This window comes from Kitasatospora sp. NPDC127111, assembly GCF_042677465.1.
In the GTDB taxonomy this organism is placed as follows: domain Bacteria; phylum Actinomycetota; class Actinomycetes; order Streptomycetales; family Streptomycetaceae; genus Kitasatospora.
In genome coordinates, this window is sequence record NZ_JBHXTG010000082.1 from 1 (window position 1) to 41,235 (window position 41,235).

General features: G+C 75.0%; 30 protein-coding genes, 2 tRNA genes and 2 pseudogenes. 21 read left to right on the plus strand and 13 right to left on the minus strand.

Annotated elements, in window-relative coordinates; genetic code table 11:
- Positions 1 to 229: 229 nt before the first annotated feature.
- The 3 genes from ACFVHB_RS33980 to trpS all read right to left on the minus strand — a co-directional run bounded on the left by ACFVHB_RS33980 (position 230) and on the right by trpS (position 3,240).
- Positions 230 to 919, minus strand: coding sequence for a nucleoside/nucleotide kinase family protein (locus tag ACFVHB_RS33980; protein ID WP_380329916.1), 690 nt, complete (start codon positions 917 to 919; stop codon positions 230 to 232).
- A gap of 33 nt (positions 920 to 952) precedes the next feature.
- Positions 953 to 1,912, minus strand: coding sequence for an LD-carboxypeptidase (locus ACFVHB_RS33985; RefSeq protein WP_380329918.1), 960 nt, complete (start codon positions 1,910 to 1,912; stop codon positions 953 to 955).
- A 251-nt stretch (positions 1,913 to 2,163) separates the two neighbouring features.
- Positions 2,164 to 3,240, minus strand: coding sequence for a tryptophan--tRNA ligase (gene trpS / locus ACFVHB_RS33990; protein WP_380329920.1), 1,077 nt, complete (start codon positions 3,238 to 3,240; stop codon positions 2,164 to 2,166).
- A gap of 369 nt (positions 3,241 to 3,609) precedes the next feature.
- On the opposite strand from trpS, the gene ACFVHB_RS33995 reads away from it, so the two are divergent.
- Together ACFVHB_RS33995 and ACFVHB_RS34000 are read left to right on the plus strand one after the other, a co-directional pair.
- Positions 3,610 to 4,719: an ABC transporter substrate-binding protein gene (locus ACFVHB_RS33995; protein WP_380329922.1), complete on the plus strand. Its 1,110-nt coding sequence runs from the start codon at positions 3,610 to 3,612 to the stop codon at positions 4,717 to 4,719.
- Between the two features lie 261 nt (positions 4,720 to 4,980).
- A complete protein-coding gene (locus tag ACFVHB_RS34000) occupies positions 4,981 to 6,108 on the plus strand; it encodes a hypothetical protein (protein ID WP_380329924.1) in 1,128 nt (375 codons plus the stop codon).
- Positions 6,109 to 6,205: 97 nt separating this feature from the next.
- Here the strand turns inward: ACFVHB_RS34000 and ACFVHB_RS34005 are convergent, their stop codons facing one another.
- On the minus strand, positions 6,206 to 6,742 hold the full coding sequence (locus tag ACFVHB_RS34005; protein WP_380329926.1) for an NUDIX hydrolase: 537 nt from the start codon (positions 6,740 to 6,742) through the stop codon (positions 6,206 to 6,208).
- A 162-nt stretch (positions 6,743 to 6,904) separates the two neighbouring features.
- Here ACFVHB_RS34005 and ACFVHB_RS34010 point away from each other — a divergent pair, with 162 nt between their 5' ends.
- Positions 6,905 to 7,933, plus strand: coding sequence for an ATP-grasp domain-containing protein (locus ACFVHB_RS34010; RefSeq protein WP_380329927.1), 1,029 nt, complete (start codon positions 6,905 to 6,907; stop codon positions 7,931 to 7,933).
- Between the two features lie 49 nt (positions 7,934 to 7,982).
- Here the strand turns inward: ACFVHB_RS34010 and ACFVHB_RS34015 are convergent, their stop codons facing one another.
- On the minus strand, positions 7,983 to 11,936 hold the full coding sequence (locus tag ACFVHB_RS34015; protein ID WP_380329970.1) for an ABC transporter ATP-binding protein: 3,954 nt from the start codon (positions 11,934 to 11,936) through the stop codon (positions 7,983 to 7,985).
- 522 nt (positions 11,937 to 12,458) lie between these two features.
- Between ACFVHB_RS34015 and ACFVHB_RS34020 the strand changes: the two genes are divergently transcribed.
- Positions 12,459 to 12,635, plus strand: coding sequence for a DUF6191 domain-containing protein (locus ACFVHB_RS34020; RefSeq protein ID WP_380329929.1), 177 nt, complete (start codon positions 12,459 to 12,461; stop codon positions 12,633 to 12,635).
- 107 nt (positions 12,636 to 12,742) lie between these two features.
- On the opposite strand, the gene ACFVHB_RS34025 is transcribed toward ACFVHB_RS34020, so the two are convergent.
- Positions 12,743 to 13,381 (minus strand): TetR/AcrR family transcriptional regulator, encoded by a 639-nt coding sequence (locus tag ACFVHB_RS34025; protein WP_380329931.1) that lies wholly within the window; start codon positions 13,379 to 13,381, stop codon positions 12,743 to 12,745.
- 132 nt (positions 13,382 to 13,513) lie between these two features.
- Here ACFVHB_RS34025 and ACFVHB_RS34030 point away from each other — a divergent pair, with 132 nt between their 5' ends.
- The 4 genes from ACFVHB_RS34030 to ACFVHB_RS34045 all read left to right on the plus strand — a co-directional run bounded on the left by ACFVHB_RS34030 (position 13,514) and on the right by ACFVHB_RS34045 (position 20,096).
- Positions 13,514 to 15,262 (plus strand): carboxyl transferase domain-containing protein, encoded by a 1,749-nt coding sequence (locus tag ACFVHB_RS34030; RefSeq protein ID WP_380329933.1) that lies wholly within the window; start codon positions 13,514 to 13,516, stop codon positions 15,260 to 15,262.
- A 101-nt stretch (positions 15,263 to 15,363) separates the two neighbouring features.
- The gene (locus ACFVHB_RS34035; protein ID WP_380329935.1) at positions 15,364 to 17,661 is read left to right on the plus strand and encodes an acetyl/propionyl/methylcrotonyl-CoA carboxylase subunit alpha; all 2,298 of its coding nucleotides are present in this window, start codon (positions 15,364 to 15,366) and stop codon (positions 17,659 to 17,661) included.
- A complete protein-coding gene (locus tag ACFVHB_RS34040) occupies positions 17,658 to 18,653 on the plus strand; it encodes a hydroxymethylglutaryl-CoA lyase (protein ID WP_380329937.1) in 996 nt (331 codons plus the stop codon). Before ACFVHB_RS34035 ends, ACFVHB_RS34040 begins: the two co-directional genes overlap by 4 nt.
- A 255-nt stretch (positions 18,654 to 18,908) precedes the next feature.
- Complete coding sequence (locus ACFVHB_RS34045) at positions 18,909 to 20,096, plus strand: acyl-CoA dehydrogenase family protein (RefSeq protein WP_380329939.1); 1,188 nt, start codon at positions 18,909 to 18,911, stop codon at positions 20,094 to 20,096.
- A 276-nt stretch (positions 20,097 to 20,372) separates the two neighbouring features.
- Here the strand turns inward: ACFVHB_RS34045 and ACFVHB_RS34050 are convergent.
- A pseudogene (locus ACFVHB_RS34050) lies at positions 20,373 to 20,813 on the minus strand (universal stress protein); the annotation flags it as partial.
- Positions 20,814 to 21,663: 850 nt separating this feature from the next.
- Here ACFVHB_RS34050 and ACFVHB_RS34055 point away from each other — a divergent pair.
- A complete protein-coding gene (locus tag ACFVHB_RS34055; RefSeq protein WP_380329941.1) occupies positions 21,664 to 22,884 on the plus strand; it encodes an HAD-IA family hydrolase in 1,221 nt (406 codons plus the stop codon).
- 168 nt (positions 22,885 to 23,052) lie between these two features.
- On the opposite strand, the gene ACFVHB_RS34060 is transcribed toward ACFVHB_RS34055, so the two are convergent.
- A complete protein-coding gene (locus ACFVHB_RS34060) occupies positions 23,053 to 23,865 on the minus strand; it encodes a GNAT family N-acetyltransferase (protein WP_380329943.1) in 813 nt (270 codons plus the stop codon).
- 373 nt (positions 23,866 to 24,238) lie between these two features.
- On the minus strand, positions 24,239 to 24,505 hold the full coding sequence (locus tag ACFVHB_RS34065; RefSeq protein ID WP_380329945.1) for a hypothetical protein: 267 nt from the start codon (positions 24,503 to 24,505) through the stop codon (positions 24,239 to 24,241).
- Positions 24,506 to 24,998: 493 nt separating this feature from the next.
- Here ACFVHB_RS34065 and ACFVHB_RS34070 point away from each other — a divergent pair.
- The 5 genes and pseudogenes from ACFVHB_RS34070 to ACFVHB_RS34090 all read left to right on the plus strand — a co-directional run.
- Positions 24,999 to 26,001, plus strand: a pseudogene (locus ACFVHB_RS34070) (helix-turn-helix domain-containing protein); the annotation flags it as partial.
- Between the two features lie 961 nt (positions 26,002 to 26,962).
- The gene (gene orn, locus ACFVHB_RS34075) at positions 26,963 to 27,565 is read left to right on the plus strand and encodes an oligoribonuclease (RefSeq protein ID WP_380329947.1); all 603 of its coding nucleotides are present in this window, start codon (positions 26,963 to 26,965) and stop codon (positions 27,563 to 27,565) included.
- A 206-nt stretch (positions 27,566 to 27,771) separates the two neighbouring features.
- Positions 27,772 to 27,847 (plus strand) — tRNA-His (locus ACFVHB_RS34080).
- 198 nt (positions 27,848 to 28,045) lie between these two features.
- Positions 28,046 to 28,492 (plus strand): DUF4442 domain-containing protein, encoded by a 447-nt coding sequence (locus ACFVHB_RS34085; protein WP_380329949.1) that lies wholly within the window; start codon positions 28,046 to 28,048, stop codon positions 28,490 to 28,492.
- Positions 28,493 to 29,109: 617 nt separating this feature from the next.
- Complete coding sequence (locus ACFVHB_RS34090; RefSeq protein ID WP_380329951.1) at positions 29,110 to 29,625, plus strand: hypothetical protein; 516 nt, start codon at positions 29,110 to 29,112, stop codon at positions 29,623 to 29,625.
- 132 nt (positions 29,626 to 29,757) lie between these two features.
- Here ACFVHB_RS34090 and ACFVHB_RS34095 read toward each other — a convergent pair whose 3' ends face one another.
- The 3 genes from ACFVHB_RS34095 to ACFVHB_RS34105 all read right to left on the minus strand — a co-directional run bounded on the left by ACFVHB_RS34095 (position 29,758) and on the right by ACFVHB_RS34105 (position 31,961).
- Positions 29,758 to 30,219, minus strand: a complete 462-nt coding sequence (locus ACFVHB_RS34095) for a GNAT family N-acetyltransferase (RefSeq protein ID WP_380329953.1) — start codon at positions 30,217 to 30,219, stop codon at positions 29,758 to 29,760.
- Between the two features lie 195 nt (positions 30,220 to 30,414).
- A complete protein-coding gene (locus ACFVHB_RS34100; protein WP_380329955.1) occupies positions 30,415 to 31,353 on the minus strand; it encodes a spermidine synthase in 939 nt (312 codons plus the stop codon).
- An 83-nt stretch (positions 31,354 to 31,436) separates the two neighbouring features.
- Positions 31,437 to 31,961 (minus strand): hypothetical protein, encoded by a 525-nt coding sequence (locus ACFVHB_RS34105; RefSeq protein WP_380329957.1) that lies wholly within the window; start codon positions 31,959 to 31,961, stop codon positions 31,437 to 31,439.
- A 529-nt stretch (positions 31,962 to 32,490) separates the two neighbouring features.
- Between ACFVHB_RS34105 and ACFVHB_RS34110 the strand changes: the two genes are divergently transcribed.
- Complete coding sequence (locus ACFVHB_RS34110; RefSeq protein WP_380329959.1) at positions 32,491 to 34,173, plus strand: tetratricopeptide repeat protein; 1,683 nt, start codon at positions 32,491 to 32,493, stop codon at positions 34,171 to 34,173.
- 144 nt (positions 34,174 to 34,317) lie between these two features.
- Here ACFVHB_RS34110 and ACFVHB_RS34115 read toward each other — a convergent pair whose 3' ends face one another.
- Complete coding sequence (locus tag ACFVHB_RS34115; protein ID WP_380329961.1) at positions 34,318 to 34,968, minus strand: histidine phosphatase family protein; 651 nt, start codon at positions 34,966 to 34,968, stop codon at positions 34,318 to 34,320.
- Between the two features lie 276 nt (positions 34,969 to 35,244).
- Between ACFVHB_RS34115 and ACFVHB_RS34120 the strand changes: the two genes are divergently transcribed.
- The 6 genes from ACFVHB_RS34120 to ACFVHB_RS34145 all read left to right on the plus strand — a co-directional run bounded on the left by ACFVHB_RS34120 (position 35,245) and on the right by ACFVHB_RS34145 (position 41,227).
- Positions 35,245 to 36,570: a hypothetical protein gene (locus ACFVHB_RS34120; RefSeq protein WP_380329962.1), complete on the plus strand. Its 1,326-nt coding sequence runs from the start codon at positions 35,245 to 35,247 to the stop codon at positions 36,568 to 36,570.
- The gene (locus tag ACFVHB_RS34125) at positions 36,567 to 38,243 is read left to right on the plus strand and encodes a hypothetical protein (protein WP_380329964.1); all 1,677 of its coding nucleotides are present in this window, start codon (positions 36,567 to 36,569) and stop codon (positions 38,241 to 38,243) included. The genes ACFVHB_RS34120 and ACFVHB_RS34125 overlap by 4 nt, the downstream gene beginning before the upstream one ends.
- An 8-nt stretch (positions 38,244 to 38,251) precedes the next feature.
- Positions 38,252 to 39,601: an AAA domain-containing protein gene (locus ACFVHB_RS34130; RefSeq protein WP_380329966.1), complete on the plus strand. Its 1,350-nt coding sequence runs from the start codon at positions 38,252 to 38,254 to the stop codon at positions 39,599 to 39,601.
- Positions 39,602 to 39,865: 264 nt separating this feature from the next.
- On the plus strand, positions 39,866 to 40,252 hold the full coding sequence (locus ACFVHB_RS34135; RefSeq protein WP_380329971.1) for a hypothetical protein: 387 nt from the start codon (positions 39,866 to 39,868) through the stop codon (positions 40,250 to 40,252).
- Positions 40,253 to 40,420: 168 nt separating this feature from the next.
- Complete coding sequence (locus ACFVHB_RS34140) at positions 40,421 to 41,065, plus strand: bifunctional DNA primase/polymerase (RefSeq protein WP_380329968.1); 645 nt, start codon at positions 40,421 to 40,423, stop codon at positions 41,063 to 41,065.
- An 88-nt stretch (positions 41,066 to 41,153) separates the two neighbouring features.
- Positions 41,154 to 41,227, plus strand: a tRNA-Lys gene (locus ACFVHB_RS34145).
- Positions 41,228 to 41,235 lie beyond the last annotated feature (8 nt).

Consider the following 41,235-nt stretch of genomic DNA (forward strand, 5'->3'; position numbering starts at 1 on the left):
TCTGCGGCTTGACGCCCCGTCCGACGTTTCAAACTCTAGCCGAACCCCGCTCCGAAAAGCGAATCCAGCCGCAACCCATATAAACCGACACGCCACAACAGGCCCGAGCCGCAAAAGCCGAAAAAGGCAAGACGCGACCCAGCCCGAACTGGGAAGTGTGGTGTTTCCAAGGATTGGCCGCCCCGGGACCGTCCGCGCAGACGCGTGTCCGGTGCTCCCTGCCGAGCGACTAGGAAACACTACGCCCTTCCGGGACGACAGGCAAACCCTCGACCCGGACGATCCGCGTGCAGAGTGCGCGGCCCGCCTTCACGTACTCGCCGTTGGGGTGGTCGTTGTGGGTGACCCAGTGCCGGGCGGTGGCCTCGTCCCGACCGCCGTCGCGGTGGCGGCGGATCAGGCGCTCCTCGCGGACGGCGTCGTCGGCGTCCACGTACCAGAGCTCGCGCAGCAGTCGGCGGGCCTCGGGCCAAGGGTGCTCGGCGGCGGCGAGGTAGTTGCCCTCGGTGATGACGAGCCGGGCGTGCGGGGCGACGACGTGGCGGGCGGCGACGGGTTCGTCGAGCTCGCGGTCGAAGTCGGGGACGTAGATGTCCTGGAAGCGGTCCGCCGCGACCCGGCGCAGCAGGGCGAGGTAGCCGTGGGCGTCGAAGGTGGGGGGTGCGCCCTTGCGCTGGCCGAGGCCGAGGCGGTCGAGCTGGGCGGCGGAGAGGTGGAAGCCGTCGAGCGGGAGGTACGCGGCGCTGCCGGGGCCTTCGCGGCGTTCGACCTCCGCGACCAGATGCCTGGCCAGGGTGGACTTGCCGGCCCCCGGCGGGCCGGCAAGTCCGAGGATGGTGCGGGTGCTGCTGCCCCGGCCCCGGAGGAGGCCGAGGGCGAGCGACACGAGGTCGAGGGCGGTGAGGGTGTCCGCGTTCATGGGCGCACCCTACTGACCGGGCCCCGCCGGTGGTCAGTCCCGCGGGGCGAGCGCGGGCGTCTCCAGGGTGAGGGTCCCGGCGTCGGCGTCGAGGAGGGCGGGGACGCCGAGTGGCACGGTCAGGGTGGAGGGGCAGTGGCCGAAGCCCAGCTCCCAGAGCACGGGTATGCCGAGCGGACCGAGCCGGTCGAGCATGACCTCCTTGACCCGCTCGGGCCGGCCGCAGCCCTCCCAGGAGCCGAGGGCGATGCCGGCGACGCCGTCCAGTGCGCCGGAGCGCAGCAGCTGGGTGACGAGGCGGTCGAGCTGGTAGGGGTGCTCGTTGACGTCCTCCAGGACGAGGATGGTGCCGGCGAAGGAGGGCCGTCCGGCGGGGGTTCCGCGTTCGGCGGTGATGACGTGGACGCAGCCGCCAGCCGTGATGCCGCGGGCCCGGCCGGGGACGAGGGCCTCGGCGGTGGGCGAGGTGAGCACGGTGGTGGCGTCGGGGTCGAAGAGGGTGCGGCGCAGGTGGTCGGCGGTGGGGCCGTCCTCGATGAAGGAGGCGGCCGCGCTCATCGGCCCGTACAGCGTGGCGATGCCGAGCCGCTGGGCGAAGGCCTCGTGCAGGGAGCTGACGTCGCTGAAGCCGATCAGGACCTTGGGCGGGACGGCGCGCATCGCGTCCCAGTCGAGCAGCTCGACGATGCGGTGCACGCCGTATCCGCCGCGGGCGCAGATGACGGCGTCGACGGTGGGGTCGAGCCAGGCGGCCTGGAGGTCGGCGGCCCGGTCGGCGTCGGTGCCCGCGAGGTGGCCGAGGACCGGGTGGGTGTCGAGGACGTGCGGGCCGACCGTGACCTCCAGCCCCCAGGAGCGCAGGATCTCGGACCCGGCGGTGAGCCGAGCGGGGTCGATCGGGCTGCTGGGGGCGACCACGGCGATGCGGTCCCCGGGGAGGAGCCGGGGCGGGCGGGTCAGGCCTCGGGCGGGCGCGGGAGTGCGCTGATCCATTGCCAGGGTCCTTCCGGGAGGAGGTCATTCGGGGTGGGCACCGTGCTGCCGGGGATGATCATGCCGTGTCCCCTCGCACCGCGGGTGGCGAGGTCGCCACGACCGGCGAGGCCGCCCCGACCGGCGGGGCCGGCAGCGGTGGAGGGGTGGCGAGGGCGGAGCGAGGGCGGAGCGTTCGATCGGCCCGGCGGGTTCGGTGAGTCCGGCCGGAGATCGGTGGGTCCGGCCAGAGAAGGTATGCCCAGTGGACCTCAGGCTGATCCCATCACCGCCCTGACCTCGTCCAGCGTGGCGTCGGCGACGGCGTTGGCCCGCGCGGCGCCGGCGCGCAGGATCTGCCGGACGTGACCGCGGTCGGCGGCGAGTTCGGCGCGGCGGGCGCGGATCGGGCGGAGGTGTTCGTTGACGGCCTCGGTCACCGTGCGCTTGAGCGCGGCGCTGCCGCCGTCACCGATCTCCTCGGCGACGGCCTCGGGTGCGCGGCCCTGGCTGAGGGCGGCGAGCAGGACGAGGCTGGAGACCTCGGGGCGGTTCGCCGGGTCGTAGCCGATCCGGCGCTCGGTGTCGGTCTTGGCGCCCTTGATGAGGCGGGCGGTGGTGTCCTCGTCCGCGGAGAGCGCGATGGCGTTGCCGCGGCTCTTGCTCATCTTGCCGCCGTCGGTGCCGAGCAGCAGCGGCGCCGCGGAGAGCAGGGCCTCGGGGCGGGGGAAGACGGCGGCGCCGTCCGGGTGCGGGTAACGCTCGTTGAAGCGGCGGGCGACGGTGCGGGTGACTTCGAGGTGGGGCAGCTGGTCCTGGCCGACCGGGACCACGTTCGCCTTGCAGAAGAGGATGTCGGCGGCCTGGTGGACGGGGTAGGTGAGCATCAGCCCGCTCACCGACGACTGACGGGAGTGGGCGATCTCGTCCTTGACCGTGGGGTTGCGGTTCAGCTCGGCGACGCTGACCAGGCTGAGGAAGGGCAGCAGCAGTTGGTTGAGGGCCGGGACGGCGCTGTGGGTGAAGACCGTCGCCCGGTCGGGGTCGATGCCGACGGCGAGGTAGTCGAGGACGAGGTTCTCGGTGTGCTCGGCGAGGTGGTCGGCGACGTCCCGGTCGGTGATGACCTGGTAGTCGGGGATGACGATGAACAGCTCGACGCCGAGGCGCTGCAGCCGGACCCGGTTCTGCAGGCTGCCGAAGTAGTGGCCGAGGTGGAGCGGTCCGGTGGGGCGGTCACCGGTCAGGACGCGGTGGGCGCCGGGGTTGCGGCGGATCCGCTCGTCCAGGTCGGTGGAGGGCGTGGGCGCGGTCGGGGTGGCGGCGGCGGTGAGGGCGGTGACGGTCATGGGGTCTCCTCGGTACGGCGAGTGGTGGTGTGGCCGTCCGGGGCTCGGGCCCGTGTCCGTCGGAAAACGCAGCAGGGCCGTCCATCCGGACGGCCCTGGTCAGGCGTGGCTGGTGGCCGTCCTAGGACGGCCACCAGTCGAGACCTGCGAAGCGCTTCATGCGGTCGAGGATAACGGCGCTCCTGGGTGACGTCAGGTCACTTTCGACGTCAGGTCGATTTCGACGTGACGTCGCTTTCGGCGTGCGGTCGCTTTCGACGGCGGCCCCTCTCTTCCGCGCGGCAGGCGGGACCGCCCGCACGCGATCGCCCGCACGGCTTCAGCTAGGTTTGCCTCACCTAACTTCGATCGATCGAGAAGGAGCGCCGCGTGGCCCCCCACCCCCTCGACCGGACCGTCGCCGGCCCCGCCCCCTCTCGCCGCAGGCTCCTCACCGCCGGGCTCGCCGGTGGCGCGGTCCTGGGCCTGGGCGGGCTGCTCACGGCCTGCGGCAGCTCCGGGGACTCCGGCGGAGCCGCCGCCGGACCGGCCAAGGCCCCGGGCGGCTCCTCGCCCGACCAGAAGTCGGTCAACCAGGGCGGCGACGACTACGCCACCGTGATCGAGAAGATGAAGGGCTTCGGGACCGACGCCGCCCCCGGTGTCTACCCGCGCACCGTCAAGCACGCCATGGGCGAGACGGTCATCCCCGCCAAGCCGGTCCGGGTCGTGGTGCTCGACACCGGCGAGCTCGACAACGTCGTCTCGCTCGGCATCCAGCCGGTCGGCGTCGTCCACACCGACGGTTCCAAGGCCATGCCCTCGTACCTCAAGGACAGGGCCGGCAACCCGGCCGACGTCGGCACCATCAACAGCCTCAACCTGGAGGCCATCGCCGCCCTGAAGCCCGATCTGATCCTCGGCAGCCAGCTGCGTGCCCAGGAGCAGTACGCGCAGCTCTCCAAGATCGCGCCGACCGTCTTCTCGCTGCGCCCGGGCTACCCCTGGAAGCAGAACTTCCAGCTCAACGCCAGCCCGTTCGGCCTGGAGGCGGAGGCCAAGGCGCAGCTCGACGCCTACCAGGCGGCGGCCGCGGCGATCGGCGCCGCGCTGGGCGACAAGCGGCCCACCGTCACGCCGCTGCGGTTCATGCCCGGCAAGACCCGCCTCTACGCCGAACTCTCCTTCATCGGCACCATCCTCACCGACGCGCAGCTGCCGCAGCCCGAGATCGAGCAGGTCAAGGAGCTGGCGGTCGAGATCAGCCCCGAGCAGATCGACAAGGCCGACGCCGACTGGGTCTTCTACGGCGTCTACGGCACGCCCAGTTCGACCAACCAGGACGCGGTGCTCGGCGGTCCGCTCTGGAAGACGCTCGGTGCGGTCAAGTCCGGTCAGGCCCGGCCGGTTTCGGACGAGACCTGGTTCCTCGGACTCGGTGTCAGCGCGGCCAACACGGTCCTGGCCGAGCTGAAGGGCTTCGTGGCACCGGGCTCCTGAGCCTCGAACGGCGGCGGACCGACCAACGCGACGGCGCGGGTTCGACGTTACGTCGGGTCGGTTCCGCGGTGCGCGGGCCGGGTCCGGTGTTGCGCGGGGCCGGTTCGGCGTTGCGCGGGGCCGGTTCGGCGTGAAGTGGGGCCGGTTCGGCGTGAAGTGGGGCAGAACGGTCGCGGCGCGTCCGCCCGTCGGAAAGCCGCTTGGAGCTGATCGCGGGGTGCGGGAGGATCGTCGGGACCGTACCCCGAAGGGCTCGTGCCGATGACCACGCTCGACCAGACCGCGACCGCCTCCGACCTGCCGTCAGCCGGTCCCTCCTCCCCCGGCCTTCCGTCGCGCGCGGAGGGCGGCACCGCCACGTCCGCGGCGCCCGTCGTGCTCTGCTCGATCGCGGCGGCGACGGACTCCGGGGCGGCCGGCGCCTCCCGCGACGGCTCCGTTCCGCGACCGCGCGGCGGAGCGAGCGAGGAGGGGGCCGACGGTGCCGGGGTCGGCGGTGCCGGGGCCGGGGTCGGCGGTGCCGGTGCTGCGGCGGGCGGCCACGGTGGTGATGCTGGCGAGCAGACGACCGCCGTGATCCGAGCCGGTCTGGCCGAGCGGCTGCGGACGGCGTACGGGGAGGGACGGTCCCCCGTCGAGCTCGCCGCCGTGTGCCGGAGGCCGGTGGCGGAGGTCCACTCGCTGTCCGAAAGTGCGGGCGCGGAGGCTTCGCCCGGTTCCGACTCCGGACCCGGTGGGTTCATACGACTTCAACCTCCGGCGGCATCGGCGGGCGCACCGGCGGTCCCCGTGCTGCGGGCCGCGCAGGAGGAGCTGCGGATCGTCCGTTCCAAGCGCCCCTCGCCGTCCCGGCGGCTGCGCCGCATGCACCCCGAAGTGGCGGCCGCGGAACAGGTCTCGGAGCAGACCTGGAGGGCGGACGCTGCGGTACCGCCGTCCGTCGCGGCCGGCGCACCCGCGCCCGTGACCGAAACCCGCGGCGGTGCGTCCCCCGCGGGTGGGGGCGACGGGGCTGCGGCCCTCGGGGGTGGAGCCGACGCCGGCGCCGAGACGCCGCTCGGCATCCTGATCGGCGGTACCCCGAACCTCCCCGAGGCCGTCGGCCGACCGGAGGAGCGGGAGCCGGTCCGGGTGACGGCCGAGCTGATACGGATCGGCCGCGGCACCGTCCTGGTGGTGCTGCCCGCGTGGCGGCCCGCCATCGCCGTCTCGGTGCCGACCGAACACCTGCTGCACGCCACCGGGCTCGGCTTCGACCGCCTCGCCGACACCCAGCTGTCGGTGCTGATCAACCCCGGTGCGCTGCACGACCGGGAACTGGACCTGCACGGCTGGCAGGCCGGCCCGGCCGGGCGCGCCGGTCGCCGCGGCGGGCGGCCCGCGCTCTAGGAGCGGACCGGCCGGGCACACCCGGGGCCGGGGAGGTGGCCGCCGCCGACAGCTCCGGGTGGTTCCTGCGGCTCGGTGGCTACCATGGCTCCGGCGGTCAGCGGGCCGGGGTCGGGGCGTTCGGGATGTAGCCGAGGTGGACGGGAACCGGTTCGCGCCGGTCGGCGAGCCAGGCGTCCCGGACGTCGGCCAGCAGCTCCGGGAGGCTCGGCGGCCAGAGGGCATCGGCGTCCTCGGCGACCAGGTCGTCCGGGGTCCACCAGCGCCAGTCCAGGATCCGGTCGATGGCGTGCACCTCGCTGACGTCGCCGACCGGGCCCCGGTGCGGCCCGCTGGTCAGGTAGATGTGCTCGTGCTGGCGGACGGGCGTGCCGTGCCAGGTGAAGTCGTGCTCCCAGGTGCAGAGCAGCGGGCCGGGTTCGAGGTCGGTCCAGCCGGTCTCCTCCCAGAGCTCGCGACGGGCGCCCGCCAGCGGCGTCTCGCCGGGTTCGATACCGCCTCCGGGCATCGTCCAGTGCACGCCGACCTTGTTGTTGTCCGAGCGGAGCAGGAAGACGGAGCCGTTCTCGTCCAGCACCACCGTCCGGGCCGCCTGCCTGGGGGTGCGCCTCACACGCTGCAGCAGATTTCGCATCGGATCACTCTCGCAGCGACGACCGGGACCGTCGAGCGGATTAGCGACCGGGGCGGCGACCGGGGCGAGCAGGCCGGTGGGACGGCGCACATGCCGCACCGTCCCCGCGGAGAAGGGGCGTTGGCCCCACCGCGAACTCCCGCCGGCCGTACGCTGGCGCCCATGCCCGAACCAGCGATCATCTTCCCGGCCGACCCGCTCAACCCGCGCCGGCCCGACCCGCACTTCGCCTGGGAGGCCCGGAAGCTACGGGAGTTGGGCGGCGATCACTACCTCGTCGACCATGACGCGCTGCTCGCCGGGGACGCCGCGGAGGCCGTTCGGCGGGTGCCGCGGGACCGCGGCCCGCTCTGGTACCGGGGGTGGATGATCCCCTCCGCCGACTACGCCGGCCTCGCCCGGGCGTTGGCCGACCGGGGCGTCAACCTGCTCACCAGCCCGGCCGGTTACGCCTCGGCGCACGAACTCCCCGGCTGGTACGACGTGTTCGAGGGCGCCACCCCGGCGAGCAGCTGGATCCCGCTGTCCCCGACCGCGGGCGGGACGGGACCCGGACCGGGCCCCGGGGCCGAGCAGCTGGCGGCCGCCGTCGCGCGGCTCGGCGGGCACGGCCCGGCGATCGTCAAGGACTACGTGAAGTCCCGCAAGCACGAGTGGGACGAGGCCTGCTACGTCCCCGAGCTGTCCGACCTGGACGCCGTCGGCCGCGTGGTGGCGCGCTTCGTCGAGCTGCAGGGCGAGTTCCTGGCGGGCGGTGTGGTGCTGCGCCGGTACGAGGAGTTCGCGCGGGCCGGGGGCCGCGGCCCGGCGGACGGTCCGGCGCACGGTCGGGCCCCCGGCGGCGGGTCCGGCGGCGCGTCCGGCGGCGGCGGTGCGGTGGGCAGGACGGAGGTCGGCACGGAGGCCGGCCGGGACGGCGAGCGGGCGGTGGAGGCCCGGGTCTGGTGGCTGGACGGCGAGCCCGTCCTCATCGGACCGCACCCGGACGCCCCCGGGCAGACCTCGGATCCGGACCTCACCGGGGTCAGCCCCCTGGTCCGGTCCCTCGGCTGCCGCTTCATCACCACCGACCTCGCCTGCCGGGCCGACGGCTCCGGCTGGCGGGTGGTGGAGGTCGGCGACGGGCAGGTCAGCGACCTGCCGCGCGGCATCGACGCCTCCGGACTGCTCGCCGCGCTGCTCGCGGCCTGAGCGGGCGGAGACCGGGTGGCCCCGCCCGCCCTGAACGCGAGGCCGGCGCCTAGCCCGCGACCGGGGCCGGGGCCGGGTGACCGTCCGCGATGAACGCCTGCCAGAGCCGCGCGTACACGCCGCCCTGCGCGAGGAGTTCGGCGTGCGTCCCGTCCTCGACCACCTTGCCGTGGTCGAGGACGACGACGCGGTCGGCGCGTTCCGCGGTCGTGAGGCGGTGGGCGATGACCAGCGTGGTGCGGCCGCCGCTGAGCCGGTCCGAGGCGTGGTTGACGGCCGCCTCGGTGGCCAGGTCCAGCGCGGCGGTGGCCTCGTCCAGGAGCAGGACGTCCGGGTCGACCAGCTCGGCCCGGGCCAGCGCGATGAGCTGCCGCTGCCCCGCCGAGAGGTTCCGGCCGCGCCCGGTGACCTCGTGGTCGTAGCCGCCCGACAGCCGGACGATCATCTCGTGGGCGCCGACCGCCCGGGCCGCCGCCTCCACCTCGGCCGCCGTGGCCGAGGGCCGGCCGTACGCGATCGCCTCGCGCACCGTGCCCGCGAACAGGTACGCCTCCTGCGGCACCACGCCGAGCCGGTGACGGTACTGCGCCAGGTCGTACCGGGTCAGGTCGACGCCGTCCACCCGGACCGTGCCGGCGGTCGCGTCGTAGAACCGGGCGACCAGCTTGACCAGCGTCGACTTGCCGGCGCCCGTCTCGCCGACCAGTGCCACCGTCTGGCCCGCCGGGATGTGCAGGTTCACGCCGGTGAGGACGTCCGGGGCGCCGTCGGCGCCGCCGTTGTAGGCGAAGCTGACGTCCTCGAAGTCGATCTCGCCGCGGAGTCCGCCGCGCACCGGCACCGGGTCGGCCGCCTGGGCGGTGGTGGTCGGGGTGCGCAGCAGCTCCCGGATCCGGCCCAGGCCGACCGCCGCCTGCTGGTAGCCGTCGAAGACCTGGGAGAGCTGGTTGACCGGGGCGAAGAACAGGTCGATGTAGAGCAGGTAGGCGACCAGCGCGCCGACCGTGAGCGTCCCGGAGTCGACCCGCGACGCGCCCACGATCAGCACCAGCGCGGCGGCGACGCTGGAGAGGAACTGCACGAACGGGAAGTACAGCGAGATGTACAGCTGCGCCCGGACCCTGGCCTCGCGGTAGGCGATGCCCCGGGCGACGAAGCGGTCGGTGTTGGTGTCCAGCCGGCGGAAGGCCTGGACGATCCGCATCCCGGCCACGTTCTCCTGGAGGTCGGCGTTGACCGCACTGATCAGGTCGCGGGAGATCTCGTACTGCTGCTTGGACTTCTTGCGGAACACCAGCGTCGCGACCACCAGGAGCGGCAGCACGGCGAAGACCACCAGGGCCAGGCCGGCGTCGATGATCAGCAGGGCGGCGAAGATGCCGAAGAAGGTCAGCAGGCTGACCACCGCGGTGACCACGCCGGTCTGCAGGAAGGACGTCAGCGAGTCCAGGTCGGTGGTCATCCGGGTCATGATCCGCCCGGACAGCTCGCGCTCGTAGTAGTCCAGCCCGAGCCGGTTGAGGTGGGCGAAGATCTTGAGCCGGAGCGTGTAGAGCACCCGCTCGCCGGTGCGGCCGCTGACCCGGTTCTCGGCGCTCTGCACCAGCCAGTCCAGCAGGACCACCACCAGCGCGGCCAGGGCGGCGGCGGCGACGCCCGACATCAGCGCCTTGCTCACGCCGTCGTCGATGCCGTGCCGGATCAGGATCGGCAGCACCAGGCCGGCGCCCGCGTCCAGGGCCACCAGCAGCAGGGCGATGGCGAGCGGGCGGCGGAAGGGGCGCAGCAGGCGGCGGAGGGTGAAGTCCGGGTCGCCGGCCTCGGCCTCGGTGCGGGTGATCGCCGGCGTGTCGGTGGCCGGCGGGAGGGCGGCGAGCTTGCCCAGCAGCTCCGGGTCGGCGGTGCGGGCCGCCTTGGCCAGGGCCGGGGTCGACGGCTCGGGGATGGTGGGCTTGGAGGTGGTGGGCGCGGTGGCGGTGGGCGCAGGTGCGGTGGGCGCGGAGGCGGTGGGCTCGGGGGCGATCGGATCGCTGCCGGCCGGTGTTGCGGCGGCCGGTGTTGCGGCGGCCGGTGCCGCGGCGGAGGCCGGGGGTCGGGTCTTGCCGGCCTCGGGGTCGGAGATCAGGACCCGGTACTGGGGACATCGTGCGTCGAGTTCCTCGTGCGTTCCGATGTCCAGCAGCCGGCCGTGGTCCAGTACGGCGATCCGGTCGGCCAGTTGAAGGGTGGAGCGCCGGTGCGCGATCAGCAGCGTGGTGCGGCCGGTCATGACGGAGCGCAACGCGTCGTGGATCTCCGCTTCGATCTGCGGGTCCACCGCCGAGGTCGCGTCGTCGAGCAGCAGGATGCTCGGGTCGGTGAGGATGGCCCGGGCCAGGGCGATCCGCTGGCGCTGGCCGCCGGAGAGCGTGAGGCCCTGCTCGCCGACCTTGGTGTCGTAGCCGTCGGGCAGCTCCCGGACGAACTCGTCCGCCTGCGCCGCGCGCGCGGCCGCCACGATCTGCTCGTCGGTGGCGTCGGGCCGCCCGTACGCGATGTTGGTGCGGACCGTCTCGGAGAACAGGAAGCTCTCCTCGGGGACGATGCCGACGGCGGCCCGGACCGAGTCCAGGGTGAGTTCGCGCAGGTCGTGGCCGTAGAGGCGGACCGCGCCGGCCGCCGGGTCGTAGAACCGCGGCACCAGCTGCGCCACCGTGGACTTGCCCGAGCCGGAGGCGCCGACCAGGGCCAGCGTCTCGCCGGGGGCGAGCTTCAGGCTGAGCCCGTGCAGCACGGGCGCCGGGTGCTCGGGGTCGTAGCGGAACTCGACCTGGTCGAACTCCAGCGCCACGTCCGGCGTGCGGGGGCCGGCGGTGCGCCGCGCCGCGGTGGGGCCGACGGTCGCGGCGGTCACGGCGGTCACGGCGGGGTCAGCGGCCTCGGTGGTCCGGGCGGCCAGGGCGGTCCGGCCGGCCTGAGCGGTCCGGGCGCTCTGGTCGGCCCTGGTCGCCCCGGCGGCGTCAAGGGTGGCGCCGTGGTGCTTGGCGGTGAGGTCGAGGGCGACCGCGTCCGGGCGCTCCTGCACCAGCGGGCGCTCGTCGATCAGCTGGACCACTCGCTCCACACCCGCGCGGGCCTGCTGGCCGACCGTGATCACCATGGTCAGCATCCGCACCGGACCGGTCATCTGCGCCACGTAGGTGGAGAAGGCGACGAAGGTGCCGAGCGAGACCTGGCCGTCGACCGCCAGCCAGCCGCCGAAGGCCAGCACCGCGACCTGGGCCAGCGCCGGGATCGCCTGCATCGCCGGGTTGTAGCGGCTGTTCAGCCGGATCGACCGCAGGCGCGCCGCGAAGAGGTGGCGCGAGGCCGCCTCCAGCTTGTCCAGCTCCTGGGCCTCCTGGCCGAAGCCCTTGACCACCCGGACGCCGCCGACCGCCTCGTCCACGACGCCGGCCACGGCCGCCGCCTCCTGCTGCGCCGCCCACGTGGACGGGAACAGCCGCTTGCGGCTGAGCACCGAGACCCACCAGAGCGCCGGACCCATGACCAGCGCCACCAAGGTGAGCGGCGGCGAGAGCCAGATCATCACGGCCAGCGACATCACGAACATCAGCAGGTAGCCGGTCATCATCGGCAGCATCGAGAGCAGGCCGTTGATCAGCTGGAGGTCGGAGGTGGCACGGCCGACCACCTGCCCGGTGTCCAGCCGGTCCTGCCGGTGCCCGTCGAGCCGGCCGAGGGAGCGGAAGAGGTCGCTGCGCATGTCGTGCTGGACGTCGAGCGCGAGCTGTCCGCCGTAGTAGCGGCGCACCTGGGTGCAGCCGAACACCAGCGCGGCCGCCAGCAGCAGCACCACGGCCCAGGGGGCCAGGGAGCGGGTGTGGGCGGTGATGACGTCGTCGATGATCAGCTTGGTGACCAGGGGGACCAGCGCGGTGACGGCCATGCCGACCAGCGAGGCCCCGAAGGCCAGCAGCACGCTGCGCCGCGACCGCCAGCAGTAGCCGATCAGCCGCCGCAGCCAGCCCGAGCCGCCCCCGCCGTCGGCGGCCGCCGCCGCCTGCGGGCCACCCCGTTCGCCCCCGGTGCCCCGGGTAGCGGCATCAGCGGTACCGGCACCGGGACCGGTCCGGGGTCCGCTCGGCGAAAGCTCCACCGTAGATCCGTGAGTCTCAGGCATATTTAGGGATGCTAACCATTCCGTCGGGTGGCCGCCATGGTTTTATCCGGCCAGAGCACGCCGGGCACCCGACCCGGCGGAGGGACCAACAGCCCACGGCCTGCGGAGATTCCCGACCGGGGCCGCGACCCGCGCCCCGCTAACCAGGGTGGACGACGCCACGCCGGACGCCCACCTCCCACCGGCGCACCGCGCCACCCTCCTTTGGACCTAGGCCGCGCAAGGGCAAGGAGCCCATCCGCCCCTCCGTCCGCCCGCGTTCGTGCGCCCGTCCGGGGCACTGTGCGCAGCCGACGGGGCAGTGAACCACCCGGGGCCTGTCCGGCGTGGGCTCCGGGACCGGGGGCGTCCGACGAGCTCCAGGTGCTCCTCTCGCCCGGCCACCGGCAACTGCGCGAGGAGACAGAGCGGCGACTGCTCCTGCGGGACGACACCGGTGCCGCCACCCCGGGCGACCGCCGGATCGACCCGGAGTCGGGCCGGGTGGTGGTCCACCGGAAGCCGCCGCGACAGCCCGCCGACGGGCCGATCGGGCGCTGACGGGTCTATCGGGCGCCGAGGAGTCGGTCAGGCACCGGCGGACCGATCGGACGCCGACGGGGTCGGGCCACCGGATCGGATGGCGGGCGGCCGGGAGCGCGGTCGGGTCAGCCGCGGGCGGCGGCGTCGGCCGCGGCGGAGAAGGCGCCGTGCGCGAGGCTGTGCAGCAGGGCGGCCATGCCGTCGCGTTCGAGGGCGGCCCGGTCGTCCTGGGCGGGGCTCGGGCCGAGGCTGTGCGGGGTGGAGTTGATCAGTCCGAAGACGGCGTGCACGGCGGCCCGGGCGACGGGCTCGGCGCCGGGTTCGGCGAGCGGCGGGTAGGCCTGCCGGACCACGGCGACCCAGAGTTCGACGTAGCCGCGCTGGAGGCGGCGGACGGTCCGGCGGTCCTCCTCCTTGAGGTTCAGCAGCTCGCGGTCGTGGAGGGTGATGAGGTCCCGGTCGTCGAGCGCGAAGTCGACGTGCCCGCTGATCAGCGCGTCCAGCGCCTCGGCCGCGCCGTCGCCGCCGCCCGCCCGGCGGCGGCCCTCTTCCAGGAGGCGCTCACTGATGCCGATCAGCAGGTCGGCGAGCATCGCGTCCTTGCCCGCGAAGTGCCGGTAGAGCCCGGGCCCGCTGATGCCGACCGCCTTGCCGATCTCGTCGACCCCGACGCCCAGGAAGCCGCGGGCGGCGAACAGCCGGGCGGCCTCCCTGCGGATCTGGTCGCGGCGTGGGAGCGCTGGGGTGGCTGGGACGTTCGGCATGCTGCCCATCGTAGACAGTCGGGTTATCGCCCGTTAACCTGGGCAACACGAGTTAACGCTCATTAACGTGGGGGTCGCGGGCTCACCCGGCTCTGCCGCCCACCTGGTGCCGAGGGCAAGGGAGCTCTTGGGATGGTCATCTCCACCGCCGGCGTACCCACCGGCGTCAACGGCAACGCGACGGCCGGAGCCGCGTCCGGACCGGGTGGTCCGGGCGGCGCACCGTCCGGCACGGCCGGCGGATCCGTCGCCCCGGGAGCCGCCGCTCCCGCCCCGCGGCTCGGCACCGCGGTCGACCCGGGTTCGGAGTCCTACCGGGCCAACACCGAGGCGCACCGCGCCCTGGTCGCCGAACTGCGCGAGAAGCTCGGCACGGCGGCCCTCGGCGGCGGGGCCAAGGCCCGGGCCCGGCACACCGCCCGCGGCAAACTGCTGCCGCGGGACCGCGTCGACACCCTGCTCGACCCGGCCTCCCCCTTCCTCGAACTGGCCCCGTTGGCGGCCGACGGGATGTACGACGGCGCCGCCCCGGCGGCGGGCGTGATCGCGGGCATCGGCCGGGTCGCGGGGCGCGAGGTGGTCGTCGTCGCCAACGACGCCACCGTCAAGGGCGGCACCTACTACCCGATGACGGTGAAGAAGCACCTGCGCGCCCAGGAGGTCGCGCTGGAGAACCGCCTCCCCTGCATCTACCTGGTGGACTCGGGCGGCGCGTTCCTGCCGATGCAGGACGAGGTCTTCCCGGACCGCGACCACTTCGGCCGGATCTTCTACAACCAGGCCCGGCTCTCGGCCGCCGGCATCCCGCAGATCGCCGCCGTGCTCGGCTCCTGCACGGCGGGCGGCGCGTACGTCCCGGCGATGAGCGACCAGGCCGTCATCGTCCGCAACCAGGGCACGATCTTCCTCGGCGGGCCGCCGCTGGTGAAGGCCGCGACCGGCGAGGTGGTCACGGCCGAGGAGCTGGGCGGCGGCGACCTCCACTCCCGGACCTCCGGCGTCACGGACCACCTGGCCGAGGACGACACCCACGCCCTCTCCATCGTCCGCACCATCGTGGCCGGGCTCGGGCCGCGCGCGGCCCGGCCGTGGCCGCTCGCCCCGGCCGAACCGCCCGCCGTCGATCCGGCCGGCCTGTACGGGGCCGTCCCGGTCGACCCGCGCACGCCCTACGACGTGCGCGAGGTGATCGCCCGGCTGGTCGACGGCAGCCGGTTCGCCGAGTTCAAGGCCGAGTACGGCGCGACCCTGGTGACCGGCTTCGCCAAGATCCACGGCCACCCGGTCGGCATCGTCGCCAACAACGGCGTGCTGTTCTCCGAGTCCGCCATGAAGGGCGCGCACTTCATCGAGCTGTGCGACCAGCGGGGCATCCCCCTCCTCTTCCTCCAGAACATCACCGGGTTCATGGTCGGCCGGCAGTACGAATCGGGTGGCATCGCCAAGCACGGCGCCAAGATGGTCAACGCCGTCGCCTGCACCCGCGTCCCGAAGCTGACGGTGGTGATCGGCGGCTCGTACGGCGCCGGCAACTACTCGATGTGCGGCCGGGCCTACTCGCCCCGCTTCCTCTGGATGTGGCCCGGCGCCAAGATCTCCGTCATGGGCGGGGAGCAGGCCGCGTCCGTGCTGGCCACCGTCCGCCGCGACCAGTTGGAGGCGCACGGCGAGGAGTGGCCGACCGAGGCGGAGGAGGAGTTCAAGCGCCCGGTCCGCGAGCAGTACGAGCGCCAGGGCAACGCCTACTACGCCACCGCGCGGCTCTGGGACGACGGCGTGATCGACCCGATGGACACCCGCACCGTCGTCGGGCTGGCACTCACCGCCTGTGCCAACGCCCCGCTCCCGCCGCCCGGCCCGTTCGGCGTCTTCCGGATGTGACCCCGGCCGGGCGTGACCGCGCCCGGCCCCGGCCGTCCCACTGCCGTCCCCTCTCACCACCTCCTTCGTACGGCTCCCCTCGACCCGGAGGAACGCCTCCCATGTTCGACACAGTTCTGGTCGCCAACCGCGGCGAGATCGCCGTCCGGGTGATCCGCACCCTGCGGCGGCTCGGCGTGCGCTCCGTCGCCGTCTTCAGCGACGCCGACGCCGACGCACCCCACGTCCGCGAGGCCGACGTCGCGGTCCGGCTCGGACCGGCCGACCGCAGCGACAGCTCGGCCGCCGAGACCTACCTGCGGACCGACCAGATCCTCGCCGCGGCCCGCCGCACCGGCGCCCAGGCCGTCCACCCCGGTTACGGCTTCCTCGCTGAGAACGCCGCCTTCGCCCGCGCCTGTGCCGACGCCGGCCTGGTCTTCATCGGTCCTCCTCCCTCCGCGGTCGAGCTGATGGGCGACAAGATCAACGCCAAGGAGGCCGTCCGCGCCGCCGGCGTACCGGTCGTCCCGGGCAGCCACGCGACCGCGCCCACCGACGAGGAACTCGTCGCGGCCGCCGACGAGATCGGCTACCCCGTCCTACTCAAGCCGTCCGCCGGCGGCGGCGGCAAGGGCATGCGGCTGGTGCGCGACCCCGCCGACCTCCCGACCGAGATCGCGGCCGCGCGGCGGGTCGCCCGGACCGCCTTCGGTGACGACACGCTGCTGTTGGAGCGCTGGATCGACCGGCCCCGCCACATCGAGGTGCAGGTGCTGGCCGACGCCCACGGCACCACCGTCCACCTCGGCGAGCGCGAGTGCAGCCTGCAGCGCCGCCACCAGAAACTGATCGAAGAGGCACCCTCCGTCCTGCTCAACGCCGAGACCCGTGCCGCGATGGGCGCCGCGGCCGTCCGCGCCGCGGAGTCCTGCGGCTACACCGGAGCCGGCACCGTGGAGTTCATCGTCCCCGGCATCGACCCGGACTCCCCCACCCCCACCGAGGGGGTACGGGACTTCTTCTTCATGGAGATGAACACCCGTCTCCAGGTGGAACACCCCGTCACCGAACTCGCCGTCGCCGTCACCCCCGCCACCCCGGCCGCCGCCCCGGCCCAGCGGCTGGACCTGGTCGAGTGGCAGGTGCGGATTGCCTCGGGCGAGCGCCTCACCTTCTCCCAGCCGGACATCTCCTTCCTGGGCCACGCCATCGAGGCCCGCATCTGCGCCGAGGACCCGGAACGGGACTTCCTGCCCACCGGCGGCCGCATCCTGGTGCTGGACGAGCCGCAGGGCGAAGGAGTCCGGGTGGACTCCGGCGTCACCGCGGGCACGGTCATCACCAGCGCCTACGACCCCATGCTCGCCAAGGTCATCGCGTACGGGCCCGACCGCCCGACCGCGCTGCGCCGGCTCCGCGCTGCGCTGGCCGACACCCGGATCCTCGGCGTCACCACCAACACCGGCTTCCTGCGGCGACTGCTCGCACACCCCGAGGTCACCGCCGGACGGCTCGACACCGGCCTGGTGGAACAGACGGCCCAGCAGGAACCCGCGCTGCTGGCCTCGCCCTACTCCCCCGCATCCGTCGCCACTGCCGTCACCGCCGACGCGGCCGACTCCCGGCCCGCCGAAGCACCGACGCCCGCTCACCTCCTCTACTACGCGGCCGCGCTCGCGCGGCACCTCGACCTCATCCCCGCCGCCGACGGCGGCGGCTGGACCGACCCCTTCTCCCTTCCCTCCGGCTGGCGCCTGGGCGGCGAGGCAGCCTGGACCACGCACCGACTCCGGGCCCCCGGCCAGGATCCGGTGTCGGTGTGCATCCGTCCGATCACTGCGAGCAACGTAGCCGAGGCCACTGACATTCCGCCCGGCGTCACCCCCGAGGTGGACGTCCGGCTCGGTTCCGGGCCGGCCCACCGCGCCCGGGCCGTACGGACCGGGAACCGCCTCCACCTCACCGTCGACGGCCTGCAGACGACCTTCGCCCTGACCGCCGACGACGCCGCCGGCCTGGCCGGCGGCCCGGCGGCCGGGCCGGTCACCTGGCTCGGCGTCGACGGCGACGCCTGGCCGCTGCACGCCCACGACCCGGTCGGCGAGAGCGCCGCCGCCGGCGCGGCCCACCACGGCGCCCTGACCGCCCCGATGCCCGGCACCGTCACCGTCGTGAAGACCACGGCCGGCGAACAGGTCCGGCGGGGCCAACCCCTGCTCGTCCTGGAGGCCATGAAGATGGAACACGTGATCGCCGCCCCGCACGACGGCACCGTGAGCGAGCTGCGGGCCACCGCCGGGGCCACCGTGGCCATGGAGGAACTGCTGGTCGTGGTCACCCCGGCCGAGGACGGACCGGCAGGCGGTCCGGCCGACGGACCGGCGCTCGACGCGACCGCGGCCGAGGTGCGGTCATGAGCACCGCCGCCACCCCCGCGCACGAGCCCGACGCGCTCGACCTGGGCCTGCCCGCTCCCGTCCGCGCCCCCGGCCTGCCCGAGGAGGTCCGCGTCCACGAGGTCGGACCGCGCGACGGACTGCAGAACGAGGGCGCGCTGGTCCCCGTCGAGGTGAAGGCCGAGTTCATCGCCCGGCTCGCGGCCACCGGGCTGCGCACCGTCGAGGCGACCAGTTTCGTCCACCCCAAGTGGGTGCCCCAGCTCGCCGACGCCGAGGAACTGGTCCCGCGGCTCGCCGAGCTGCCGGGCCGTCACCCCGGCCTGCGGCTCCCGGTGCTGGTGCCCAACGAGCGCGGGCTGGACCGCGCGCTCGCCCACCACGCCACCGACATCGCGGTGTTCGCCAGCGCCACCGAGACCTTCGCCCGCCGCAACCTCAACCGCTCGGCGGACGATGCGATGGCGATGTTCCGGCCGGTGGTGGAGCGGGCGACCGCGGCCGGTGTCCGGGTGCGCGGCTACCTCTCGATGTGCTTCGGCGACCCGTGGGAGGGGCCCGTCCCCGTCGAGCAGGTGATCGGCTTCGGCGTGCGACTGCTGGAGATGGGCTGCGACGAGCTGAGCCTCGGCGACACCATCGGGGTCGCCACCCCGGGCCAGGTCACCGCGCTCCTGGACGGCTTCGCCGAGGCCGGCGTACCGGTCGACAGGCTCGCGGTGCACTTCCACGACACCTACGGCCAGGCGCTCAGCAACACGCTGGCCGCCCTGCGCGGCGGCGTGACCACGGTCGACGCCTCGGCGGGCGGCCTGGGCGGCTGTCCGTACGCCAAGAGCGCCACCGGCAACCTGGCCACCGAGGACCTGGTGTGGATGCTGCACGGCCTCGGCATCCGGACCGGGGTCGACCTCCGCGCCCTGGTGGCCACCAGTGGCTGGATGGCGCGCCAGCTCGGCCGCCCCAGCCCGTCCCGCACCGTCCAGGCGCTGCTCGGCGCGAGCCGGGGCTGACGCGCCGGCGGCCCGCAACGGCCGCCGGCGCCCGCATCCTTCTTCCACCACGGCGCCCCGCACCTCCCCGCGCCGCCCCTTCCGGCGTTCCCGCGGCGCCCGGGCACCGGCCGGAGCCCGGCCCGTCCGGCACCACCCCGTACGGCACCACCCCTTCCCCTTCCGCACTCCGTGCGTCGGTCACACCATCCGATCGACACACGGTCATCCCGATCACGCCCGCGGCCACCCCGGCCGGGCCACAGGAGGATCACCATGCTCGATCACCGGTTGAACAGCGAGTACGAGGAACTGCGGCGCACCGTCGCCGAGTTCGCCCAGGACGTGGTCGCGCCGAAGATCGGCGAGTTCTACGAGCAGAACGAGTTCCCCTACGAGATCGTCCGGGAGATGGGACGGATGGGCCTGTTCGGCCTGCCGTTCCCCGAGGAGTACGGGGGCATGGGCGGCGACTACTTCGCGCTCTGCCTCGCCCTGGAGGAGCTCGCCCGGGTCGACTCCTCGGTCGCCATCACCCTGGAGGCCGCGGTGTCGCTCGGCGCGATGCCGATCTACCGCTTCGGGACGGAGGAGCAGAAGCGCGAGTGGCTGCCCCGGCTGACCTCCGGCGAGATGCTCGGGGCGTTCGGCCTGACCGAGCCCGAGGGCGGCTCCGACGCCGGTGCGACCCGCACCACGGCGCGGTACGACGAGGCCACCGACGAGTGGGTCATCAACGGCACCAAGTGCTTCATCACCAACTCCGGCACCGAGATCACCGGCCTGGTCACGGTCACCGCGCTCACCGAACCGATCGCTCGTTCGAGTGAAGACGGCGAATTCCCCTCGCCGCAGCGCGAAATCTCTTCCATCATCGTTCCCACCGGAACCCCGGGTTTCCAGGTGTCGAAGAAGTACTCGAAGGTCGGGTGGAACGCATCCGACACCCGCGAACTGTCCTTTACCGACTGCCGCGTTCCCGCGGCCAACCTGCTGGGCGAGCGTGGCCGCGGCTACGCCCAGTTCCTGCGGATCCTCGACGAGGGCCGCATCGCGATCGCAGCCCTGGCCACCGGCCTGGCCCAGGGGTGCGTCGACCAGTCCGTTTCCTATGCCGGTACGCGTCGGGCCTTCGGCCGGAACATCGGCGCCAACCAGGCCATCCAGTTCAAGCTCGCCGACATGGAGATGCGCGCACACACCTCCCGCCTGGCCTGGCGGGACGCCGCCTCCCGGCTGCTGCACTCCGAACCGTTCAAGAAGGAGGCCGCGATCGCGAAGCTGTACTCGTCCGAGGCCGCCGTCGACAACGCCCGCGAGGCGACCCAGATCCATGGCGGGTACGGCTTCATGAACGAGTACCCGGTCGCCCGCTTCTGGCGCGACTGCAAGATCCTCGAGATCGGGGAGGGCACGTCGGAGGTCCAGCGCATGCTCATCGCCCGGGAGCTGGGCGTCTCCTGAGACGCTGCCCCACCTGAACCAACCTGTTCTCCGATTCTCCGGCTCTCCGGCCATCCGGTTGTCCGGCTTCGCGGCGGCTCGCCCACCTGCCACCCGGGGCCGCCGATCATCGGGACCGCCGATCGCCGGGGCGGCCGGAGAGTCGGAGAACAGACCGCACACCGTCGGCACCCCAGCCGAGGCTCGCCGTGAGCACGGAACGCCGAACGCACACGACGCCGTCAACAAAGGAGGATTCGCCCGGCCCGGCCGCCGAACCGGCGGGGAGACGGGCCGTCAGGGAATGACGATCACAGGGCGGTTGGCGCGCCGGGCCAGCCGGCCGGAGACCGAGCCGAAGAGCTTGCCGAGCAGGCCGTGCGTACTGCCGACCACGATGGCGTCGGCGGCGTACTCGCGGCCGACCTCCTCGATCTCGTGGCAGATGTCGCCGCCGCGCTCGACCAGGATCCAGGGAACGCCGGCGAGGAAGTCCGCGCAGGCGAGCTCCAGGCCGAGGACCTCGGTCCGATGGTCGGGGAGGTCCACGAAGACCGGAGGTTCACAACCGGCCCAGACCGTGGCGGGCAGCCGGTTCGCCACGTGCACGATCACCAGGCCGCACTGCGAGCGACGGGCCATGCCCACCGCGTAGGCGAGGGCACGCTCGCTCGACAGCGAGCCGTCGAACCCGACCACCACGCCGTGCTGGAAGGCGGGGTCACAGGGCCGGTCGGGGGTCTCCTGGGGCTTCGGCGCTCCCGGCGCACTGGGCAGGCCCGCGCTCCCCGGGCGCTCGGCACCCGGACCGAGGCGGCCCGTCACCGTGGGCTCCGCACGGCCGTCACGCTGGTGCTCCCGACCGCGACGCTGGTCCCGATCCCGGTGCTGGTCCGGCTGCTGGTCGTGTCGCCGGCGCGAGCCGGGGCGGCTGCGGCGCGCGAGGTCGCGAAGGATGCGGGAGAGGGACCGAGCGTCCACGGCAGCCGGCCCTCCCTCGAGGTCGCCAGCGCCTCCGTGCTCGCCGCCGCGCCCCCCGGCCGCTGCGCCCGCGCCGTGGACCGCGTCCGGTTCCACCGGTCGGGAGAACTCAAAACCAGCCATGGCTCAAGGCTCTTCGAGGGAGGTGGGCCGACAGGAGAGGACAACGCTGCCCGGGCAGCAGGGCCGCCTACGGAACGACGTCGGTCTGCGCCGAGCACCACCGTTTGTGACCTATTCCTTTCAGAGTACGACGGGCGGGAGGCCCAGCCCAGCGACGAAGCCTCCGAACGCCTTTGTTCCCGCGAACGGAGGATGCGCGCGCCGGTCGCGGTGCGCCCCCGTCCACGAACGATCGCGCCCCTCCGGAAAGGAGGTTCCCTGGAGCTTGACTGAGCGAACCGGGCGGCGCAACAGGCCCTCGGGACACCGTGACCGGACTGTCATTGATCGACGACGATCAGTCGCCACCGGTCACCGGCCGTCGTTCGCGACGAAGAGGCGGAGGGAAGGGCTCCGGCACCCGTTTCAGCCAATCCGCCGGGGTTCGCGTCGGCCTCTGGCATTTGCCAGGTGCATAGACGCGGCCACTGGCACGATGCTCGGCATGCCCCTGCTCCTGCTCGACCTCGACAACACGCTGCTCCCCAGGGATGCCGCTTTCCGGGCCTGGGCTCAGGATTTTCTTTCCGAACGAGGGCTGCCGCCCGGTGACGTCGACTGGCTGGTCACCATCGACGGCGGCGGCTACGTGCCGCGCAGCACCGTACTGTCCGCCGCCCAGCGCCGCTACGGCCTGGACGACTCCCTCGAATTCCTGCTCGCCCACTACCGACGCGGCATCAACTCCCACATCCACTGCCCCTCCCGTCACGTCGAGGCGCTGCAGGCCGCCCGGGCCGCGGGTTGGACGCTCGGCATCGTCAGCAACGGCGGGACCCGGCCCCAGTTGGAGAAGATCCGCCGGACCGGACTCGGTCCGATGGTCGACGGCTGGGTGATCTCGGAGGAGGCGGAGTGCGTCAAGCCGGACCCGCTGATCTTCGAGATCGCCGCCCAGCGCTGCGGCATCGCACCCACCGGCGACTGGACCGCGGACACCTGGATGATCGGCGACCACGCCCCCGCCGACATCGCGGGGGCCGAGCTCACGGGGCTGCGCAGCGTCTGGCTGCACCACGGCCGACCGTGGGCCGAACCGGGCTACCGGCCGACGCTGAAGGCGGCCGGCCTGCCGGAGGCCATCGGGCAGGTGCTGGCCGCGCGCAGTGCGCCGGGAGCGCGACCGGGGATCCGGGCGGGCGGCACGGCCCGTCGGCGGCCGGCGGGCGCGGTCCCGGGGAGTCTCCGGCCCCGGGACCGCGCGCTGACGGCGCTACCCGGCGTGCGGTCCGGCGCGCAGCTCCCGCTGTCCGCCCCGGACGGCTGGCGTGCGCCTGTTCCCGTGAACGGCGCCGTCGCGGGCCCGGCCGGGGAAGTTGGTGTCCGAAACCGTGCCGGCGAATTTGCGGTTGCGGGTGACGGCCGCCACGCCGGTACGGGGTCGCCCGGTGTCGCGGACCGGCCGGGACTCGGAGCCGACCGACCCGCCACGGCCGACGCCCGCACCAACGGCAACCGCACCACCGGCAGCCCCGCGACCGGCGAGCGCACGGTCGCCGATCGCGCAGTGGTCGAGCGCGCAGTGGTCGATCGCACGGTCCACGTCCGCGAGACCGCCGCCCCCGCCGTGGAACGGCCCGCGCGGACGCGGTTCGCGCCGCCTCGGGTGTGGTTCGGAGTGGGCCCGGCCGCGCCTTCGGTGGAGGCCGCGGCCGTATCACCGTGAGGCGGCGCACCCGGGCGCCGGGGTGCCCGCCACCCCGGCAGCCGACCACCCGGCCGTCACCACCACCGGCAGCCGCCGTCGAGAGCCGCGCCCCTATCGGGCGTCGCCGCCCGCAGGGTCACCCCGATCGGGCGTCGCCGCCGGCCGGCCGGCGCACGGACACGGCCCCTACGAGGCCGCGGGGGCGGGCGGCGTGGGCACCGACCACCAGTGGGTGCGGCCGTGCTCGGTGAAGCCGAGCTTGAGGTAGAGCGGTTCGCCGAGCAGGGTGGCGACCAAGGTCGCCGGGCGCTCGGGGTCGGCGGCGGCCAGAGCGGTCTCCAGGACGGCCCGCGCCACGCCGCGGGAGCGGTGGTCGGGGAGCGTCGCGACCCAGTAGACGCCGGTGGCCTGGCCGTCGTCGTAGGTGAGGCAGGCCCCGGCCGGTGCGCCGTCGATGCGGCCGAGCCAGGCCCGGAAGCCCTGCTCCCACAGCAGCTCCCCGGGCAGCATCACGCCGCGCTTCCAGGGCTGGTGGGCCTCGATCGGAAAGCCCTCGACGATCGCGTGCTCGACCTCGGCGAACTCGTCGGCGTCGAAGGTCTCATCGACCGTCAGGCGCCCGCCGCCCCGGGCGCCTGAACCCGGGAGCGCGCCGAGGAGCGGCGGTTCGACCGGGCCCGGTTCGCGGACCATGACGGCCATCGCCCGGCCGTGGCCGTAGCCGTAGCGGGTCATGTCCAGGCGGCCGTAGGGGTCTTCCAGGGTGAGCCGCACGGTGGACCAGTCGCGCAGCAGGGCCGCCAGTTCGTCCTCGAGCGGTTCGGTCGCGCCGTAGGGGCGGGTGATCACGATGCGGTGGGCGTCGTCCGGCGTGCGGGCGCAGCGCACGGCGGTGAACCGGGGTGTTACGAGTTGCTGCCAGCCGTGCGCCCGGGCTTGGGCGAGCCAGAATGCGGCGGCGTTGTCGTTGGCCTGTTCGAGCCGGCTAATCGTCTTCACCTCAGGACCGTAGCGCGGGTGATCCGATCATCGCTCTGCCGCTTCCGCACTGGCCGGATGAAGCCAGGGAGGCGCACGGTTCGGCCGGCGTGCGCCTCCCCGTGCACCGCCTATTTTCAGTCAATCTCGCGGGGCTCCCCCGCCCTTGGGCAAAGCCGCAGCCCAGACCCGCCGATCGGGCGCGCCGGAGCCGGACGCCCCAGGAGCGGCCCCGCGACAACCAGCCACCGTTGCACCGGCCCCCTTCCCAGAAGGGTCGACGGGTGCCACGCTTCGTGATCGAATGCATCACGCCAAATTGCCATGTCGACATAGCGTCGGATGGTGAACTTGTCACAACGGCAACGGTCCACCCGATAGATTTCGATCTTGGCTAGCAGTGCCGCACCACCACACCACACCACCGAGGGGGCTTGAGCGCCTTGAGCAGGGTGAGCAGGAGCGACGCGGGTCCTGACAGCGGCCAGGCCGTGGCCGGCATCGCGGGTCGTTCCGCGAGAGCCGCCGGCGCCTCGGCCAACGCTGCCAACCCCCGTTCCTCCGGCACCTCCAGCGCCGCTCCGCACTCCTCGTACACCTCTGCGACCACTGCGGCCCCCTCCGGCTCCGCCGTCCCGCCCGCACCGGGGGTGGCCGACATGCCGGCCTTCCCGCTCACCGCGGACCGTGTCGGACGCCACGTCAGCCGATCCTCCGTCAACCCGTCGGCGGCTCACGGCGGCGGTGCGAGCGGCCACGCCGGCCCGTCGGTTCCCGGCCAACCTGGCAGCCAGGGCCTCGGCCAGGGGCCGGGCCAGGGACCGGGGGTTCCGGGTCACGGTGTCGGCCCGGCACTCGGCACGCTGCACGGCACCGCGCCCGCCCAGCCGTACGGTCAGCAGAGCCATCAGGGACCACACGGCCAGCAGGGCCAGCACAGCCCATACGGACAGCACGGCCACGAGGCCGGATTCCCGGTGTTCTCCGGCGGCCCGGCCTCCGTCTCCCCCTCCACCGGTCTGGTGCCGGGGGCCATGGCGGGTGCGGGCACCGGCCCCACGGCCGGTCCGCTCGGCCCGGGCGGCAGCGGTCACGGCCCGGCCGGCCACGGAGCCGCCGGCGGCTCCGGCGGCAACGGGTCCTCGACGGCCGTGATGGCCGCCGCCCCGCGGAAGCTGTCCGGCCGGCGCCGGCGCGAGACCGTCGCCGTGCTGATCTTCGGCGGCGCACCGATCTTCGAGAGCTCGATCCCGCTCTCCGTCTTCGGCGTCGACCGCCAGGACGCCGGGGTCCCGCGCTACCGCCTACTGGTCTGCGCCGGGGAGGAGGGGCCGCTCGCCACCACCGGCGGCCTCACGCTCTCGGCGCCGTACGGACTGGAGGCGCTCGCCCGGGCGGGCACCATCGTCGTGCCGGCCTGGCGCTCGATCTCGCAGCCCCCGCCGGTCGAGGCGATCACCGCGCTGCGCAAGGCGCACCACGAGGGCGCGCGGATCATCGGCCTCTGCACCGGCGCGTTCGTGCTCGCCGCCGCCGGTCTGCTGGACGGCCGCCCGGCGACCACGCACTGGATGTACGCACCGACCCTGGCCAAGCGCTACCCGCGGGTGCACGTGGACCCGCGGGAGCTCTTCGTCGACGACGGCGACGTGCTGACCTCGGCCGGCACGGCCGCCGGCATCGACCTCTGCCTGCACGTGGTGCGCAGCGACCACGGCGCCGAGGCGGCCAACGCGCTGGCCCGCCGTCTGGTGGTGCCCAGCCGGCGCAGCGGCGGAGGACAGGCCCAGTACATCGATCAGTCTTTACCCGAGGAGATCGGCAACGACCCGTTGGCCGAGGTGGTCACCTGGGCGCTGGAGAACCTCAACCAGCAGTTCGACGTCGAGGTGCTGGCGGCGCGCGCCTACATGAGCCGGCGGACCTTCGACCGGCGGTTCCGCACGCTGACCGGCAGCGCCCCGCTGCAGTGGTTGATCACCCAGCGGGTGCTGCAGGCCCAGCGGCTGCTGGAGACCTCGGAGCTGTCGGTGGACGACGTCGCCCGCCGCTGCGGCTTCCGGTCACCGGTGGCGCTGCGCGGGCACTTCCGCCGCCAGCTCGGGGTCTCGCCGGCCGCGTACCGGACCAGCTACCGGGCCCGCCGCCCGGGGACGGCCTCGCCGACCCCGGCGACGTCGCACCCGGGCGACCTCCGGCTGGCCGGCGCCGCGCCGCAGTCGGCCGCAGCGCACGCGGCGGCGGCAGCGGCGGCGGCCACCGCGGGTGGAGCGCTTCTCGGCCAGCACGGCCAGCACGGGCAGCACGGGCAGCACGGGCCGGCGGGGCAGTACGGGCAGCAGTCCGGACACCCGCTCGGGGCGGGCACCCCCGGGCTCGCCGGGCACCCGGGCCAGCACGGTCCGCTCGGCCAGCACGGGCAGCACGGCCAGCCGTCCGCGCCGGGATCCCACGCGCGCGCCGGGCAGCCGTACCCGCACCAGCAGGCGGCGCACCAGCCGCACCCCGGGCAGCCGGGGGCCGGGCGCGGTCCGGTCCGGCCGCCGCTGGTGCCGGCGCAGGCCGGTCCGGGGGCGGGCCGGCCGCCGCGCACCGCGGAGCACGCCGCGGCCGAGGACGGTCACCCGCAGCCGGGTGCGCGCGGCCAGGGCCAGGGGCACCGCAGTGCGGCCGAGCGGCCGTCGGACGAGACCGGTCCGGCCGGCGGGAGCGGCGTCGCCGGAGTCGGTTCCGGCGGTGCGGGTGCTCGCGGCCACGGCACGGCGGCCGGGCGGCTGCCGCAGTCCGCGGCGCCCGGGACGCCGGACGCCCGGGCCCGGCAGGGCCGCCCCCCGCAGGTCCGTCCGCAGGGCGGCCGCGCCGCGGGCCCGGACGGCGTCCGGGAGCCGCGCGACCCGAGGGCCGCGCGGGACGGACACCAGGCGCACCCTGCCCACCCGCACCCGGTCGGCCAGGCGGGCCCGGCCCGGGAGTCGCACGGGCCGGACGGTCACGGCCAGGACGGTCACGGCCAGGACGGTCACGGCCAGGACGAGCACGCCCCGGAGGCCTGCGCCCCGGCGCCGCGCTCGGCTCCTCCGGTGCCCGCGGCGCGTGATCGCGCCGTAGGGTGAGTGGCGTGAATGACCGTTTGGTATGGATCGACTGTGAAATGACGGGCCTCGACCTCGACCGGGACGCCCTGGTCGAGGTCGCGGCGCTGGTGACGGACTCCGAGCTGAACGTCCTCGGCGAGGGCGTGGACGTCATCATCCGCCCGCCGGCGGAGGCGCTGGCGAACATGCCCGAGGTGGTGCGCACGATGCACACCACCTCGGGGCTGCTCGACGAGCTCGAGCACGGCGTCACGCTGGCCGAGGCGGAGGCGCTCGTCCTCGCGTACGTCCGCGAGTACGCGCCGGAGGCGGGGCGGACGCCGCTCTGCGGGAACTCGGTCGCGACCGACCGGGGTTTCCTGGCCCGGGACATGCCGGCCCTGGAGAGCCACCTGCACTACCGGATCGTGGACGTCTCCTCGATCAAGGAGCTGGCCCGCCGCTGGTACCCGAGGGCGTACTACAACAGCCCGCAGAAGGGCGGTAACCACCGGGCCCTCGCGGACATCCGCGAGAGCATCGACGAACTGCGGTACTACCGCGAGGCGGTGTTCGTCCCGCAGCCGGGCCCGGACACCGACACCGCGCGGGCGATCGCCGAGAAGTACCAGGCGCCGACCGCCTGACCGCACGCCCGCACGCCGGGACGGACGCACCTGCCGGGCCGCGCCGCCCGACCGTCCCGGCGGCGGCTCCGGCCGAGCCCGCCGGGGGCCGGGGAGGGTGTCCGAGAGCGCGTGATCGAAACCCTGGCGCGAGCACCCTCTCGGATCCTGTAGAGTTCTTCCTGTCGGAACGGGAACGCGAAGAGCGGGAACGAGCCGGACAGATGGTGGGTGTAGCTCAGTTGGTAGAGCACCTGGTTGTGGTCCAGGTGGTCGCGGGTTCGAGTCCCGTCACTCACCCCAGAGCCTGAGGGGCCGATCTCTTCAAGAGATCGGCCCCTCAGGCGTTTTCGCGTCCCACGCCCTCGCCGCCCCGCCCCGTGGCCGCCCTCGGGTCGACGTGGCCTTCGCCACACTCGCCGCTCCCTCCACCGAGAGCTGCGCCAAGAGATGCGCCGACAGGTCTGCCCCCGGAAGCTACTTGCCAGTAACATCGTCGCCATGACCACACCTTCGATCGGCCAGCTGCTCGACTCGACCGTGCCGATGGCACGCACCCTCAAGCTGGAGTACCTGGAGACGACGCCCGAGCGCGCCGTGCTCCGCCTGCCCGACCAGCCCGAGTACCACAACCACGTGGGCGGGCCGCACGCCGGCGCGATGTTCACGCTCGCCGAGTCCGCGAGCGGCTGCATCGTCCTGGGCGCCTTCGGCGACCAGCTCTCGCGCGCCGTGCCGCTCGCGGTCAGCGCCGAGATCTCGTACAAGAAGCTGGCCATGGGCGCCGTCACCGCCACCGCGGTGCTGGGCCGCCCGGCCGCCGACATCGTCGCCGAGCTGGACAAGGGCGAGCGGCCGGAGTTCCCGGTCACCGTCGAGATCACCCGCGCCGACGGCGCCGTGACCGGCGTCATGACCGTCATCTGGACCCTGCGCCCCAACTCCTGACCCCTCGGGGGCAGCGGGCCCCGGACGCTCCGGGCCGGTGGGTCCACGACCCCTCGGCCCGACGGGGTCCACCCTCGGCCGGCCCGCGGTGATGACTGTCCGTGACGGCGGCCGTGACCTCACGGCCCGTCCGCTCGTTCTCGATTCACGTGCGAGCCAATCACCCGACCAAGGCCCCGGACCCCGCCCGACGCGCCGTCGGCGGTGCACGGCGCCCCGGTGGCCTCCGGCTCCCCGGACCGCGTGCCGTCGCGGCGGGCGGGGCGCTCCTGGCGCAGCTCTGGGGGCTGGGGGCGCCCAGCGCGTTCGCGGCGGCCGTCGAACCGCTGCCGGGGCCCGTGAGCCGCACGGTCGGGCGGGCACTGGGGGGCGGACAGGCGCTCGACGGAGAGTCAGCCGATCATCCCGCAGAGGGCGGCCGGGAGGCCGGCGACGGTACTGCCGCGCCCGGCTCGCCGGCGCCCGGAGCACAGCCTCGCTCCCCCGGTCGGGAGGACTCCGGACCGCCCGCCTCGGGACCGGATACGTCCGGCCCGACCGCGCCCGGTCAGGCCGCGTCGCCCGGACTGCTCGGGCAGGTCGCCGGCGCGGGCGCTCCCGTCGCCGGGCCGGACGCGGTGACCGCGTCGGTCGGCAGCGTGTTGCAGGACCGGATCAGGGCCGGCGGCCTCCCGCTGCCCGGCCAGCGGGCCGCCGTCCCGGACGCGTTCGCGATCGCCTCCGGACTGCTCGGCGCCGTGCCCGCGCAGGCGCGGCCCGCCTCGGCGCGCGCCTCCCGGGGCGCCGACGGGGAGGGGACGTCGGCGCCCGGTCCGGCCGGTGCCGCCGTCGCCCGGCCGGCCCCGCCCGTCTCCGGGCCGCACGGGCCGGCCGCGCCACCGCCCCTGCACGCGAGCGACGACCGCCGGGACGCCGCCGCCGCACAGCCCGGCCACCACGGCGAAGGCACCCGGAACGCCCGGCCGGATCCGTCCGCACCGCACGAGGACCTCGCGCTGGCCGCCACCGCCGCCGCTCCGGCCCGCCACGACCTCGGGGGCACCGGGACGGCCGTCCTCGCACCGATCGCGGCGGGGTTGCTGCTCACCGGCGCCGCGATGTGCAAGCACCGGGGCCTGCCCCGCGGGCACTGAGACCGCGCGCACGGAGACGACGGGATCGAGACGACGCGCACGGAGACCGCGGGGCCGGGCGCGGGGCGGGCGCCGCGGCCACGGCGCCCCGGAGGAGGCGGCCACGGCCGCGGAAGAGCGGACGACGGTCCGTCAGTCCGCCGCGGCGATCTCCAGGGCGAGCAGCGGCAGTTCGCGGCCCGGTATGGACCCGGACGGGGTGGTGCCGATCCGGGTCGCGCCCATGGCCAGGTAGAACGGCTCGGCGAACGGGTCGGAGTCGATGGTGAGCCGGCGGAAGCCGAGCGCCGCCGCCTGCGCCCGGACGTGCTCGACCAGGCTGCGGCCGACACCCCGGCCGATGGCGTCGGGCTCGACGAAGAGCATGCCCAACTCGCCCTGCGGGGGCGCCCCCACGAGGGTGACGAAGCCGAGCACCCGGCCGCCGTCCTCGGCCACCGCCGTCCGCCGCCGCTCGATCGCGGCGGGGTCGAGGGTGAGCTCCTCCCGGCAGGCCTCCAGGAACGCCTCGTCGTAGCCCCAGTACCCCTTGGACCTCAGCGCGAGGGCGCTGAGCAGCTCCGCCTCGTCCGGCCCGGCCGGTCTGATCCTCACGGCATGCCCTCCCGATCGACCTCGCTGTCCGGATTCCGGACAGCCGGGCCATTCTCGGTGGCCCGCCCTCGCCCGCCAAGCGATTTACCGCCGCCGGGACCGGGGCCGGGACCGGGACCGCGCGGACGCCCCCGCCCGGCGGACGCCCGGACAGGCGGGCCCTACGGCCGGGCGGGCCCTAACGCCGGGCGGGCCCTAACGGAAGACGCCCGGCGGCGGGGCCGGGGAGGGCGCCGCGGTGGCGTCGGTGGCCGGGGCGGCGCCGGCGGCGAAGTCGGCCAGGGCACGGCCGTGTTCGACCCGGCCGAGAGCGGCGTCGGAGGCCACCTTGCGACCCAGCTCCGCGAGCGGGAGCGGGGTGTGGGCGGCGGCCAGGATCAGGTTGCCGAAGCGCTTGCCGCGCAGCACCGCCGGGTCGGCGATCAGGCAGAGTTCGGGGAAGACCGCGCCGAGGGTGGCGATCTGCGAACGGGCGAACGGCAGCGCCGAGCCGTCGGCGATGTTCACCGCGTACCAGCCGCCGGGCGCCAGGGCCTTGGCGGCCAGCGTGGTGAACTCGACCGTCGTGCAGTGGGCCGGCACCCGCGCGCCGGAGAAGACGTCGGCGATCACCAGGTCGACCGTGCCCTCGGGGGTCCGTTCGAGGACGCTGCGGGCGTCCGAGCCGCGCACCTTGATCTGCCAGCCGCGTTCCCACGGGAGTTCGGCGCGGACGAGTTCGGTGAGTGCGGTGTCGATCTCGGCGACCTGCTGGCGGGACCGGGGGCGGGTGGCCGCGACGTAGCGGGCCAGGGTGAGGGCGCCGCCGCCGAGGTGCAGGACGGTGAGCGGTCGGCCGGGCGGGGCGACCAGGTCGATCAGGTGGCCGAGCCGGCGCTGGTACTCGAAGCCCAGGTGGGTCGGGTCGGCGAGGTCGACCATGGACTGCGGGGCGCCGTCGACCAGCAGTGACCAGGCGGCGGGGCGGTCGCGGTCGGGACGGAGTTCGGCGAGCCCGGAGTCGACGGGCCGGGCGATCGGACCCTGGGCGTGCGTACGGCCGCCGGGGCCGGTGGCGGCCTGCTGCGGCTCCGCCCCCGGACGGCTCCGGTCGGTGCTGCGGCCGGCTCTGCTGCTTCGTCCCATACCGGCCATTATCTCCGGGCCGGCGGAGGGCTCCGCGGATCAGCGCAGGTGGGGACGGGAAGCGGGCGGGGTGCGGGCCCGGACGGCGGGGCTCAGAACGGGCCGAGGCCGCCCGCGGTCAGCGTGCAGGCGGCCTCGCAGAGGGCCGAGCGCAGCACCCAGGCGTCGGTGGGGCGGACGGCGCGGTCCGCACCGGCCGGGGGCATCACCCACCGCGGATCGGTGGCGGGCAGGAGCAGGGCGCCCGCGGTGCAGGAGCTGCCGGGCAGGTGCCACGTCTCCACGGTGCCCGCGGGGACGAGGAAGGACACGGTGCTGCCGTTCCGGCTCTGCAGCACCGCGCCGCAGGCCCGGCGCAGCCGCAGGATGTCGACCGCCTCCAGGCCGTGCCGCAGGGCGACCGTCACGGTGTCGCACCCGGTGACGGTCACCCCGTCGCCGTCCGCGCCGAGACGGCGGAGCGATCGGCTGCCGCCGCCGCACGGAGCGCGGCCGCCCTCGTCGCGGCCGCGGCCCGGACCGCGGTCGTCGGCCGGTTCGGGCAGCAGGGCGGGGGCGGCGGCGGCGAGCACCCCTCCGGCGACCAGGCGGTGGTACTGCGGTACTCCGGTGGCCATCACGGGCCCTCCTGTCACCTCGTCCGGTCGGAAGCACCGCCGCCCGGTGGGGTGGGGGGCCGCCGCTGCGGGCGGCGGGCCGGACGGCGGCCGGGGGCTTCCACGTATCAGGACAACGCCGAGGGCGCGCCCGAGGCCACGGGGCGCCTTACAGCAAGGCATGGCATTTCATGGCAGATCCCGGCAACAATGACCGTTTTGATGGCATTTGTCAGCACATCCGCCACAAACGCGCTGTGGCCAGTCGGTGACTCCCGGTACTGTCGGTTGCGCGCCCGGTGGTCCATCCGGTCCCACCGGGCCCATCCGTACCCCGGCCCATCCGTACCCCCGGCCCACCCACCGCCGAACCCCCGGCCCCGCAACGGGGCTTCGCAGCCGAGCCCCACCGTCGGCTCCGGCCTCCGGCCGCGCCGAGCCGGGCCCAACCGCCGAGCCGGGCCCAACCGCACGCAGGACCGACACCCCGGAACCGCCCCACCCGCACCTCACCTCGCACCAGCACCCAGCACGACCACGGGAGCGCACCATGGCAGCCACCCCACCGGCCGAGCCGAACCGCCCGTCACCCAACACCGTGATGCGCGCACTGCGCGGCGACCGCTCGCCGGGCGAGTTCGCCATGGCCGTGCGCCGGGCCGCCCGCGAGATCGGCGAGCACGTGTCCTGCGACGCCCGCTACGTCGGGCGGGTGGAGTCCGGCGAGATCCGCTGCCCCAACTACGCGTACGAGCGGGTCTTCCGGCACATGTGGCCGGACCGCTCGCTGGCCGATCTCGGCTTCGCCCCCCGCACCGCCGTCCGCCGCCGCGCAGCGGACGGCGGCGGGGGCTCCGCACCACCCGCGCTCCACCCGCAGTTCCCGTCCCTGCCCGCCCCGCGCTCGCCGCTCTCCACCCAACTCCCGTACGCTGCCTCGCCGTACGCGGAATCACCCCCTGCGGTCGAGCCCCTGCTGCCGAGGCCCGCGGCGCCACCTCGGGGGCCCGCCGGATCGCACCATCTCGACGAGGAGAACGACGACGTGCGTCGCCGTACGTTCCTGGCCGGCGGCTCCGCCGCGCTGGCCACCGTGATCGGCATCGACCCGCCGGCCGATGCCGCCGTCACCCGCCCCTACCCGGCCCCGCCCGGCGCCGGAGGGCCGACCGCCGGCGCCTTCATCCCCGCCCAACCGGGCCCCGGGGCGGGCCGGTTCGGCGCCGAACCGGCCCGGCTCGGCCGCGGGCCGGTCTTCGAGCCGGGTTCGGTGTTCGACCACGGCGCCGGCCTGGTGCCCGGCCGACCCGGTCCGGTTCCGCCCCCGCGCCGGGTCGGCGCGGCCGAGGTGCTCGGCGTCGAGCAGGCCGTCCGGGACATCCGGCTGGCCGACGACGCGCACGGCGCCGACGCCCTGTTCGAGCGGGCCGGGCAGTCGTTGCGCACCGCGTACGTGCTGCTCAACGAGGGCGAGTACAGCGCCGAGACCGAGCGGAGGCTCCAGGCGGGGGCCGGCGAACTGGCCATCTCGGTCGGGTGGTTGGCGCACGACTCGAACCGGCTGGCGGACGCCCGCTCGCTCTACGCCGAGGCGCTCGCCACCGCCCGGATGGCGGGCGACCCCGCACTGGAGGCGCACGTCTTCTGCAACAGCGCCTTCCTCGCCCGCGATGCCGGCCGGCCGCGCGAGGCGCTGCGCGCCGCCCAGGCCGGGCAGGCCGCCGCCCGGCACCTGGACTCCGACCGGCTGCTCTCGCTGCTGGCCATGCGCGAGGCCGGCGGCTGGGCGGTGCTGCAGGACCGGTCCGCCTGCGAACGCGCGCTGTCCCGGGCGTACACCCTGTTCGACCGCGGCCCCTCCGAGGCGGATCCGGAGTGGATGTCCTTCTTCGGGGAGGCCGAGATCGCCGGACTGCAGTCCCAGTGCTGGTCCGCCCTGGGCGACTGGGACCGCGCCAGCGAACAGGCCGGGCTGGCCATAACGCTCCAGGAGCCGCAGTTCGTCCGCAACCGCGTGCTCTACACCGCCGAGCTGGCGCACGACCGCCTCGGCCGGGGGGACTTGGCCGGCGCGGGCCACCACGGCACGGCCGCCGTGGCGCTGTTCGGCGAGGTCCGCTCCGCCCGGATCAGGAGCATGCTGGCGCACACCGCGGAGCGGCTGCGCCCGCACCGGGCCGTCCCGGAGGTGGGCCGCTTCCTGACCGACTACGACGTGGCGACCGCCGCCTGAGGCCACGGCGCCCCGGGCGTTCCCCGGCGAAGCGTCGACGGACGTCGACGTCGCCGAGCACCCGGGGCGCCGGTCAGGTGCCGCGTGATCCGGCGCCGGGCCCGCACGGACCTGCGGGTCCGGCGCCGACGCCGTGGCACGGCATCAGTGTGCGAGGCCGTCCAGGTGGGAGAGGTCGTTCCAGACCTCGACCGCCGGGGCGCCGTACTCCCAGGAGAGGACGCAGAGCGCGGCCGTGCCGAGCTTGAACCGCTGGGCGTACTCGGGCGACAGACCCAGCCAGCGGGCGGTCAGGATGCGCAGCAGGTGGCCGTGCGCGAAGAGCACCACGTCGCGGTCGGCGCAGTGCATGACGGTGGTGTCCGAGGCGGGTACCCCGTGCTCGTCGTTGAGTTCGGCGAGGAAGGCGTCGACCCGGGCGGCCACGTCGGACAGCTTCTCGCCGCCGGGGACGCCGTCCCGCCAGATCAGCCAGCCCGGGTGGTCGGTGGCACGGATGTCGGCGCCGGTCCGGCCCTCGTACTGGCCGTAGTCCCACTCCAGCAGTTCGGGGCGCTCCACCGCGCGGTCGCCGAGGCCGGCCAGGGCGCAGGTCTCCTTGGCCCGGGCGAGCGGGCTGGTGAGGACGACGGCGTCCGACAGGCCGTTCCAGGGCGCCTTGGCGAGCCGGGCACCGAGGGCCCGGGCCATCGCGCGGCCCTCCTCGGTCAGCGGGATGTCGGTCCGGCCGGTGTGGCGGCCGGTGGCCGACCACTCGGTCTCGCCGTGGCGGACCAGCACGATTCGGGCGGGCATGGGGGCTCCTCGCAGCGGGGCGGTGGCAACGGTCGGTCTCACCATTGAGCACCGGCCTCCATGATCCCTCACCCGCACGCCGCCCACGATCCAGGGCCGGGCGCCGGCGGAACGCCCGGCCGGCCACCCCGCAGGCCGCCCACGCCACGACGGAACCGCCCGGAATCGACGCCGATCGCCTCGGATCGCCTCGGATGGCCCCGGATCGCCTCGGATGACCCCGGATGGCCGACCGAGGCCGGATTGTCGGACCCGGATGCGACACTGGGCCGCACCATGAACGTCTCGACGAACGTCCCGTCCAGCGGGCACTTTGAGCCGCTCGCCCAGCGGCTCGCCGAGCTGCGCGGTCCGGCGCCGCAGCGCAGCCTGAACGCCCGCGCCCTCGCCGCGCTCGCCGCCAATCCGGGCTGTCACCGCCGCGCCGTGCTCGACGCCGCCGGGGTCGACAAGTCGGCGCTGGCCGCCCGGCTCGGCCGCCCCGCACCGTTCGGACAGTCGCCGTTCGCGCTCGCGCGCGGTGTGATCTTCGAGTCCCGGTTGAAGGAGGACGGCTACGCGGCGCTGCTGGAGCCGCTCCGCCACCACCTCGGCCTCCCGCCGGAGGGCGGCGCCCCGCTCACCGTGCCCGACCTGCTGCGCAGCTCCGGCCCGGCGGTCCGGGCCGAGCGGACGGCGGCCGCGCTGGCCGAGGCCGCCGCCGACCCCGGGGCGTGGACGCTGCTGGACCACCCGTTGCTGCGGCTCGACGTGGCGGGCAGCACCGCCTACCTGGAGCCGGACGCGGTCGTGGTGCACGGCGGGCGGTGCACCGTGGTCGAGATCAAGTCCTTCCCGGTGCTGGACGGCAGCGCGGATCCGGCCAAGGTGGGCGCCGCCGCCCGCCAGGCCGCCGTCTACGTGCTGGCGCTCCAGGAGACGGCCGCCGTCCTGGCGGGCCGGGAGGTGGACCCGGACCCGTACGCCGAACAGCGGCTGCCCGGCAGCCCGTGGCTGAGCGTGCTGCTGGTCTGCCCGAAGGACTTCAGCAACCGGCCGACGGCGGTCGCCGTGGACGTCCGCCGCGAGCTGGCCACCACCCGTCGGCAGCTGAGCCGGATGACCGGCATCGGCCGGCTGCTGGAGGCGCTGCCGCAGGGCGTCGGCTTCGACCTCGCGCCCGCCGAGGACGGGCGGCCGGCCCGTTCCGCCGAGGAGCTGGCCGCGTCGGTCGAGGCGGTGCCCGCCGCCTACAGCCCGGACTGCCTCTCCGCCTGCGAACTGGGCTTCCACTGCCGGGCCCAGGCCCGCTGCGGTGACCGGGTCGAGCAGCTCGGCCGGGGCGTGCGCGGCGAGCTGGGCAGCATCCGGACGGTGACGGCGGCGCTGGCCGCCGCCGAGCGGGGCGCCGCCGCCCGCCCCGAGACCGACGGCACCGCGGCCACCGACCGGAACACCGGCCCCGATGCCGCCGCCACCGCCACCGCCCCCGTCCCCGCCCCCACCGCCGACGCCGACGCCGACGCCGACGAGGCGGCCGCCCGGCTGGCGTACGCCGCCGCGCTCCGCGCCGAGGCGCTCGGCCGCACCCCGGTGGCGGCCGCGCCGGGAGGTGCCGGATGAGCCTGCTCGGCACCCTCGCCCGCCTGGAGGCCGTCCGCAGCGGCCGGGCCGAGCCGCTGGCCACCGTCCGTCACCGGCACCTCTCCGAGCGCCCGATGGTGCTCGTCCCGCTGACCGCCGCCGGCGAGGCGGGCGCGCCGCTGGCCGTGCTGCTCGGCACCGACCGGTCCGCACCCCGGCTGCACATCGTCCCGCAGCCGCTGAACCGCACACTGCGCTTCGACTTCCTGGCCGGACTGGCCGCCGACCTGCTGCCCTACCTGGAGTCCTTCGGCACCGAGGTGGAGCAGATCGAGGGCTCCGAGAAGGACCCGGAGACCGGCGAGAAGACCCAGGTCTTCCGCGAGCTGTGCACCGACGCGCCGCAGCTGATCGTGCCGAACGGCGGGGGCGTGCACCACCTGGCCCTGATCGGCCGCTCCACCCGGTTCCGCCGCACCATCGAGGACGACGAGCCGGGCCCGTACCCGGCCCCGGCCCGGGTGCCGCTGCTCGGCCGGTGGCTGACCCACCTCACCGAGCGGGCCCAGGTGCCCGGCAGCAGCATGCTGCTGCCGATGACCGGCCTGCTCGCCCGGCACTGGGCGACCGGCCAGAGCCACCTGGAGGACCAGCACCTGGCCGCCCGGCTGGCCTGGCACGTGCCGCCGGCCGGCCTGTCCGGCGCGGAGGCCGCCGAGCGGGCCGAGTCCGCCCGGGACGGCGACGGCCAGCTGCTCCACCCGCCCGCCGGTCCGGCCACCGACCCGCGCTTCGACGAGCTGGTCCTCGGCCCGGCCATCGCCCGCTACGACGCGGCCGCCTCGGCCCTGCTGCGCGCCGCCGCGGGAGGGGCCCCCGACGGGCCGGACGCCGAGGCCGCCGAGCACGCCCGGGCCGCCGTCCGGACGGCCGTCGAGCAGCTGCGGACGGTGCTGGAGCGGGTGCTGCTGCCCACCTGGCAGGACGTCTGGACCGGCATCGACCTGCTCCGCACCCTGCCGCCGGCCGGGCACCTGGAGGAGCGCTGGACCGGCGACCGCTGGTCGTACACCGGCCACCGGGACCGGCTGGCGGCCGGCGAGCCGCCGCAGCCCCGGCAGGACGACGCCGTGACGGCGGCCCGCAAGCTGGCGCAGCGCGAGCGCGAGCAGGCCCGGCTGGACGTCCAGGAGGCGCTGGACGACCCGCTGGCGATGGCCGAACACCGGCTGGCCGGCGAGGCGTTCTCCGGCGTGGTGACCGAGGTGGTTCCGGACTACGACACCTCCGGCCGCTCGCCCAAGCCGCGCCCGCTGGTGACGGTCCGCACCACCGACAAGCCGCACGCGGACCTCGGCCGGGAGGCGCACCGGGTCCGGGAGTCTCCCGGGCCGGAGGCCGGGGCGGCCCCGACCGCGCAGCGGGCGGAGATCGCCGCCGTCGACCCGGAGGAGGGCACCGTCACGCTGCGGATGCTCTCCGGCATGGGTCGGAAGAAGGAGCCCGAGCCGGGGAGCCTGCCCGAGCCGGGCGAGCGGGTCACCTTCACGCTCTTCGAGTTGACGGTCCGCCAGTCCGCGCCACTGCCCGAACCGGACGACACCCCGTGGACGCACGGCGGTCCGCCCGGCACCGCCGCCCCCGCCGGCCCGATCGCGACGTCCGCCGCGGCGGCCGCCACCGCATCCGCAGCCTTCGAAGAGTGGGAGTGATCCGGCAGATGAGCAGCGAGCAGGCCCCCGGCGCGGCCGCCGACGCGGCGGTGGCCCGGATCCTGGAGGCCACCGTCCGCCCGGCGGCCGGCGCCCCGCGCGGCGTGGTGGTGGACTCCCCGCCCGGCGCCGGCAAGTCGACCCTGGTGGTGCGGGCCGCCCGGGAGCTGGTCGGGTCCGGCGAGCGGCTGATGATCGTGGCCCAGACCAACGGCCAGGTGGACGACCTGGTCGACCGACTGGCCGAGAAGGCCCCGGACCTGACGATCGGCCGGCTGCACGCGGCGGACTCGCGGCCGGGGCCCGAGGTGCTGCGGCACGCCAACGTCACGCCGTCCGACAAGGTGGCGGAGCTCGCTGAGCTCGACGTGGTGATCTCGACGGCCGCGAAGTGGCAGTGGGTGAGGGCCGAGGCGCCGTGGCGGCACGCGATCGTCGACGAGGCGTACCAGATGCGCTCGGACGCGCTGCTCGCGGTGGCCCGGCTGTTCGAGCGGGCGCTGTTCGTCGGCGATCCGGGCCAGCTCGACCCGTTCACCGTGGTCGGCACCGAGCAGTGGGCGGGCCTGTCCTACGACCCGTCGAGCAGCGCGGTGGTGACGCTGCTCGCGCACAACCCGCAGATCGAGCCGCACCGGCTGCCGGTCTCCTGGCGGCTGCCGGCCAGCGCGGCGCCGCTGATCTCCGGCGCGTTCTACCCCTACACGCCGTTCCGTTCCGGCACCGGACCGGAGGAGCGGCGGCTCACCGCCTCGGTGCGGCCCGACGGCACGGCCCTGGACGCGGCGATCGACCGGGCGGCCGAGCACGGCTGGGCGCTGTTGGAGCTGCCCGCCCGGCACACCGTCCGGACCGATCCGCAGGCCGTGGCCGCGGTCGCCGCGACCGTCCGGCGGCTGCTGGAGCGCGGGCTGACGGCCCACTCCGAGCAGGGGTCGGCGCCGCTCACCCCGGGCCGGATCGCGGTCGGCACCGCCCACCGGGACCAGGCGGCGGCCGTCCGGGCGGCGCTGGTCAAGGCCGGTGTGCCGGTCGATCCGGCCGCCGGGCCGGCCGTGACGGTGGACACCGCGAACCGGCTGCAGGGGCGCGAGTACGACGTCACGGTGGTGCTGCACCCGCTCTCCGGCCGGCCGGACGCGACCGCGTTCCACCTGGAGACCGGGCGGCTCTGCGTGCTCGCCTCCCGGCACCGGCACGCCTGCATCGTGGTGGCCCGGGCGGGGATCGCCGAGCTGCTGGACGAGCACCCGTCCACCGAGCCGGTGCAGTTGGGCGTCTCGGTGAAGTTCCCCGACGGCTGGGAGGCCAACCACCAGGTGCTGCACCACCTCGCCGGACACCGCGTCCGGCTGTGAACCGGGCCCGCGGGCGCCCGGGCGTGCGGCACCGGTGACCGCGGGTGACCACGGGTGGCGGCCGCCGGGCGGCGGACCGCGCCGGAAGCGCTCCCCCGGCGTGCGACGGGGGAATAGCGCCCGGACTCGCACCGTTCCGTTACCGGCTGCCGCCGCGAGACAATGGACGACGGCCACGACCGGGCGGCGCCGGTCCCCGGCGGCCGCCGTCCGCCCCCATCGAGCACCCGGAGGTGTCCGTCCATGCCCGACTCCCACGCCCAGATGTCCGACCCGAGCGGTTCGACCGCGGCGGCCGGTCGGGGCGCAGGCGCCGGCGCAACGCCCGCCCCGCGGCGGCGTCCCGCGCAGTTGCTGTTCGAGCCGCAGGCCGCCGAGCCGGAGTCGGAGCGCTTCTTCGACCTGGAGTCGATCGACGACCCGGCGGAACTGCTGCGGCGCTCCACCGAGCTGGCGCTGGCCTTCCGCGCGGCCGCCGAGCGGGCCACCGACTTCCAGGCGGTCGCCGCCGCGCAGCTGGCGGACACCCGCCGCTTCGACGCGCTCTCGGACACCGAGATCGCGGAGCGGGCGGACTGGACCCCGGACTACGCGGCCAAGATGATCGAGTACGGCCGCAGCCTGCTGCAGCCCCGCCGCCACGACGACTGAGCCCGGCGCGGCCCACCCGACGCCCCGGCCAGCCCGCCGGCCGAGACCCGACGGGCCCCGTCCCCGGCCCCGGCACCCGGTCGCGACCCGGCCCCGACCCCACGCGCCCCACCCGGCACCCCGGCCCCGGTACCTGTCGGCCGACGCCCCGAACCTCGCCAGTGGCATATGCGCGGGGAAGGGTACGCCGCACTCCTCCCCGCTGTCCGGCAAACCCCGCTTTCCCTCCCGGCCGCGCCCCGGACGCCCCACCCTGCTGCTGTGGACATCTGGACCTATCAGTCGGTGGAGTACGTCACCGTGGCCGGGGAGGCCTGGCTGGCCTCCGCCAGCGAGTACCCGCGCAGCATGCGCGCCCTCTGGGAGTCACGCCCGTGGGCGCCCTCGGTGCTGCCCTGCGGGCGCACCTTCGACGTGATCAGCATGCCGTCGCTGTTCGGCCGCCGGGTGCTGGACGAGCTGTGGGCGTCCGGACCGGGTTGCGGGCCGGTCGCCGCCTACCGGGGGCGCACGCTGCTCTTCGTCCAGCCCGGCGCGGCGGCCCGGCTGCGCCGGCTGCTGGCCTGGGAGGAGTGGGCCCGGGACGTCCCGCCGCTGCTCTGCCACGGCCGCGGCGACGCGGTGACCGTGCCGCCGGTGCAGCGGATGGTGAACAGCCCGGACTCCCCCGGGCTGGGCGCCGGCCGGTGGATCGTCGCCCCGGACAGCCGGGAGCCGTGGCTCCCGGGTGCCTCGGTGGTGCTCTGGGCCTGCGTCCGGGCGACCCGTGAGCCGGCCGACCGGGGCGAGCCGGTGGCCCTGCCGACCGGCTGAGCGCCGCCGTCGAACGGCCGGCCGAGGGCTTCAGGTATTCGATTTTGGTCGGACCGGGCCCCACTGCTAGAGTCTTCTCTGTCAGCAGGCGCCGCTAGCTCAGTTGGTTAGAGCAGCTGACTCTTAATCAGCGGGTCCGGGGTTCGAGTCCCTGGCGGCGCACCGACAGC

Excerpts from the sequence above, each read along its gene's own strand:
- ACFVHB_RS33980 (WP_380329916.1), bottom strand. The coding sequence starts at position 919 with ATGAACGCGGACACCCTCACCGCCCTCGACCTCGTGTCGCTCGCCCTC.
- ACFVHB_RS33985 (WP_380329918.1), bottom strand. The coding sequence starts at position 1,912 with ATGGATCAGCGCACTCCCGCGCCCGCCCGAGGCCTGACCCGCCCGCCC.
- trpS (WP_380329920.1), bottom strand. The coding sequence starts at position 3,240 with ATGACCGTCACCGCCCTCACCGCCGCCGCCACCCCGACCGCGCCCACG.
- ACFVHB_RS34000 (WP_380329924.1), top strand. The coding sequence starts at position 4,981 with ATGACCACGCTCGACCAGACCGCGACCGCCTCCGACCTGCCGTCAGCC.
- ACFVHB_RS34005 (WP_380329926.1), bottom strand. The coding sequence starts at position 6,742 with ATGCGAAATCTGCTGCAGCGTGTGAGGCGCACCCCCAGGCAGGCGGCC.
- ACFVHB_RS34010 (WP_380329927.1), top strand. The coding sequence starts at position 6,905 with ATGCCCGAACCAGCGATCATCTTCCCGGCCGACCCGCTCAACCCGCGC.
- ACFVHB_RS34025 (WP_380329931.1), bottom strand. The coding sequence starts at position 13,381 with ATGCCGAACGTCCCAGCCACCCCAGCGCTCCCACGCCGCGACCAGATC.
- ACFVHB_RS34030 (WP_380329933.1), top strand. The coding sequence starts at position 13,514 with ATGGTCATCTCCACCGCCGGCGTACCCACCGGCGTCAACGGCAACGCG.
- ACFVHB_RS34035 (WP_380329935.1), top strand. The coding sequence starts at position 15,364 with ATGTTCGACACAGTTCTGGTCGCCAACCGCGGCGAGATCGCCGTCCGG.
- ACFVHB_RS34040 (WP_380329937.1), top strand. The coding sequence starts at position 17,658 with ATGAGCACCGCCGCCACCCCCGCGCACGAGCCCGACGCGCTCGACCTG.
- ACFVHB_RS34045 (WP_380329939.1), top strand. The coding sequence starts at position 18,909 with ATGCTCGATCACCGGTTGAACAGCGAGTACGAGGAACTGCGGCGCACC.
- ACFVHB_RS34055 (WP_380329941.1), top strand. The coding sequence starts at position 21,664 with ATGCCCCTGCTCCTGCTCGACCTCGACAACACGCTGCTCCCCAGGGAT.
- ACFVHB_RS34065 (WP_380329945.1), bottom strand. The coding sequence starts at position 24,505 with ATGTCGGCCACCCCCGGTGCGGGCGGGACGGCGGAGCCGGAGGGGGCC.
- ACFVHB_RS34085 (WP_380329949.1), top strand. The coding sequence starts at position 28,046 with ATGACCACACCTTCGATCGGCCAGCTGCTCGACTCGACCGTGCCGATG.
- ACFVHB_RS34100 (WP_380329955.1), bottom strand. The coding sequence starts at position 31,353 with ATGGCCGGTATGGGACGAAGCAGCAGAGCCGGCCGCAGCACCGACCGG.
- ACFVHB_RS34105 (WP_380329957.1), bottom strand. The coding sequence starts at position 31,961 with ATGGCCACCGGAGTACCGCAGTACCACCGCCTGGTCGCCGGAGGGGTG.
- ACFVHB_RS34110 (WP_380329959.1), top strand. The coding sequence starts at position 32,491 with ATGGCAGCCACCCCACCGGCCGAGCCGAACCGCCCGTCACCCAACACC.
- ACFVHB_RS34115 (WP_380329961.1), bottom strand. The coding sequence starts at position 34,968 with ATGCCCGCCCGAATCGTGCTGGTCCGCCACGGCGAGACCGAGTGGTCG.
- ACFVHB_RS34120 (WP_380329962.1), top strand. The coding sequence starts at position 35,245 with ATGAACGTCTCGACGAACGTCCCGTCCAGCGGGCACTTTGAGCCGCTC.
- ACFVHB_RS34125 (WP_380329964.1), top strand. The coding sequence starts at position 36,567 with ATGAGCCTGCTCGGCACCCTCGCCCGCCTGGAGGCCGTCCGCAGCGGC.
- ACFVHB_RS34130 (WP_380329966.1), top strand. The coding sequence starts at position 38,252 with ATGAGCAGCGAGCAGGCCCCCGGCGCGGCCGCCGACGCGGCGGTGGCC.
- ACFVHB_RS34135 (WP_380329971.1), top strand. The coding sequence starts at position 39,866 with ATGTCCGACCCGAGCGGTTCGACCGCGGCGGCCGGTCGGGGCGCAGGC.
- ACFVHB_RS34140 (WP_380329968.1), top strand. The coding sequence starts at position 40,421 with ATGCGCGGGGAAGGGTACGCCGCACTCCTCCCCGCTGTCCGGCAAACC.